This is a genomic window from Ensifer adhaerens, from assembly GCF_028993555.1.
Lineage (GTDB): Bacteria > Pseudomonadota > Alphaproteobacteria > Rhizobiales > Rhizobiaceae > Ensifer > Ensifer adhaerens_I.
Genome location: NZ_CP118611.1, coordinates 1,641,472 through 1,692,500, shown reverse-complemented (window position 1 = coordinate 1,692,500; position 51,029 = coordinate 1,641,472). Strand labels below are relative to the sequence as shown.

Here is a 51,029-nt window from a genome sequence, read left to right as displayed (position 1 = left end):
TTAAGAGGAGGGGTGCAAGCTCTGAATCGAAGCCCCAGTAAACGGCGGCCGTAACTATAACGGTCCTAAGGTAGCGAAATTCCTTGTCGGGTAAGTTCCGACCTGCACGAATGGCGTAACGACTTCCCCGCTGTCTCCAGCATAGACTCAGTGAAATTGAATTCCCCGTGAAGATGCGGGGTTCCTGCGGTCAGACGGAAAGACCCCGTGCACCTTTACTATAGCTTTACACTGGCATTCGTGTCGGCATGTGTAGGATAGGTGGTAGGCTTTGAAGCAGGGACGCCAGTTCTTGTGGAGCCATCCTTGAAATACCACCCTTATCGTCATGGATGTCTAACCGCGGTCCGTCATCCGGATCCGGGACAGTGTATGGTGGGTAGTTTGACTGGGGCGGTCGCCTCCGAAAGAGTAACGGAGGCGCGCGATGGTGGGCTCAGACCGGTCGGAAATCGGTCGTCGAGTGCAATGGCATAAGCCCGCCTGACTGCGAGACTGACAAGTCGAGCAGAGACGAAAGTCGGTCATAGTGATCCGGTGGTCCCGCGTGGAAGGGCCATCGCTCAACGGATAAAAGGTACGCCGGGGATAACAGGCTGATGACCCCCAAGAGTCCATATCGACGGGGTTGTTTGGCACCTCGATGTCGGCTCATCGCATCCTGGGGCTGGAGCAGGTCCCAAGGGTTTGGCTGTTCGCCAATTAAAGCGGTACGTGAGCTGGGTTCAGAACGTCGTGAGACAGTTCGGTCCCTATCTGCCGTGGGTGTAGGAATATTGACAGGATCTGTCCCTAGTACGAGAGGACCGGGATGGACATATCTCTGGTGGACCTGTTGTCCTGCCAAGGGCATAGCAGGGTAGCTATATATGGAATGGATAACCGCTGAAGGCATCTAAGCGGGAAACCAACCTGAAAACGAGTATTCCCTTGAGAACCGTGGAAGACGACCACGTTGATAGGCTGGGTGTGGAAGTGCGGCAACGCATGAAGCTTACCAGTACTAATCGTTCGATTGGCTTGATCGTTCCCATTGCTTGTGTTCATCACAAGGCGAATGCAAAGCATTCGTCCGGATGAGCGACGTGTTCAAAACAAATGAAGTGAAAGCGATAAACCGCAGGCGGTTTACGCAGACTTCAACCAGCTTCTCAATCCGGTTTGCGCTTCGCTAGCGCAAATCTTGCGCTTTGCCGACCTGGTGGTTCTGGCGGGGTGGCTGCACCCGTTCCCATTCCGAACACGGCCGTGAAACGCCCCAGCGCCGATGGTACTTCGTCTTAAGACGCGGGAGAGTAGGTCGCTGCCAGGTCTGCAAATCGCAAGAAAAATCCGGAAATCAAACGATCATCTTCTCTTCATCCCTCGGCCCAGCCGAACACGGGCCGCCCTCAAGCGGCCCTTTTGTTTTGCTAGACCAAGACAAACAACGGGATTTTGCTTCGCAAAACCCGGACCGGATCAAACGGGATTTTGCTTCCGGCAAAACCCGGATAACGCGGGGTGGAGCAGCCCGGTAGCTCGTCAGGCTCATAACCTGAAGGCCTGAACTGCCCCCACTTTCGACCGGACACTCAGCATAAGCAGGAAGGCTCAAGCACAGGCTTGAGGATAGGCTTATGTCTAACGAGTTTCGACAGGTTGACCTGATGATCGGTGACGTCCGGCGGCGGCGCTGGACAACGGAACGCAAACTGCAGATCATCGAGGAGAGCTATGCCCCAGGGGAGACGGTTTCCTCTGCGGCTCGGCGGCATGGAGTTGCGCCAAACCTTCTCTATCGCTGGCGTCGGCTCTTGAGCGAGGGAGGTGCGGTGGCGGTGGACTCCGACGAGCCGGTAATCGGCAATTCTGAGGTGAAGAAGCTGGAAGATCGAGTGCGCGAGCTTGAGCGCATTCTCGGACGCAAGACGCTGGAGAACGAGATTCTTCGCGAAGCCCTTTCCAAAGCCCAGTCAAAAAAACCGATATCGCGGCCGATATTGTTGCCGAAGGGCGGTTCCCGATGAAGGCGGTGGCGGAGGCCTTACACGTGTCGCGTTCTAATCTCTCCGAACGTCTGAAGGGCAAGTCCAAGCCTCGCGGACCCTACCTCAAAGCGGACGATGCCGAGCTGCTGCCTGCCATTCGCAAGCTGGTGGATGCCAGGCCAACTTATGGCTATCGGCGGATCGCTGCCCTTCTCAACAGGCAGCGGCGGGCCGCCGATCAGCCGGTCGTCAACCGCAAGCGGGTCCACCGCATCATGGCCAACCACGCCATGATCCTTGAGAAGCACACCGCCGTGCGCAAGGGCCGCGTCCACGACGGCAAGGTCATGGTGATGCGGTCGAACCTTCGTTGGTGCTCCGATGGCCTGGAGTTCACCTGCTGGAATGGCGAGGTGGTCCGCCTTGCTTTTATCATCGACGCGTTTGATCGAGAGATCATCTCGTGGGCGGCGGTCGCCAATGCCGGGATCTCCGGTTCTGACGTCCGCGATATGATGTTGGAAGCAGTCGAGAAACGCTTCGGTGGCACGCGTGCCCCACATGCCATCGAACATCTGTCCGATAACGGCAGCGCCTACACAGCAAGGGAAACCAGGCTGTTTGCTCAGGCCCTCAATCTGGTCCCGTGCTTCACGCCGGTCGCCAGCCCTCAATCAAACGGTATGTCGGAGGCTTTCGTCAAAACCCTGAAACGCGACTACATACGTATCTCACCCATTCCCGACGCCGACACAGCGCTCCGGAACATCGATGGATGGATCGAGGATTACAACGAAATCCATCCGCATTCAGCGCTGAAAATGGCATCCCCAAGGGAATTCATCAAAGCATTGTCTCAATAGCTGACTTGTCTGGCGAAATGGGGGGCACTCCAAGGCCGCAGGTTCAAATCCTGCCCCCGCAACCAAATCAAACAAAAAGCCCGCCAGACAAAAACGTCCGCGGGCTTTTTGACGTTCAAGGACACCAAAACCGGCGAGGTGAGAACGCCCATCCGAAGATCAGCCACCGATCAACACCTCCATCCACCGTCCGAAACGTCACCGTCCGAGTTTCCAACAAGGAGAGTGGCCGCTGAGCGGCGCACCAACTGAACTCCAGCCTAGGGCAAAAGGATACCAGTAGGAGGAATAGGCCGGGAGGCGCGACACTCGCCGCCGCGCACTCCTATTCAGCGCGTAGTTTGCTCGATCAGCTTCGGCTGAAGTCCCCCGAACCTCATTGACTATCAGCGATTGTCGGGATCAGGAGCAACCACGAGCGACAGGATCCCGGCATCGGAGTTGCTGAGCACTTCGAAGAGACGCTTATTGTTGTCCTTGCCGATCTTATAGGTTGAGAGTGTGTTGTCGGCCGACCGCGAGACGCTGATCATCGAGGACGATCTGGGCAGCGAGTTTCGGTATCGGGGTGGCCCGATTCCACCGCTGAAAGCGCTCGATCAGGTCGGTCAGGTCATCTATGTCGGCGCCTTCAGCATGACGCTGCTGCAGTCTCTCCGCGTCGGTTACATGATCATGCCCAGGGCGCTTGCGGAAAAATGCCGCCGGCTGATCCAGGTTCGTTACAGGGCGTTGCCGCAATCACCGAACAGGTCGTCGGCCGCCTTATCGAGGACGGTCACTATGTCCGTCACCTTCACCGGATGCGCCGGATCTATGCCAAGCGCCAGAACTGCCTCTTACAAATCCTGCGGTCTGACTTTGCCGACATATTCGAGCCGCGTCGGGGTTCTACAATCTCTGCTATTACAGGGATCAGTCGGTGGATGAGGATGCGGTGCTAAACCGTTGCCGGCACAACAATCTTGGCGTCGAACAACTATCCTACTACTATGCCAACCGGAGATCGCCGCGGAAGGCACTTCTCGTTGGCTTTGCTGCGTCGACTGAAGATGAGATTGAATTCGCAGCGAAATTACTGAGGCGCTCTCTGGCGCCGACGTAGCGGTCTTGCAGACACGGTGTGCTGGAGGCATCCGTTGCTTGTTCATTGACGGTGGCCCGCTCCAGACGCGTCGCGGTGAGCGTGGTGGAGCAGGCCGCGATGGTGTGTTGCTACCTAACCTTTGATCTCGTGAAGCACTGCAATGTCCTCGCGCAGGAAGGGTATCCGGTCCCTATCGATCTGTTCCTGGTAGGTGCGGGCATATTCGTGTCCCGAATAGACGGCGGCGGCAATGAGACCAGGCGCCAGACAGTCGCCCAGCCGGACAACAGACTTGATCCCCGCATCGGCCCATTCCGCTTCCCGTGCTTTCAGGTCATGCCACAGGGTTTCATCGGGCAACCGCGCCGTGACAGGAACGAGGGTGCCACAGTCGATCTGCCGGGTCTTGCCGCTATAGACACAGGCAAGTTCAAGCCGGTCCTTCCTGCGGCCCGCGAGCGCCACGGCAGGAATGATCTCAACGCCGAGTTCGATGAGACGCCGTTGCACCCGGCCCTGTTCAAGCGTGTTCTTGCTCCAGGGTGAGACCTGAGGTTCGGGTGTCACGAAGACCACCTCCAGGCCAGCCTTGGCGAGCAGTTCGGCAAGCACGCTGCCGAGATAGAAGCTGTCGTCATCGAAGATCACGACCGGACCGTCGACGGACACGGCCGTCGCGCCGTCGGCAAGAAGCGCGTCGGGCGAAACGAGTGCGCCTTCTTTCAGGAATTCGAGGGGTTGCCGGTGGGTGCGGCCGACACCGTCGGATCGCCATTTCGCGCCGGTCGCGATCGCGACATGCGGAATGCCGTATTGCAGCACGTCGTCGGCGCTCAGCGGGCTGTGCAGATACAGTTCGGCATTGACCTGCGTGGTCAATTGGCCAACGCGCCAGTCCCTAACGCGGCCCCAGGTCGCAAGTCCTGGCAGGCGGCATTCGCGCGCGACCCGTCCGCCCCATTCGCCACTTCCTTCGGCAAGCACAACATCGGCGCCGCGCTGGGCAAGCGCGCGCGCCGCTTCGAGACCCGCCGGGCCGCCGCCGATGATCAGCGCCGGCTCGGGCGCCGGCAACGACGTGACGATTTCCGGGTGCCAGCCCTTGCGCCATTCCTCGCCGATCGTCGGGTTCTGCGTGCAGCGCATCGGCACGTTGGTATTGTCGCCCGACGCGCAGATGTTGCAGCCGATGCATTCGCGGATGTCGTCGATGCGGCCTTCCTCGATCTTCTTTGGCAGGTAGGGATCGGCAATCGACGGGCGGGCTGCACCGATGAAGTCGAGGATGCCCTGGCGGATCACCCGCACCATGCTATCGGGCGACGTGTAGCGCCCGACGCCGACCACCGGCTTGGTGGTCACGGATTTGACGAAGCGGGTGTAGGGCTCCTGGTAGCCTTCCTCGGAGAAGCGGGCCGTCTGGCTGTCGTTGGACCAGTCGGAAAGGTTGACGTCCCACAGGTCTGGAAGTTCGGCGAGTGCGGAGATGATGTCCTTGCCTTCTCCTTCGCTGGTAATACCTGACGGCCCCATCAGTTCGTCGACGGCCAGCCGCACGGCGAGCGCACAGGTGTCGCCGACCGCCTCCCGGGTATCCTCCAGGATCTCACGGAACAGCCGCAGCCGGTTTTCAAAGGAACCGCCATATTCGTCGTTGCGATCATTGTGACGGCGGGACAGGAAGTGCTGCAGCACGCTCATATCATGGCCGGCATAGAGATAGACGATGTCGAAGCCGGCCCTTTTGGCGCGCAAGGCGGCGTTGCGATACCAGCGGCGCATGTCGGCAATGTCGGCCTTGTCCATGGCGCGGGCCTGAACGGGGTCGAGGCTGTCGCTGACTGCATGCGACGGCGCAAGCGGGATCATCCGGGTGAAGCGGTTGGCGACATGCAGGCCGTTGTGCACGAGTTGGATGGCCGCGAGGCTGCCATGGTGGTGAATGCGTTCGGTGACTGCAGAAAGTGCCGGAAGATCACCTTCATCCCAGATGCGGGCTTCGTTTGCCGGCGTCAGGTCCGAGGTTGGATGGATTTCCGCCTCCTGGGTGGAGACAACAGCCCAGCCACCCTCGGCCTTCATGCCGCGCAGATGCGCCTCGGCGTTCGGATAGCGGTATCCCATGCCGGAACAGTGCGGCACCTGGTAGAAGCGGTTGCGCGCCGTGACCGGGCCGATCTTGACGGGTTCGAAGAGAATATCGAAGCGGGGGTCTCGGGACATTGTTGCAACCATAAATAGAAAGCGATCTGAGGGGGCCTGTGCCAACAAGCTGTGAGGGCACCAAAATAGCCAAGTGCGACCACCTTGCAAGACAATTGCTATACAAACGTATAATTTCTGCCATGGCAAATTGTTTTGAGATCATTTCGTTTCTTCATGATCCCCGCCGACCTGTGGCCAGGTCGGTTGCGCCGACGAAGAGAATGTTCTGAAAATTATTATAAAACAATGCGTTACATTGAGGTTGTGTATACTCCTTCGGGAGCATTCGCGTGGGGAGATACGGCGCTAAAAATGCGGATTAAAATCGATAAGATCAAATAATATCAATGTTGTACTGGATTAATTATAAGGTCGTATAATTTCTCTTGCGCCGATTTTCGGTTTGTGCGTAACTTGAGGAAACACAAATACACCGCTCGGACCTGATACGCCGGACGGACGAGGCCTGAACATGCCGCGGTGAACGCCACCTGCGGCTGTGGGTCTTCACATTCGAAATTTGCCTTTGATGGTCGCTGTTGGAGATTTTCAGCCTCCCGCAGGGAAGGAGTCGTGTCATGAGCCAGGTGCAAAGCCTGCCCGTTTGGTCGATTGCGTCGCCGCTTGCCGGCGGGGCGCTGCATGCGGCCGGATCGGGACTGTTTCACACCTTGTTGCCGCTGCGGCTGGTCTCTGCCGGCGATGGCGCGAGTGTCGTCGGTCTCGCCGTCATGGCAGAAAGTGCCGGCTTTCTCGTCGGCTGCATCGGCTCGACCCGCCTCATCCGCTCGGTGGGAGAAGTGCGCGCCTACGCGGCTTTTTCTGCGCTTGCAGCCGTGCTCCTGCTCTCGATCGCCTTCAACCCGGGGATCGCCGTGCTCATGGCATTGATGGCGGTGATGGGCTTCGTCAATGCCGGTCAGACCGTCATCATCGAAAGCTGGCTGAACGCCATGGTTCCAAACAGCGGGCGCGGCCGGGCGCTGACGCTCTATGTTCTCGTGATCGGCCTGTTCTACGGGCTCGGCCAGTTGCTGGCGCGCGATATCGATCCCTCGGGCAACGACATGCTGATGTTCTCGGCAGCCTTCTACGTGCTGGCGCTGGTGCCCGTGACCGCGATCTGGGTGGGCGAGCCGCAGCTGCACGCGCCGGTCGGCATCCATATCCTGCGGGCGTTCCGAACCACTCCGCTCGGGGCCTTCGCCTGTCTGCTGACGGGGCTCATTTCTTCGACGTTTGCCAACATCGGTTCGCTCTACGTGCTCGATCTCGGCTTCACGCAGGACCGCATCGCGCTTCTGATGTCGGCCGTCGTGCTTGGCGCGCTCTTCCTGCAGTTTCCCTTGGGGGCGCTTTCCGACAAACTCGACCGCATCAACATGATGCTGACGCTCGCCGTCGTCCTCGTCGCGGTGTGCGGCCTGTTCTTCACGATCACGGTCGCAACGCCGTTCTGGATGCTGCTGGTGCTCTTTTCGGTTTTCGGCGGGATTTCCGAAATCTTCTATCCCCTTGGCGTGGCACATGCCAACGATCGGGCGGAGCCTGCGGATTTCGTACCGCTCTCGTCCAATCTCCTGCTGATCTGGGCTTTTGGCGGCACCATCGGACCGTTGATCGGAGCGACCGGGATTGATCGCTTCGGCGCGAATGCCTTCTTCTGGTATGCCGGCTCTCTTTCCGTCGCCTTTGCCCTTTTTGCCCTCTGGCGCCGCCTCAGCCGTGCCCGCGTGAAGCGCCGCAAGGATTTCGTCACCTATCCGCAGACCTCGCCTGAGGTCTACCAGTGGCTGCCTGCCGACGACCATCAGACCCCCAGGAAAGACGAGAAACGTTGATGTCCGTTGTCACCACCTTTCCGCGCGCCGTGCGCTGCCTCGACCCCATCTTCATCCCGATGCGCGATGGCTGCCGGTTGGCCGCGACGATCTGGTTGCCCGAAGACGCCGAGGCTTCGCCGGTACCCGCGATCCTCGAACTCATTCCTTACCGCCGCCGCGATGGAACCGTCTTTCGCGACGTCAAGATGCACCCTTATGTCGCTGGTCACGGCTTTGCCTGCTGCCGCGTCGACATTCGCGGCTCCGGCGACAGCGAGGGCGTCCTGACCGACGAATACACCGAGCAGGAGTTCGACGACGCCGAGGACATCATCGCCTGGCTTGCCGCTGAGCCCTGGTCGACCGGTGCCGTCGGCATGACCGGCATCTCCTGGGGTGGCTTCAACGCCCTGCAGGTTGCCGCGAGGCGGCCGGCGGCACTGAAGGCGGTGATCGCGCTCTGCTGCTCCGACGATCGCTACGCCGACGACGTACACTATGCCGGCGGCTGCCTTTTGACCGAAGACGCCATGTGGTCGTCCTTCATCCTGGGGCTCGGCGCCCTGCCGCCGGATCCGCAGATCGTCGGTGCGCGCTGGCGGGAGATGTGGAAGGAGCGGCTGGAGGCTTCCACCTGCTGGTCCGACGTATGGCTTCAGCATCAGCGTCGCGACGCCTATTGGCAGCGCGGCTCCATCTGCGAGGATTTCTCCAAGGTGGATATTCCCGTCTATGCGATCAGCGGTTGGGACGACACCTATTTCAATGCTGTGCCACGGCTGCTGGAAGGCCTCTCGGGGCCGCGCAAGGGCCTGGTCGGCCCGTGGTCGCATGCCTATCCGTTCCTCGGGGAGCCCGGCCCTGCGATCGGTTACATGCAGGAGGCGATCCGCTGGTGGCGGCACTGGCTCTGCGGCATCGACACCGGCATCATGGACGAGCCCGTCTATACCGCCTGGATCATGGATCCGCATCGGCCGGCCCCGTTCTATGCCGATCACCCCGGCCGCTGGGTCGGCGAGCCATCCTGGCCGTCGCCGAACGCAGAGACCCGCACCCTCCAGCTGAACGCCAGGGGGTTGGCAGACGAGCCGGTTGCCGGCGAGGCGGTCGTTCTCTCGACGCCGATGGTGACGATGCGCGACTTCGGCCGTTTCGGCGGCTACGGCGGCGAGGCTCCTGACATGGCGCTCGACCAGCGCCGGGAAGACGGCCTCGGCCTCGTCTTCGACAGCGATCCGCTCACCACCGACGTCGACATTCTGGGGGCCTGTGAGGTCGAGTTCCGCGGTATCTGCGATGTCGCCGACGCTCAGCTGGTTGCGAAAATCTGCGATGTCGCCCCGGACGGCACGTCGACGCTGGTCACCTGGGGATGCCTGAACCTCACCCACCGCAACGGCCACGCGGAACCGGAAACTCTACGGCCGGGCGAGGCGTTCGCAGCCCGTATCACGCTCGGCCACATAGGCCGCCGTTTTCCGGCGGGCCATCGCTTGCGGCTGGTGCTGACAACGCAGCTCTGGCCGATCCTCTGGCCGTCGCCACAGAGGCCGACCATCCGGCTTCTTCCGGGTTCGTCGCAGCTCCTGCTGCCGGTGCGGATCCCAGTCATCGGCGAGGTGGCGCCCTCCTTCGCGCCGGTCGAGATCGCGCCGCCGCTCGAGGTCACCGAAATCGCACCGTTGCAGCACCGCCGCGAAATTCGCCGCGATGTCGGTTCCGGACGCGAAGCGGTGGCACTCACCAGCGACTTCGGCCGCTACTGGCTGCCCGATCGCTCGATCCTCACGGCCGCCTGCGTTGTCGACCGCATGGAGCTCACCGACGGAGACCCGCTTTCGGCCACGTTGGAGACCGGCTGGGGCATGGCCTTCACCAGCGGCGAGGCCAATGTCGAAACGCGCTCGAAGGTCACGCTGACATCCACTGCAACCCAGTTTCGCCTGCAATGGCAGCTTCTCGCCCTGGAACAGGGAGAGGTCGTCTTCGAACGCACCGGCGAACGACACATCGACCGGGATCACCTCTAGTCCCGGTCATCCATAAACAAAGAGGGGAACCCAATGACACTCTTCATCTTGCGGCGAATAGGGCTTGGCGTCGTCATCCTTTTCGTCGTCGCGCTCATGCTCTTCAGCCTGATGCACATGATCCCGGGCGATCCGGCAGTCGTCGCGCTTGGCGCGCGCTCGACGCCTGAAATGCGGCTTTCCTTCCATCAGATGATGGGCCTCGATCGCCCGTTTTACGAACAGCTCGGCCTGTTTGTCGGTCGGCTGTCGGTCGGCGATCTCGGCGTCGACGTCTGGAGCCGCAGGCCGGTGCTGACGATGATTGCCGAGGTGCTGCCGCATACGGTCACGCTGGCGCTCGCGAGCTTCGTCTGGGCGGTGGCACTCGGCGTCGCGCTCGGCTGCCTTGCCGTGCTTTATCGCGGGCGCTGGCCGGACTGGATGATTGGTCTCCTCTCCATCGGCTTCGTTGCCGTGCCCTCCTTCGTCGTTTCGCTTTACACGCTGCTTCTCTTTGCCGTGACGCTCAACTGGCTTCCGGCTATCGGCGCTGGCGAGATGACCGACCCGCTTGGCTATCTCAAGGCGTTGATCCTGCCGTCCTTCGCGATCGGTCTCGGCTGGGTGGGCTATGTCTCGCGCATTGTGCGCGCTGCGATGATCGAGGCGATGAACGAGCCCTATGTGCGCACGCTGCAATCCTTCGGCGTGGCGCAACGACGGGTGATCCTGCGCTATGCGCTGCGCCAGTCGATGCTGTCGGTTCTCTCTGTCATCGCCATCGGTTTCGGCGGCCTCCTGACCGGGTCGGTTTTTGCCGAGATCGTCTTTTCGCGTCCCGGCCTCGGCAAGATGACCTACGACGCCGTCATCACCCGAAATTTCCCGGTGGTCATTGGCACCGTCATGGTGACCGCCGCCCTCTATGTCAGCTGCATGATCCTGGCCGATATCCTGGCGGCGGTGCTCGACCCGCGCGTGAAGAGGGCCCTTCAATGAGCGAGGCAGTCTCCGCCATGCGTGCCGCCACCGGCTTCAACGAGAGGCGATCCTTCCGGATCGCGCGCACCCTCCGACAGATCCTTTCCACGCCGCTTGGGGCGATTGGCCTGGTCCTCGTCGTGACGATCACGCTCGTCGCCATCCTTGCGCCCTGGATCGCGCCCTATTCGCCGACGGCGATCAGCGTCACCAATCGCCTTGCCGGCCCTTCGGTTGCCCACTGGCTTGGCACCGACCAGCTTGGACGCGATCTCTTCACCCGTGTCATTCTCGGCACGCGAACGGCGATGACCGTGGCGCTCGTTTCGCTTGCCGCCGCTTTGGCCGCCGCCATTCCGCTAGGCCTGATCGCCGGTTACGGCCCGCGCTGGCTGGATGGACTGCTCGTGCTGATCTTCGACAGCCTCAGCTCGCTGCCGATGATCATGTTCGGTCTCGCGATCGTCGTGCTGCTCGGGCCGGGTGTCTCGACGGTCATCCTCGTTATCGTTGCCTATTCCGTGCCGTCCTATGCCCGGCTCGTGCGCGCCCAGACACTCAGCCTCAAGGCGCGGGACTTCATCAGGGCCGAGCAAGTGATGAACGCCTCCAGCCTGCGCATTCTCTTCGTCCACCTCTTGCCGAATGTCGTCGGACCGCTGCTCATCCTGGCCTGTCTCGACATCTCCACGGTGATCACGCTCGAAGCCGGGCTTTCCTTTCTTGGCCTCGGCGTCAAGCCACAGGTCCCAAGCTGGGGCAACATCCTGTCGGACGCTTTTGCCGTGATCCGCAACACGCCGGTGCCGGTTCTGGTCGGCAGCGTGCCCATCATCCTCGCGACGATCGGTTTCACCTTCTTCGGCGAGGCCCTGCGCGACGCGCTCGATCCCAAGCTTGCGAAGGAGAAGACGGCATGAGGACGGCGCAGCAAAAGATGCAGCCGGTGCTTGAGATCGAAGAACTGTCGATCTCCTATGCCGGCCGGCCGGCGGTCTCGAATGTTGATCTCACCATCCAGCCCGGCGAAATCGTCGGCATCATCGGCGAAAGCGGTTCCGGCAAGTCCACGCTTGCCCACTCGATCCTTGGCCTGCTGCCGTCCTCGGCCTCAGTCATGGGCAAGACGCTGTCGCTTGCCGGCACCAACCTGCTTGGCGCCGACGGTTCGGCCTTCCGCTCCGTTCGCGGTCCGGGTGCCGCCATGGTTTTCCAGAACCCGATGACCACCTTCAGCCCGCTGCACCGGCTGGGCGACCAGCTTACCGAGCTTCTGTGGCGGGAGACTACCTTGTCCAGGGAGGAAAAACGCGAGCGGATCGTTTCGGTCTTCAAACAGGTGGGACTGTCCAATCCGGCGAGGCGCCTGTCGAATTATCCGTTCGAGCTGTCAGGCGGAATGCTCCAGCGGGTGGCGATCGCCGCCGCGCTGATGATGCGGCCGCAGCTGTTGATCGCGGATGAGCCGACAACCGCCCTCGATGTCACCATGGAAGCGCAGATCCTGCATCTGATGCGGGAGTTGCGCGCTGAGGCCGGTGTCGCCGTGCTGATGATCTCCCACCACCTCGGCGTCATCGCCGAGATCTGCGATCGCGTGGTCGTCATGTATGCCGGCCGCGTGGTCGAGCAAGGGCCGGTGGAAGCGATCTTTGCGAAGCCGACGCATCCCTACACGAAAGCGCTGTTTGCCTGCGAACCGGCGCTGATCGCCCCCGGCCTTCATCGCATGCCGGTCATCGACCATGAGGCGCTAAGCATTGCCCGCGAGGGGAGGAATTTGGCATGACGGAACAGACACCCATTCTCGAAGCCCGTGGTCTCGGTGTCAGTATCGGCACGCGGGGACGCCTTCTTGGCGCAGGTCGCAAGCTCGACATCGTCGTCGACGTTTCTCTGGCGCTCAGGCCCGGAAAGATCGTCTGTGTTGTCGGCGAAAGTGGCTCGGGCAAGACCACGCTCGGCATGGCCCTGCTCGGCCTGACGCAGCCAACGGCCGGCGAAATCCGCTTCAAGGGTACGCCGCTCGCCGACTTTTCGAAGGCGAGCTTCCGGCCGATTCGAGAGAAAACCTCGCTGCTCTTCCAGGACCCGGCCTCGTCCTTCAATCCGCGGCAGCGCATCGGTGACATCGTCGCCGAGCCTCGCCGCATCGCCGGCGCGGGCGAAACCACGGCCGAGGCGATCGCCGCGCTGGCGCAGCTTGCCGGTTTGCCTTCGTCCTTGCTGTCGCGCTTTCCGCACGCGCTTTCCGGCGGTCAGGCGCGTCGCGCCGCCGTTGCCCGGGCGCTCTCTGTCGTGCCGAGCCTGATTGTCGCGGATGAGCCGACGGCCGGCCTCGACGTTTCCGTGCAGGGCGGCGTGATGAACCTGTTCCTGGACATCCGGGAAAAGCACGATACGGCCTTCCTGATCATCACCCACAACCTCGCGGTCGCGCGGCATATCTCCGACGAGCTGGTGATCATGTATCTCGGCCGGGTGGTCGAAAGCGGCCCGACGGCGGAAATCTTCCGCAACCCCCAACACCCCTACACCAAGGCCCTGCTCGATAGCGAACCGATTCCGGATCCGCAGCACCGGCGCAGCGAACCGCCTGTCCTCGGTGAGGTGCCGAGCATCTTTGCCCGCCCGTCGGGCTGCGAGTTCCATGAGCGCTGCCGCTTTGCCGAGAGCCTCTGCCGCACCCGCCCACCCCAGGAAATCGCCGATGCGAACGGCCAGCGCGTGCGCTGTCACTTTCCGCTCGCAGACGCCGCCAAGCGGCCTCAACTGGTCGAAGCCTGAAATCGATCGAGCCATCATCATCTGAGGAGGAGAATTCAGATGTCCATGAACAGACGACAATTTCTGGCGGCATCGGCGGCGGCTGCTGCCGCTGCCGCTGCCATGATCCGCCCGCAGCTTTCCTATGCGGCCGAAGGCGACACGCTTGTCGTGCGCGGCGGCTCCGATATCCAGATCCTCGATCCGGCCTTCCAGAACGGGTCGCTGGAGGAGGAGATCGGCCGCTGCATCTTCCCATCGCTCAATCGTCTGAACGACGTCAGGGCGACGCCCGGCTGGGAGGCCTATGCGGCGAAAAGCCTCGTACAGAAATCGCCGACCGAAATCGAATTTGAACTCAACGACTGGCTGGAATGGTCTGACGGTTTCGGCCCGGTGACGGCGGAGGACGTGAAGTACTCGTTCGAGCGCGTCGCGGCACCTGCCAACAACTCACCCTGGGCCTATGCGTTCGATACGATGGATAAGGTCGAGATCACTGGTGAACGCACCGGCATCATCCGGCTGAAGACGCCGTCCGTGCCGTTCTGGGTGACGACGCTGCCCTACTATATGGGCCACATCGTCAGCCAGAAAGCCGTCGAAAAGGTCGGCGGCAAGTTCACGACGGAACCGCCGGCCACGGCCGGGCCCTACCTCATCGAGACCTGGGTTCCCAAGCAATCGCTGCTGCTGAAGCGCAACCCGCTATGGAAAGGCCCGCAGCCGGCGTTCTCTGCGGTGAAGTTCGAGATCGTGCTCGACGACGAGGCAGGCGCGCTCGCCTATGAGGCGAAGGCCGTCTCTTACACCAAGGTCAGCCTCAACACGCTGGCGACCTACCGCCGGGCGCTACCGGAAAACAGCGACTTGATCGAGATGAACGGCAGCCGGATGATCTGGCTCAGCCTCAACCTGGCAAATCCGAAATTCGCCGACGAGCGGGTGCGGCGGGCCATTCAGCACGCGGTCGACGTCAGCCAGATCATGGCCGGCTCCTATTCCGACCTGGCCGAGCCGGCGACCGGCGTCGTTCCGCCCGGCATGATCGGTCACCGCGAGGCGATCCTTTACGCGCCGGATATGGAGAAGGCGCAGGCACTGCTGGAGGAGGCAGGCGTGTCCGACCTTTCACTCACCCTTTCTGCGCTCAACGACAAGACGAGCCTTTTGACCTGCCAGATCGTGCAGGCGCTGCTCGGCGTCATCGGCGTCACCGTCGAGATCAATGCCCTCGACGACGCCGTTTTCTGGACGCTCGGCGACAAGGCGCCAGACGGCAGCAATGGGATCGACATGGTGCTGATGAATTTTGCGGGCGGTGTCGATCCGGCGGAAAATCTCGCCTGGTTCCGCCCCTCGCAGATCGGCCAGCTCAACTGGTCGCAGTTCAACAGCCCGGAGTTCGAAACGCTCTACCTGCAGGCGATGGCCGAGCCCGAACTGGCCAAGCGCGATACGATGTACCGGAAGATGCAGGATCTGATGGAACAGTCAGGCGGTTTCGTCTTCCTGACGCACGAGACCTTCGCCGCCGTGGCACGGCAGGGCGTCAAGCCGTTCCTGCTGGCCGATGGCTACATGGACATTCCCCGGTTCGAGAAGGTGTGAGGAGCAGCCATGAAAATACTTGTGACGGTGAAGCGGGTGGTTGACTACAACGTCAAGATCCGCGTGAAGGCAGACGGTTCGGGCGTTGATCTCGCCAACGTGAAGATGTCAATGAACCCCTTCGACGAAATCTCGGTCGAAGAAGCGCTGCGGCTGAAGGAAGCCGGCAAGGCGGATGAGGTCGTCGTCGTTTCCGTCGGTCCGGCCAAGGCCGAAGAGACGCTGCGCACCGCGCTCGCCATGGGTGCCGACCGCGCCATCCTGGTCGAGACCGAAGACCAGGTCGAGCCGCTCGCCGTGGCCAAGATCGTCAAGGGCGTTGCCGACGCCGAACAGCCGGGGCTGATCATCGTCGGCAAGCAGGCGATCGACGACGATTCGAACCAGACCGGCCAGATGCTGTCGGCGCTGCTCGGCTGGGCGCAGGGCACCTTTGCCTCCAAGGTCGAGATCGGCGATGGCAAGGCACCAGAGGGCACAGCAAGGGTGACGCGTGAAGTCGATGGCGGCCTGCAGACCATCGACATCAAGCTTCCCGCCGTCGTCACCACGGACCTGCGGCTGAACGAGCCGCGTTATGCCTCGCTGCCCAACATCATGAAGGCGAAGAAGAAGCCGCTCGACAAGAAGTCGCCGGCCGACTTCGGCGTCGACACGTCCGCCCGCCTCAAGGTGCTGAAGACCGAGGAGCCGTCGGGCCGCAAGGCCGGCATCAAGGTCAAGTCGGTCGCCGAGCTGGTCGAGAAGCTTAAAGTCGAAGCCGGCGTGCTCTGAAATCCGTGAGGCCCGCCTGCAAACGGCGTGTCGCTGCGCTTCCGGTGCTCACGTACCAAAAGTACGCTGCGCGCCGGTTCTCGCGCCTCCCCGTTTTAGCCAGGGCCTGACGGATTTCGGGAACGAACCATTTTTCTAGAGGACAAGATCATGGCCATTCTTCTTCTGGCTGACCACGACAGCAACCACCTTTCCGACCAGACCGCCAAGGCGCTGAGCGCGGCCGCCAAGATTGCCAGTGGGACTGGAGCCGATGTGCACATCCTGGTCGCCGGCGCCGGTGCCAAGGTTGCTGCCGAACAGGCCTCCAAGCTTGCGGGCGTTGCCAAGGTGCTGGTTGCCGAGGACGCCTCGCTTGCCAACAACCTCGCCGAGCCGCTGGCCGCGCTGATCGTCTCGCTTGCCGGCAGCTACGACACCATCGTTGCCGCCGCGACCTCGGTCGGCAAGAACGTCATGCCGCGCGTTGCTGCGCTGCTCGACGTTTCCCAGGTCTCGGAAATCATCGAGGTCGTCTCGTCCGACACCTTCAAACGCCCGATCTATGCCGGCAACGCCATCCAGACGGTGCAGACGACGGAAGAAAAGCGGGTCATCACCGTGCGCACCGCCTCATTCGCCTCTGCCGCTGAAGGCGGTTCGGCGGCGATCGAGACCGTCTCGGCTGCCGCCAACCCCGGCGTTTCGAGCTTTGTCGCCGACGCGCTGTCGTCGTCCGATCGTCCGGAACTGACGTCTGCCAAGATCATCATCTCCGGTGGTCGCGCGCTCGGTTCGTCGGAAAAGTTCCAGGAAGTGATCCTGCCGGTTGCCGACAAGCTCGGTGCCGCCGTCGGCGCAAGCCGTGCGGCTGTCGACGCCGGTTATGCCCCGAACGACTGGCAGGTCGGCCAGACCGGCAAGGTGGTCGCACCCGACCTCTACATCGCCTGCGGCATCTCCGGTGCGATCCAGCACCTCGCCGGCATGAAGGACAGCAAGGTCATCGTCGCGATCAACAAGGACGAGGAGGCACCGATCTTCCAGGTCGCCGACTACGGCCTGGTTGCCGATCTCTTCGAGGTTCTGCCCGAATTCGAAAAGGCGCATTGAACCGAACAGGAGCTGGAACGCTTGGCGTTCCAGCTTCAAGCAGATGCGCTACTCAGCGAAATGAGTGAGCCAATGGCGCGGCTTGTTGTCCGCCAGTTGAGCGACTCGATCGATCTTGTTGCTCATCACCCAGGCCATTGGCTGCTGGTGCAGCGGCAACATGATCAGTTCGTCCTTGACCATCTGGAGTGCCTTGGTCTGCAGCTCGAGCCGTTTCGTGCGGTCCATTTCGGTAGATGCCTGGATGATCAGCTTGTCAATGTCCGGATAGCTCCAGCCGCCCCAGTTGAAGACGCCCGCCTTGTCACTCCTCGTCTCGATCATCTGGAGCAGGATCGAGTAGCTGTCGAGCATTGGCTCGTTCGCCCAGCCGATGATGTAGACGTCAGACAGGCCACCCGTGCGCTTGGGCGCCTGTGCGGCCGTTGGGCCGATGTCGAGCTGCGGCTTGAAGCCAGCGCGGCTCAGCATGTTGACGATACTCTGGCAGAGTTCCTCTTCGTTGACATAGGCCTCGTTGGTGCAGACGAGGGTGAAGGGGAGATCGCTTGCGCCGGCTTCGGCGAGCAGCTTCTTCGACAGTTCGGGGTCGAACGGCACAAGCTTGTCCAGCGCTTCGATGTATCCCGGAATCTCCGGCGCAACGATCGCGCCCGCCATCCTTGATTTGCCGCGCATGACCCGCTTCTGGATGAGGTCCTTGTCGAGCGCATGGGCGACAGCCTGGCGGACACGCAGGTCGTTGAACTTGTTGTCGACGCCGTCGGCCAGTTTCGGCTTGCGGTTGAAACCCATCATGATGGTGCGCAGATCCGTGCGCTCCATCACTTTCAGGTCCGGCTGCGCGACGAGGCGTGGAAGATCCTGCGCAGGTGCATTCTCGGTGAAGTTGATCTCGCCCGACAACAGCGCGGCCACGCGCGTCGCAGCCGAGACGATCGGCGTGAACTCGATGCGATCGATATTGGACTTCGCCGCGTCCCACCACTTGTCGTTCTTGACCAGAACGGTCTTGCTGTCGGGCGTGCGGCTCTCGAGTTTGAAAGGACCCGTGCCGTTGGTGTGGTAGGTTGCGTAGCCTTCGATCTTTTTGCCGACATCCGTCGGCTTCAGCGAGTTGTTGTCGGTGAGCCAGGTCGCGTCGAAGATGTGGATGTTCGTCAGGTCGTTCAGGAGCAGCGGGTAGGGCCCGGTCAGTTCGATATCGATGGTATGGTCGTCGATTTTTTTCGCTGATTTGTAGGCCGGAAGGTTTCCGCGCAACGGAGACACTGGATCGCTGACCCGGGTGAGAGAGGCGATCACGTCGTCTGCGGTGAAGTCGGCGCCATCATGGAACTTGACGCCTTCGCGCAGATGGAACCGCCACACGGTATCCGATACGGTCTCCCAGGATGTCGCCAGCGCCGGCTCGATCTTTAGTTCGGCGTCAAAGCGGACCAGCCCCTCATAAACGTGGTTGAGGAAAGACAGGGTGTAGCTGTCACCATAAGAGTAGGGATCAAGCGAGTAGATGTCGCGCGAAGCGCCCCATTTAAGCGTTTCCGCTTGAGCCGCCGCGCAGAGCGCAGCCGACATGACGGCCGCGAGAGTCAACTTCTTGAGCATTCTGCAGTTCTCCCAGGTTGAAGTCACTTATCCCCGGATGGGAATCTTCTACGGCTCGGCCAGTGACGCGCCTTGATGTCGGCGCGAACACGACCTGCTCGATCTCTCTGGTCATCGCCATCGACCGGCGATGCAGCGGGATCATGATCTGCTTGTCTCCGACCAGCGCGAGCGCCATCGTTTCGAACACCACGTCTGGCGGTCGAGTTCATTGGCAGCGGGCAACCAAGGCGTCGGCCTTGAAATCCGCACTGTTGTGAAACGTTGGCACGGGCGCAGCTGGGAACGCCAAGTCCTGTTGTCGATCAGCTGCCTGCGGGTGGCTGGCGCAGGCATCGCCTCGAGCTCAGGCTCGGCCCGCAGCAACCCTACATGGATCTGCTTGCAAAATGGGTGCGCGGAAAATGGAGATCGAGTGAGAAGCTGTCACGTTGGCCGGACCGGCGGCGCGTGGTGGCGTGTGCGCCCGTCGCAAAAAGCCCAGCGAATAGGCTGTCGCGACGGTCTTCCAAGGACCCTGCATCAACACTGCTCCTCCCTAGCTCGTGCCTTGCTGATTGGCAGAATTGCACACCGAAGAGATTTGTCAACGCAATTGTCAACAATAATGAATACTATCTTTTGTGTAGTTGTTGACAATTCAACGGGCCGCGCTGCCGGATATCACCGGGGCCGGCCGCCACCATGGTCCTGTCCGCGTCCAGCACCCCGACGCGTTGCTCTCCGTTCCGGCGGTCGCGCACGGCCGGTCGCCCAAATGCCTGCGATTACGATTTCAACGACGAACTCCCAAGCTTTGGCGCGCGGTCCTGGGGAGAGCTTGATTGCGCCCGCCTCGGAGCCGATAAGAACGGGGACCATTGGGAGAATCGTTGCCATGAGAGCACTTGTCCAGCGCGTTTCATCTGCGCGTGTCACCGTCGATGAGGCGGTGGCGGGGGAAATAGGCAATGGTCTTTTGGTCTTCGTGTGTGCGATGAAGGGCGATACCGAAAAGGAATGCGAATGGCTGGCCCGCAAGATCGTCAACCTGCGCATTTTCCGGGACGAAGCGGATCGCATGAACCGTTCGCTTGCCGATATCGGCGGCTCGGCTCTCATCGTCAGCCAGTTCACGTTGGCCGCTGAGACGAAGGGCAACCGACCGGGCTTTTCGACGGCTGCGCCGCCGGATGAGGGCAAACGCCTGTATGAGAACTTCTCCGCCAATGTCTCGGCCCTTGGCGTTGCCGTTGCGAATGGCATCTTCGGCGCGGACATGCGGGTTGATTTGGCCAATGATGGTCCTGTCACGATCTGGCTGGACACTGCGTCCGGTTAACCCGCCCTCCGCTTTCGATAGCTCGAGTCCATTCGCCCTCCACCTCCAGCAAGGTGAGTCCGTAATTTCGGCTTGCGCGCCATGCACACGCGTGCAAATATGCACGCGTGTGCAATGGAGCTCCATCGATGAACGATTACAAGTCGCGCTATTCGAATGACCTTGCCGGACGCGCTTTGCTATGCCGAGACGTCATTCGCTCGGCCGGCGCCCTGGTGCTCAGCGGTTTCAGGCAAAGTGCGGAACGCGGCTTCTCGATGAAGGGCCCGCAGGATTTTCTGACCGAGACCGACGCCGCTTCCGAAGCTCACATTCGCCAGGCCATCGCCGAGCACTTTCCCGACGATGCGTTCCTGGGCGAAGAGGGCGGCGGCACTGTTGCCGATCGGGTCTGGGTCGTCGACCCGGTGGATGGGACGGCGAACTTCGCGCGTGGCATCCCGCATTTCTGCATCTCGATCGCCTACGTCGAAGAGGGCAGGGCGGAAATTGGCGCGATCTACAACCCGGCCGAGGACGAACTCTATCTTTGCCGCCGGGGCGCCGGGGCAACCTTGAACGGCAAGCCCATAAAGGTTTCGTCGACCACGAGTTTCGATGCCGCCTCGGTCGAGATGGGATGGTCCCGCCGGGTACCCGATGAGACCTACCTGGAGACGATGCGGCTGATGCTCGAAAAGGGCGCCAACGTGCGACGCGGCGCATCGGGAGCACTGGCCCTCGCCTATGTTGCCGACGGCCGCTCCGACGCCTATGTGGAGTTGCACATGAACGCTTGGGATTGCCTTGCAGGGCTGTTGCTCGTCTCCGAGGCCGGCGGCGCCGTATGCCCATTCATGGAGATCGGCAGCCTTCTGGGAGGAGGCCCGGTCCTGGCATCGACGCCGGCCATCGCCGATGGCGTGAGCGCAGCGTCAGGCATCCGCATCCAGGGCAGCGAGCTGGCGGCCGAACTTCAGCCCGCCTGAACAGTGATCGATGACGATGGCGAACGGCGTGTTCGCCGCTATGACAAGGGAATTGCAATGGACGCACCGATTTACTCGCGGCCAGCGATCAGCCTCATCGCCTCCGGGCTCGGGCCCCGCAACGCCGATCTCTATATCGGCGGCAGCGATGGCGCGCGGGACCTGGAACTGCTCAGGCGCCACGGGATCACCATCGTCGTCAACTGCGCGATCAATCTGGACATCAATCTCGTGCGCGAGGAAGAGGTCGCCATCAACGATGATCTGTGCGCGAGCGGTTACGCCGATATCCGCTACTACAAGCTCGGCATGATCGATGGCGATGGCAGCCCCGACACGATGATGCTCGGCGCCTACTACATTCTCGACGGCGCCCTGCGTCAGACGATGCCGAAGCGCGCCACCTATCCCTTCGCCGACGGCGGCAACGTCCTCGTCAATTGCCGTGGCGGGCGTAGCCGTTCCGTATCACTTGTGGCGCTTTTCCTGCATAAGCAGCAGCCGCACCTCTATCCGACCCTCGAGGCGGCCGTCGCCCACATTCGCGAGCACCGGCAACTGAGGCAGGACGAATGGTTCGAAACGCCGAAGCCGATGCTCTACGAGGCGGCAAGACGCGCCTCCAGCTGGATCGATCTCGTCGAAGCCTCGCGCGCGGAGGTTAGGACCAATGGATGATCTGCCGAAGATCGCCGTCATTGCCGACGCCCATTTCCATGACCTCGAGGGCGATTTCGAATTTCCGGCGATCGAGATCGATGGAAAGCGGCTGGCCGTCAGAAGTTGGGCCGATACGCGCGAGTCCACCCGCGTCTTCAACGAGAGCGCCCGGGCACTGGACGAGGCGCTTTCGGAGGTCGCCCGGCGCGGCATCCGTCACGTCGTCCTGCTCGGCGACTACACCGATGATGGCCAGAGGCAGACGACCGAACGCCTGCGCATCATTCTGGACCGACATGAGCGCGAGCACGATACGCGCTTTTACGCGCTTCCCGGCAATCACGACATCTACGGCCCCAAGGGCCGCCACCACACGAAACAGTTCCTCGATCGGAGCGATGCCGGGGTCCTCGTCACGAGCGATGACGAAAAGGCCGCCCCCGGCGTCTACGCCACGTCGCGCATGTATTGCGAGGGATACCCGATTGGCCTCGCGCCGATGGCCGCGTTCGGCTACTTCAGGAAACCCGACTATATCCATTGGGAAACGCCGTTCGGCGCCTCGGACAGGGCTGAGGACCGCCTTTACGAAGTCCCGTCTCCGGATGGCTGCAACACCTATGCGCTGATGGACGCCTCCTACCTGGTCGAGCCCGAACCGGGCCTCTGGCTGATGATGATCGACGCCAATGTCTTTGAGCCGCGCGACGGCGTTTTCGAAGAAGGCGAGGAAGCCGCGTTCATTGATAGCACCGGAGCCGGCTGGAACGCGCTTCTTCGGCTGAAACCATTCGTCATTGACTGGATCGCGGATGTCACCGCGCGCGCGGAACGCCTCGGCAAGACCCTGCTTGCTTTCTCGCATTACCCGGTGCTCGATCCCTTCGACGGTGCGACGGGCGCTGAAGGTGTGCTTTTCGGCGAGACCAACATTGCCCGCAGGACGCCGCGCGAAGCGGTGGCAGCGGCGCTGGCCAATGCCGGGCTAACCCTCCATTTCAGCGGGCATCTGCATGTCGAAGGCGTCACCCGTCGTGAACGCAGCGGCCGCTCGATCGTGAATGTGGCCGTGCCTTCGCTCGTCGCCTTTCCACCGGCTTTCAAGGTGATCGACCCCTCCGTCTCGAAGATATCCATCGAGACCGTGGAACTGGCGTCGGCCGCCGTCGACCGGCGCGTTTTTGAAGCCTACGGACGGGAGACGGCTCGAACGGGCGAAGCACCGGGCCCGGCCTTCGAGGTGCCGGACTACGGATCGTTTCTGAGAGCACACAAACGCGCCCTCGTGCAGCATCGCTACTTCCCGAAGGAATGGCCGCAAGATGTCGTCGAGCGGATATCCGGGTTGTCGGTCGCTGAGGCTTGCGAACTCATGGCTGGCGCCGGCGCGATAGAAGGCGTGCTCGAAGCAATTTCGGCACATTGGCCCGAGGATGCCGCCCGACTGGCGCGCCTGGAGATGCTCGAACTGATTACCGACTGGTACTGTCTGCGTCAGGCCGCCGTGCTGGCGCTCGACAGGATTGCTGCGCCGCGGCGAGCGCTCTATCGCGCGCTCTCAGCGCGTTTCGGTCGTGCGCCGGAAGCAGGCTGGGATGGATCGGCAACGGGCTTCCTCTCGATCTTCTTCGGCGCCTTCGATGCCTTCCTCGACCGCGCCGAGGCCGGCCATCGACGGATCGACATCAAAAACACGACCTGCGAAGAGGCGGCTGCCTGATCATGGCTCAACCGTTCTCCGTCACCGTTCCGCCGGCAACCTTCATCGAGCTGCGGGAGTCCTGTCGCATCGGAACGCGCCGACTGAGGGGCGGGCGACTGGAGGTGGCGAAGTTCGTCCTTGCCCACCCCTACGAAACGGCCTTTGCAAGCGCGCGCGAAGTGGCAATCCAAAGCGGCGTCTCGACGACAACGGTGATGCGCCTTGTCAGCGATCTCGGTTTCGAGACCTACGCGTCCTTTCAACAGCTCTTCCGGGCGGAGCTGCTGCGCGGCCGGCAATAGAACCGTATCGGGGAGGGATGCCATGGATTCGGCGATCGTCAGCATCAACCTCTTCGGCGCCGTGGCCCTGCTGCTGTTCGGTCTCGCTCAGGTGCGCGACGGCACGCAACGCGCCTTCGGCGCTCGCCTGAAAACCGGTCTCGCTGCGGGCACACGCGACGGTTTTCGGTCCTTTTTCGCCGGCCTCATCGCGACCATCGCGCTGCAGAGTTCAACGGCCAACACGCTCATGGTCGCCTCCTTTGTCGAGCGCGACCTTATCTTGCCGCGCATGGCCCAAATCGTGCTGCTCGGCGCCAATGTCGGGACCGCAGTCACGGCCTGGATCGTCGCCCTCGGCCTTGGATGGCTTTCGCCGCTTCTGCTGCTTTGCGGCGTCATCGTCGGGCGCGGCGGTTCCCAGATGCGCAAGGGCACGGGTGCTGCTCTCGTCGGCGTCGGCCTGATGTTGCTGTCGCTGCATCTGATCGGCGGCGCGACGGAGCCGCTTCGCCAATCCGCAGCGCTTTCGGCCTTCCTCGCTCTGCTCGACAGGGCCTGGCCGGTCGCGCTCATCATGTCCGCCGCGCTGGCCGTCCTTGCCTCCTCCAGCCTTGCAATCGTCGTGCTGATCCTCTCGCTCGCGTCGTCCGGCAGCCTGTCGACCGGTCTGCTGATCGTTCTCGTCCTCGGTGCCAATCTCGGAGGAGCCGTGCCTCCGGTTCTCGCGACCGTAAATGCGGCGCCCGCTGCCCGGCGCGTTACCCTCGGCAACCTGATCGTGCGGGCCGTAGGTTGCCTGTTGGCGCTGCTGCTGGCGGGCTATTCCGCTTTCCTGCTCGAATGGTTGCCCCTGTCCCATGACAAGCTGCCGGTCGATGCGCATCTCGGCTTCAACCTCGCGCTTGCGTTGCTGGCCGCTCCCTTTGCCCGTCCGCTTTCCCGAGTGACTGCGCGGCTTGTGCCGGACCCGCCGAAGGCCGAGGATGGCGCGGTGTTTCTGGAACAGTGCGACCTCGCGACACCGGTCGCGGCACTGGCCGGGGCCAGCCGCGAGGTGCTCGGCGTCGGCGACCTGATCGAACGCATGCTGATCGAGGCCAACAATGCACTGCAGCAGACGGATCCCGCCAAGCTTGCGGCAATCAGCACGCTCGAGGGGCGGGTTGATCGCGTTCAGCACGAGATCAAGGTCTATGTTTCACGCGTCGGGCAGGCGGAGATTGACGACGAACATCGCCGTCGCGCGAAGGATATCATCGACTACGCGATCAACCTCGAGCATATCGGCGACATCATCGACAAAGGGCTTCTTGGCGAGCTTGCAAAGAAGGTCGCCCGCGGCCTGACCTTCTCTCACGATGGCCATGAGGAACTGTCGCGGCTCTTTGCGATCACGATCGAGAACTTGCGCATGGCGCAGACGGTCTTTGCGACACGGGACAATCAGATGGCGCGGCGTCTCGTGGAAGCGAAAGAGGACGTTCGTAGACTTGAACGGCAATCGGCGGAGCGGCATCTGCAACGTTTGCGGGACGGACGCGCCGAAAGCATCGAGACCAGTTCGCTTCACCTCGACATGCTGCGCGATCTGAAGCGCATCAATGCGCACATCGCCTCGGTCGCCCACCCGATCCTCGATCAGAGCGGATTGCTGATCGACAGCCGTATACGACAGGCGATTTCCTGAAAATTCGATCCTAGCGCCGGGCGGTCTTGCGCTCGACCATGGCGACCGGAACCACCTGAAGCCGCGTTTCCATTTCTTCGGATTCGAGCGCCGCAAGCACGTGATCTGTCAGCGCAGTGAAGGACTGTGCGACCGTGGTGAGTTCATAGCTCTTCCAGCCGGCTTGCGGGATGTCATCGAAACCGACGACGGACAGATCGGCGGGGATGCGGCGATGCATTTCGGTGCGGGCGGCATCGAGAAAGCCGAGCGCCAGGAGATCGGTGACGCAGAACGCGCCGTCGATCGCTTCGTCCACGAGCACTTCGCAGCCGGCCTGATAGCCGCTCTCATAACTCGTCGTGCCGCCCGACCAGGCGACAACTTCGATACCGGCCGTCGCCATCTTCTGCTTGAATGCCGTGGTGCGGCGCACCTGAGCGGGCGTGTGGCTGCCGCTCGAAACGACCGCCACCTTCTTGCATCGCGCCTCGATCAGGCGCAGCGCCGCAAGATCCGCGCCGCGGGAATCGTCGCTCAGCACCATGCTGGTGTCGGTGCGATCGAGCTTCTGGTTGATCAGGATCAGCCTGACGCCATTGGCGATACACTGGTCGACGATCGATTCCGGCGGTTCCCCCGAAAGAACGACGATCGCCTGTGCCCGGAACTCGAACAAGAGTTCGATCAGCGGCGCGATGTCCTTGCGCGCATCGGCGGCATTGAGGAGCAGGCACTGCAAGCCGCGGCGCAAGAGGCCGATGCTCAGAAGATCCAATTGCTTGGCATGGAAGGGCGAACTGAGATTGGCGCCGACGACCCCGATAAGGTTGGAGCGGTCGTTGTTCAGCCCCTGCGCCAGGCGGTTGACCCGGTAACCGAGTTCCCGGGCGGCCTTCAGAACCTTGCGCCGTACAGACTGGGAGACGCTCGCCCCGGGGGTAAAGGTTCTCGATACGGCAGAGCGCGAAACGCCCGCGCGTTTTGCGACCTCTTCAGCCGTCACGAAGCCTCTTGCCATGCCTTTCCCCTGCAGAATCAGACGGTTTCCATCAGGGCCACAAAAGCAGCCCCATTCCAACGAAAAAGTGAAGGCGAGCTCCTGGGGAACGTCGCCCTTCGACCCCAAAGGCCGGCTTCAAACGCACGTGTCTGCTTGCGAGAGCCGAGCCCGCAGACCCTCTGAAACGACGCATAGGACAGGCAATGATCACGTGTTCGCAAAGCGATACAATCATCACATAAAAATATCAAAGAAAACAAATGATTAGATCATTGCTCACGTGTGCATTTTTTAGTTGACAAGAATGCCTCGTCGTTGGATCATGCATTCTATGGAAGGCGCAAAATTGGAATTTTTGTTCCATCCATGTTCGTGACGATGGCGGCCCGGTTGAGGAGCTGGCGCCGACATCAGGCAGGCCTTCCGCGTCTGCCTGCGAACGGGGAGGATTGGATGCCTTGCAGACCCGATTGTCTCGGGTCTGTGTGCGGCTTCTTGGCTATGTCGGCGTCACTGTGTGACGTCTGATTTCTGTTTCCCCGTTTGGCATTTCCAAAGATCGTCCGGCGTCAACCGCCGCGATCGATTGCGCATGTCGAGTTCTAAGGGGAAGAGCATGGCCTTAGTGACAGAAACAGCCAAGGCATCCGTGGTGACGGTTGACGCATTGGCGCCGACGGCGTGGCAGCGTTGGCGGTATCGCATGAAGGTCGCCTCCAGGGAGCCGACGACACTGATCGGTGTCCTGACGGCGCTTTTGTTCACCTACCTCATCGTCGTGCCAATCATCTCGATCGTGCTCGATTCTGTCCGGGTGCAGTTCGGGCACGAGCGACGGCTCGGCAAAGATTTCGGCGACCTGACGCTTTACTATCTCGACCGGGCGTTCCTGTCGCCGGTTTCGGTCGATCTGTTCTGGCGACCGCTCGTCAACACATTGTCGGTCGCGCTTGGCGCGATCAGCCTGTCGCTGTTGATCGGCACGGTGCTGGCGTGGCTGATCAGCCGCACCGACATGTTCGGGCGACGCTGGTTTGCGACGGCGCTGATCGTGCCCTACATGCTGCCGGCCTGGACCTTTGCGCTTGCCTGGACCACACTCTTCAAGAACCGGACGGTCGGCGGCCAGCCGGGCTGGTTCGAGGCGATGGGGCTGACGCCGCCGGACTGGGTCGCCTACGGGCGCTTCCCGATCATCATCATCCTGGCGTTGCACTACACGCCCTTTGTCATCCTGCTGTTCGGCTCGGCGCTGAGGCGTTTTGATTCCCAGCTTGAAGACTCGGCTCGAATCCTCGGAGCGAAGCGCTATCAGGTTGCGCTTCAGATCATCCTGCCGTTGATGCGCCCGGCACTGCTTTCCTCGATGGTGCTGATCTTCGCCAAGTGCCTCGGCGAATTCGGCGTGCCCTATGTGCTCGGCCTGCCGGTGAAATTCGAGGTGCTCTCCACCTCGCTCTTCCGCAGCATCGCCTCGCGGCAGACCGGCGTTGCCGGCGTCGTCGCAGCCTCGATCATGCTGATCGGCATTATCACCCTGATGATCGATGCCCGGCTTGTCCGCGAGGCCCGCCGCTTCGTGACCGTCGGCTCCAAGGGATCGATGAACCGCCAAAGCCGGCTCGGAAAGTATCGCCTGCCGGCGACTGGTTTTGCCGCACTCATCTTCCTGCTGAGCGTCGGACTGCCGCTGCTCACCCTGTCGCTGTCCACGGTGATGAAGCTGCCAGCCCAGTTCACGCTCGACAATTTCACGCTCGACTACTGGATCGGTCGCGATCTCCACACGGTGGCGCTGCAGACCGGGGTGCTCCTGAGCCCGGATTTATGGGCGGCCGCAAAGAACACCCTCATGATCGTTGGTCTCGCATCCCTGACCTCGGGCATTCTCGGACTGCTCGTCGGTTATGTCGTCATCCGCACACCGGTGAAGGCGCTGTCGGTCTATCTTCGGCAGGTCACCTTCCTGCCCTATCTGGTGCCCGGCATCGCCTTTGCCGCCGCCTACCTGTCGCTGTTTGCCGTGCCGCGCGGACCGATGCCGGCACTCTATGGCACGGTCACGATCCTGGTCCTGGCGCTGATCGCCGACCAGATGCCCTATGCCTCGCGCGCCGGCATTTCGGCCATGACGCAGCTCGGCAAGGATCCTGAAGAGGCGGCCCAGATCGCCGGTGCCGGCTGGTTCCGGCGGATGATCTCGATCGTCATCCCGATCCAGAAGGGCTCGCTCGTCACCGGTGTGCTGTTGCCCTTCATCTCCGGCATCAAGGGACTGAGCCTCTTCGTCATCCTCGCCGTGCCGAGCACCGATGTTCTGACGACCTATTCGCTGAGACTCGTCGACTACCACTACACGCAAGCCGCCAATGCCGTCGTGCTCATCATCGCGGCGATCGCGTACCTCGGAACCCTGGCAGCCCAGAAGCTGACCAAGACCAATCTCGCAGAAGGACTCGGAAGCTGATGCCCACAATCAATCTCAGCGGCGCCCAGAAAAACTACGGTGTCAATTCCGCCAATGCCGTGTCGAACCTCGACCTCGAGATCTGCGACGGCGAATTCATGTGCCTTCTCGGCCCGTCCGGCTGCGGCAAGACCACGACGCTGCGCATGATCGCCGGCCTCGAAAACCTCTCCGACGGCGAGATCCGCATCGGCGAGCGTGTGGTCGACTCGGTGAGGGCAGGCGTGTTCATCCCGCCGGAAAAGCGCGAAATGGGTCTCGTCTTCCAGAGCTATGCGCTCTGGCCGCATCTGACCATCGAGCGCAACACCGACTTCGGCCTGCGCCTGCGCAAGCTGCCGAAGGAAGAGCGCGAGCAGCGGGTCGAAAAGGTCATGCAGGCTCTCGACATCGCCAAGTATCGCGACCGCTACCCGTCGCAGCTTTCGGGCGGCCAGCAGCAGCGCGTGGCGCTTGCCCGCATGCTCGCGGTAAACCCGGGCGTGCTCCTGCTCGACGAGCCGCTGTCGAACCTCGATGCGCGGCTGCGTCTCGAAATGCGCGCCGAACTCAAGCGCATCCACAAGGAGTTCAAGACGACCATCGTCTTCGTCACCCACGACCAGTGGGAAGCGATGACGCTGGCAACGACCATCGCCGTCATGAACGAGGGCACGCTGCAGCAGATGGGCACGCCCAACGATATCTACGATCGGCCGGCAAACCGTTTCGTTGCGGAGTTCGTCGGCAGCCCGCCAATCAACATCGTGACCTTCGGCCCAACGGCAGTGTCGGAGATTTCGCGCGCCGCCGAGGCCTATCTTGCCGAGCGCTATCCGTCCCTGCGCGGCATCGGTTCCGTCGGTATCCGGCCGGAAGCGATCGGCTACGCGATGAAAGGCAGAGATATTCCGGCCGGCAGCTTCAGCGGCGAAATGACGGTGACCGGCGTTTTGCCGACCGGCGGCAGCTGGATCCTCGAGCTCAGGAACGACAGCGATACGCTGTTCCTGACAACGAATGCCCTGCCGCGGGTCGAGGCCGGGTCCAGGGTTTCATTCTTTGCGCCACCCGAGGCGCTGCATGTCTTCGACAAGGACGGCCGGCGCATCTCTGAGGCGGACACGCTCTTGCGGAAGAACACGCTGAACTGAGGCGCTTCGGCGCCGAACACCAGACCGAAACATAATCTGAGGGAGGAACAGACGATGCATTTTCGGACGAAAGACAGGACAAAAGGCGCGCTCAGGCGTGCACTGCTGGCGACGACCATCGTGGCGGTCGGCGCGCCGGCTTTGGCGCAGGACGCCTTCGACCTGAACGCGCTGATCGAGGCCGCCCGCAAGGAGCCGCCGATCACGGTCTACGACAGCACCGGCAAGATCGTCGAGATGGCCAAGGCCTTTGCCGAGAAGTACGGCGTCGGCGCCGAGGGCTCCAAGGTCAAGGCAACCGCCCAGCTCGAGATGATCATTCGCGAGGCCCGCGCCAACAACATCCAGGGCGACGTATCGATCATCAGCGACGCGCCCGCCGCGATGGCCCAGCTCATTCCGCAGGGTTTTGCCGAGAGCTGGCTGCCGCCGGACCTCGCAGAAAAGATCGCCGCCGAGTATCAAAACCCGCTGACGGTGGTCACCAGCGCCAATGTCTGGGCCTACAACACCGAGCTCTTCGACAAGTGCCCGGTCACCAACATCTGGCAGCTGACTGGACCGGAATGGAAGGGCAAGGTCGCGATGCAGGACCCGCTCGGCAAGGCGTCCTATGTCGACTGGTTCAACCAGATGGCCAAGCACGGCGACGACAAGGTGGCCGCCGCCTACAAGGATCTCTACGGCAAGGAACTCGAAACCGACGATGGCAGCGCGACAGCCACCTGGGTGAAGGCGCTTGCCGCCAATGCTCCCTTGCTCACCGATGCCGATGCGGCCGCCGCCGATGCGGTCGGCGCGCCGGGGCAGTCACAACCATTCATGGGGCTGATGAGCTCGGCGAAGTTCCGCGACAATGCCGAAAAGGGCATGAAGCTCGGCCTTTGCAAGGACCTGAAGCCTTGGCTCGGCTGGATGTACCCGGGGGTCGGGTTGATCACCAAGGGCACCAACAGCCCGAACGCCTCGAAGCTCTTTATCCACTACGTCATGACGGCCGAAGGCATCGCGCCGCAGGCGGAAGACGGGAAAATGTCGACCAACAAGGATGTCGCGCTGCCGGCCGACGAGCCGTCGGGCATCGGCGCCGTGCTCGACCAGGTCATGCCCTACCAGATGGCAACCAGCCTCGAGGACTGGGACGCGCGCGAGACCTGGCAGGACCTCTGGCGGCTCAGCTATCAGAAATAACTGCGTGCACCCTTTGAAACGGTATCCTTGGGAGGGGAGACCATGAAAAAAGACAAGAGCAGCTTTCTGGCGATCGGGGCGGCATTTGCCGCCCTGACGACGGCCATCGCAGTCGAGGCGCGCGCCGAGGACGCGTTCGATCTCGACGCGCTCATCGAGGCCGCAAAAAAGGAAAAGCCGATCAACGTCTATGACAGCACCGGCAAGATCGTCGAGATGGCCGAGGCTTTCACCGCCAAATACGGTGTCAAGGCAACCGGCGTCAAAGTCTCGGCCAATAGCCAGTTGGAAATGATCATCCGCGAGGCCCAGGCCGGCAACGTTCAGGGCGACGTCGCGCTGATCACCGACGCGCCGGCGGCACTGGCACAGCTCCTGCCGCAGGGTTTTGTCGAAAGCTATCTGCCCGGCGACATGAAGGACAAGATACCGGAAGCCTTCCAGAACCCGCTGGCGATTTCGACCAATGCCAACGTCTGGGCCTACAACACCGAAGCCTATGACAAATGCCCGGTCGGCAACATCTGGGAGCTGACGGAAGCGAAGTGGAAGGGCAAGATCGCATTGGTCGATCCCCTGACCAAGAGCACCTACACCGACTGGTTCAACCAGCTGGAAAAGCACGCCGACAATGCGGTGAAAGAGGCGTACAAGGTCCACTTCGGCAAGGATCTCGAAACCGCGGAGAAAAGTGCGGCGGCGGCCTGGATCAAGGCTCTCGCACAAAACGGTCCGCTCGTGACAGACGGCGACGATCCGGTCGCCGAAGCGGTCGGCGCCGCTGGCCAGAAGGAACCCTTCTTCGGGCTCTTGAGTTCCGCCAAATTCCGCGACAACGAAGGCAAGGGCTACAAACTCGGGCTCTGCACCGAGCTTCAGCCGTGGGTCGGCTGGACCTACACCAAACTCGGTCTTGTCGCCTCCAAATCGGCAAGCCCGAATGCCGCAAAGCTCTTCATCCATTACGTGCTGACGGAAGAGGGCATCGCCCCGCAGATGAAGGACGGCAAGCTGCCGACCAATATCGACATCAAGATGCCGGCCGACGAGCCGTCGGGGATCATGGAAGTGGCGGACCGCCTGTTCCCCTACGACGCGGCCACCGGCCTCGATGATTTCGACCGACGCGAGGAATGGCAGGACTTCTGGCGCGTGAACTACAGCAAATAGCAACCTCGGCCGGCGCGACATCACGAGGAAAGGTCGCGCCGGCTGTTTAGCATGAATGGGAAGAGAGCATGAACGACGCCAACAAGGCCGTGAGCCAGAAGGTCTCGGTTGACGAGGAACGGCTCGACCGCTCGCGCCGTCTGATGAGAATTGCCGAGGGTGCTGCCCGAGTGGTCGGCGCGCCGCTACTTGCGGCCTTTCGCTCGGACATGGTGGTCGATTACAAGCGCGACCTGCATGACGTCGTGACGATCCACGACAGACAAGCCGAGACCCTGATCCGCGACTTCATCTTCGACCACGAACCGAATTCGGCGATGCTCGGCGAGGAGGGCGGCCAGGTCGGTGCCGGCGAGATCCAGTGGTATGTCGATCCGATCGACGGAACCGCCAACTTTGCGCGCGGTCTCGCCTTCTGGTGCGTGTCGATAGCAGCGGTCGAGCAGGGCGCCGTCGTGGCGGGGGTGGTTTACGATCCGATGGCCAATCTGCTGTTTGCCGCCGATAGCGAACGCTCCTATCTCAATGGAGAGGTTATCGCCTCGAAATCGGTCAGTGACGAGAGCCGCGCGACCCTGATCACCGGTTATCCCGTTTCGAGAGATTTTCGCCTCGATGGCCGTGACGTCGCGCTTGCGCGCCTTGGCGACCTCGTCGAGACCTTCTCGACCCTGCGCAGACCGGGCAGCGCCGCGCTCAGCATCGCCCATGTGGCGGCCGGCTTCTGTGACGCGGCGGCCGGTTTCGGCGTCAATGCGTGGGACGTGGCCGCAGCGACGCTGATCCTGAAGAACGCCGGCGGACGCTATGAGCCGCTGACGCTTGGAAAGGTGCCGGACGGAACCATCGACTACCTTTGCCCGGGCTATCTCGCCTACGGCCACGGCGGCGACTATCCGACCTTGAACCGTATCGGCGCGGCAATCTCGGCTGGCCGCAGCGCCAAGGCATCGGCGTCATGAAAACAGATGAGGAAAACATGCTCGACAGTTTCAGTGATGCCCCAGCAGGCGGCACGCCCAGCCGCGAGCTGCCAAAACTCAGTCTCATCTATGCGAAGCATCCGACCTATGGCGTTGACCTCTTCATCGCCGGCAAGGAGGGGGCAAGCGATCTCGACCTTCTGCGCGAAAACGGCATCACCACCGTCGTCAACTGTGCGGTCAATCTCGATTTCAACTTCGTCTGCCAGCCGCAGCTTGTTGCAGACCACCGCAACAGCATCCATGGCCCCGGTGAGATCCGCTACTACAAGATCGGACTGATCGACGGCGATGGAAATCCGGAGACGCAGATGCTCGCGGCCCACTACATCCTGCGGGCAGCACTCGAACAGATCCTGCCGGAGAAACCATCCTATCCCCGGCGTGAGCGCGGCAGCGTGCTCGTCAATTGCCGCGGCGGGCGCTCGCGTTCCGTCGCTGTGGTATCGCTTTTTCTGCATCTGACACTGCCGGACGAATTTCCGTCCCTGGAAGCAGCGATAGCCTTTGTCCGCAACAGACGTGCTATCCCTGAGGACGAGTGGTACAAGGCACCCAAACCGGTGCTGGAGGCCTCGGCGCGACGGGCCGCGGCCTGGGCGCGGACAATAGAGCAAGCCTGACCGGAAACCTCCGCCAGAGACTTTCGAGAGGCGTGGTTGCGGTAGCTGCGCCTCGCCTCTGCGAGTTTGATTCGTTTGCAAGGGTTCGCGCGAACGACCGGAGGATGAGCCGGGCAACATGCGCGCATCTCTGCTGCGCGGCGATCCGATCTGGCGCAGGCAAACTTTTCAACAAACGATCCCGAAAGAGTGGGTGTTTTCTTTAATTGACAAAATTAATAGAGAAATATTGGGGCAAATCGGAGGGACCCCATGTCTACCCCCAGGCTCGTTGGTATTGCTGGCAGTTTCAATCGCCCATCGAAAACCTACGCCCTCAGTGAGCACATCGCCACGCTGATCGGGGCGCGATATGCCGTGGAGACTGGGCTCTACGATCTGAATGATGTCGGGCCGTCGCTTGGACGTGCGCTTTGGCGCAAGGACCTGGACGAGCAGGCGAAACGGGTTGTCGAAGCCGTTGTTTCTGCAGATGTCCTGCTCGTCGGCTCCCCGACATACAAAGGATCCTATCCCGGTCTCTTCAAGCACCTGTTCGATCTGATCGATCCGCACGAACTCAGGGGCAAACCGGTGATCCTGACCGCAACCGGCGGGGGTGACCGGCACGCGTTGGTCGTGGAGCATCAGCTCCGTCCCCTCTTTGGTTTTTTTAGCGCACGGACGCTTCCAACGGCAATCTATGCATCGGACGTCGATTTCAAGGATTACAAGATCGCGCCTTCGCGTTTGACGGCTCGCTTCGAGGATCTTTTGTCTGACCTCGCCAACATCCTTCCGGCAGCCGACAAGAGTGTCGGTTTCGCAGCTTGAGCCTTGCTCGAGCGGAATGCCTAGCTTGACCATGGCTCTGCCTTCTTTGTTCGGGAAGGCAGCACCTCGCCGTGACCACGCACCAGCACGTGTAGTGGCGAACGAGTTTCGCCTCAGGCCGCGCCTTCTATCGAAGCAGCAGGCGGCCTAGCTCCACGGGGTGCAACTGCAACGACGCCGGTCGGTGTCATGCCCGCGGTGCACCGCAACGCTCCGGCTCCAATATCCTCGCATCTCCGTACATCTGCATCCAGGACCGGTCTCGCACAGGGACCGCGGCCCGGAATCATCCCTCGAAACGACGTCTCCGGATTGGAGAAAGACGCCTCTCGGTATGTGAATGAAAGCGGCAACTTTTCTTGTTTCGGGCAGCCAAAGAGAACGTCATTCCTATAATCTATAAAAATTATGTATTTAATGTATTTATGTCGTCAACCGTGGTGGAACTGCGAACCATGTCCTATCTGCTCAGCCTTCTCGACAAAAGTCCCGTCGATCCAGGAGGCACGCCGACCCAGGCTCTGCATACGACGGCCAACCTTGCCGTGAAGGCGGAGGAATGGGGCTACCACCGCTTCTGGGTCGCGGAGCACCATAACATAGCCGGCCTTGCGAGCTCTGCGCCGGAAACCTTGATCGCCTACCTCCTGGCGAGGACGTCGAAGATCCGCATCGGTTCCGGCGGCGTCATGCTGCAGCACTACAGTGCCTACAAGGTCGCCGAGACCTTCAACCTGCTTGCCAGTCTCGCGCCTTCCCGGGTCGATCTCGGCGTCGGCAAGGCACCCGGTGGTTTTCCGTTCTCCACCAAAGCGTTGCAGGTCGGAGTTGATCCGGCTTTGCGGCCGAGCTTCCCGGAGCAGTTGGCCGAGCTCAACCGCTATTTGCTGGCAGAGGGCGAGGCGGCTTCGGAGCTGTTGGCGACGCCGCTGCCGTCCGTCGCGCCGGAGCGCTTTCTGCTGGGCGCGAGTGTCGACAGCGCGTTGCTGGCTGCCCAAAAGGGCTGGAAGCTTGTCTTCGCCGGCCACCTCAACGGCGATCCGGACAATCTGCAGAAAACCTTCGACGCCTATGACCGCGCAACCAGGGGCGACCGACCGCTTCTTGCTCTCGCGGCGTTCGCGGCCGAAAGCGAACAGCGGGCACGCGAACGCGTCGCGGACCTGAAGATTTTCAAGGTGCTGCTTGCAAACGGCCAGAGTGTCAATGTCGGCAGTGAGGAGCAGGCTGCCGAATTCGCTCGTCAGGCCGGGATTGCCGACTACCGCGTCGAGGAGAAGACGCCGAGCGTGCTCACCGGCACGGCGCGGCAGGTTCGCCAGGAATTCGACGAGCTGCACCGACGCTACGGCGTCAAGGAATTCGTCATCGACACCCCTGCGGTCAGCGCCAGCGAGCGCTTCGCCTCGATCGAACTCATCGCGCGGGAACGGCTTTCTCTCGCCGCCTGAATTTTCCGGGAAGGATCTGCCATGACCAAGAAGAACGTGAATTTCGGCATCATGTTGCAAGGGCCGGGCGGGCATATGAACGCCTGGAAACATCCAAGCGGCCCGGCGGACGCGAGCGTCAATTTTGACTTCTTCGTCGAAACGGCGCGAAAGGCCGAAGCCGCCGGCATCGCCTTCGCCTTCGTCGCGGACGGCCTCTACATCAACGAGCAGTCGATCCCGCATTTCCTCAACCGCTTCGAGCCACTGACCATCCTGTCGGCACTCGCCGCTTCGACCTCGAAGATCGGCCTGGTCGGCACGGTTTCGACCTCCTACAGCGACCCGTTCACAATCGCCCGGCAATTCGCCTCGCTCGACCTCATCAGCGGCGGCCGCGCGGGCTGGAATGCAGTGACCTCGCCGCTTGAAGGCTCCGGCCGCAACTACGGCCGCGAGCACCCGGAACATGAGCTGCGCTACGAGATTGCCGACGAATATCTCGACGTGATCAAGGGCCTCTGGGACAGTTGGGACGACGACGCCTTCGTGCGTGACAGGGCAACCGGCGTCTATGCCGACAAGTCGAAGCTGCGCCGGTTGAACCACAAGGGGCGTTTCTTCCGGATCGAGGGCCCGCTCAACATCGAACGCTCCAGACAGGGGCAGCCGGTGGTGTTCCAGGCAGGAGCCTCCGATTCCGGGATCCGGCTTGCGGGCAAACATGCCGATGCCGTGTTCACCAATGGCGGCCCGATCGAAGACGCGAAGGTCTTCTACAAGCAGGTCAAGCAAAGTGCGGTGGCGCAGGGGCGCCGTGCTGCGGAGATCGGCATCTTCCCGGGCATCGGCCCGATCGTCGGAGCAACGGCCGAGGAGGCCGAGGCGAAGCACCGCGCAATCCGCGATCTCGTGACGATCGAGGAGGCGTTGCTCTATCTCGGTCGCTTCTTCGACCATCACGACTTCAGCGCCTATCCGCTGGACGAGCCGTTTCCTGATATCGGGGATATCGGCAAGAACAGCTTCCGGGCAACCACGGACCGCATCAAAAAGGCGGCCCGCGAAACCGGGGCGACTCTGCGCGAGATCGCGCTCGATGTCGCCACACCGAGAACCGCCTTCATCGGCACGGCAGAGCATATCGCCGACGAGATCATCAGATGGATCGATCAGGATGCCGCCGACGGCTTCATCCTCGGCTTTCCGGTGATCGCCGAAGGTCTCGCCGACTTCGTCGCACATGTGCTGCCGATCCTGGAACGTCGTGGCTATTTCAATCCAAGGCTCGAGGGGGCGACGCTCCGTGATCATTTGGGGCTCGTCTACCGCGAAAGCCGCTACGCGCAATCTGCGCCGACCGTTGAGCGGGGGAAGGCCGTCGGCGCTTGAGGAGCCGACGAACAAATCCTATGAACCTGATTGTCACCAATACCCAAAGATCCGCCGCCGTCGAACGGGGCCTAGCCGCTTTCATTGACGAGATCGTCGCGATCCGCCGCGACCTGCACCAGCATCCGGAACTCGCTTTCCAGGAAAAGCGCACCAGCAGCCAGGTGGGCGATCTGCTCGCCTCCTGGGGATATGAGGTGAGCCGCGGCATCGCCGGAACCGGTATCGTCGCCACGCTCCGGCGCGGGAGTGGCGAGAAGTCGATCGGCCTTCGCGCGGACATGGATGCGCTGCCGATCGAGGAGGCAACCGGTTTAACCTATGCCAGCCGCAGCAAGGGCGTGATGCACGCCTGCGGCCATGACGGGCATACGGCGATCCTGCTTGCCGCAGCCCGCTTTCTGGCGGGTGAGGGGCGTTTTGACGGTACGCTGCGGCTGATCTTCCAGCCGGCCGAGGAAATCGGCGCTGGTGCGCGAAGAATGCTGTCGGAGGGCCTGTTCGAGCGGTTCCGCGTCGATGTGGTCTTCGGCCTGCACAATTGGCCGGGGGTGCCGGCCGGCCGTTTCGGCTTCGTTGAAGGACCGGCCATGGCGTCGGTCGATCAGGCGAACATCACGGTGGTCGGCAAGGGCGGCCATGGGGCCGAGCCGCATCTGACGGTTGATCCGGTGCTGGCGACGGCATCGCTGATCACGGCGCTTCAGAGCCTGGTCTCGCGCAATGTCGATCCGCAGCATATGGCCGTCGTCACGGTCGGCTCCATTCACGGCGGCCAGGCATCGAACGTCATCCCCGAGAGCGTATCGCTGAAGCTCACTCTACGCGCCTTCAACGGCGAGGTTCGACGCCTGCTCGGCGAACGCGTGCAGGCACTGGCGCGCGCGCAGGCCGAGAGCTTCGGTGCAAAGGCCGAGGTCGACTACCGGCTCGGGTTCCCGGCGCTCGTCAACCATCGGCGCGAAACGGATTTCGCCCGCAATGTCGCGGTTCAGGCTCTTGGTCAGGACACGATCATCGGCGACTTCAAGCCGCGGACGGCCAGCGAAGACTTCGCGTTCTTCCTGGAGGAAAAGGCGGGCAACTACGCCTTCGTTGGCAACGGCGACAGCGCGCCGCTTCACAGCGCCCAATACGACTTCAACGACGCGATCATCGCACCGGCGGCCCGCTATTGGGTTCGGCTGGTGGAAACCTTCCTCGCATAACGAACACGGGATGGCGAAAGACATGAGCGACACGTTTCTCTACACCACGCCCCTCGACCCGCGCGCCAAGCCGCTGATCGATGAACTCATCTTCGAATATGATAGTCGCTACGGCACCTACTTCAGCGAAGAAGGGGCGGCAGCCGAGATGAACCGCTACCCGCCAGAAGCCTTCGCGTCGCCGCACGGCAACTTCGTGCTGTTGATGCGCGACGGGCAAGCGATCGGTGGCGGCGCCTTCAAGCACTATGACGATCGCACCGCCGAGTTCAAGCGCATCTGGACGCGATCGGATTTGCGCCGCCAGGGCCTGGCGCGAAAGGTGCTGCTCGAGCTCGAAGCGCAGGCGGCGCGGCAAGGCTATTCACGCATCTATCTGACGACCGGGTTTCGCCAGCCCGAAGCCGTCGGCCTCTACCTTGCGAACGGCTACACCGCGCTCTTCGACGTTGAGGCTGATCCTGAAGCCTACAAGACGCTGCCGTTCGAGAAGGACATTACGCATCTCGTGGTGTCACTCACGCTTATCGGCGACACGCCTCCGTCAAAGCCACAAGCCGTGAACCACGTCTAGTACCAGCGGCCGCCTCAACAGATTTCAGGAGAGGAATCCATCATGGCAGTTCTGACCGATCTCGCCGGCGTGCCCGCCACTAGGCGGACCAGTGAACCGAATCCCGGTTACGCCCATTTCCGCATCGTGCCGGCACGCCACCCGGGGCGTACGCTCGGGACGCTTTTTGCAGCCCTCGTCATTGCCGGTGTGCTCTATTCGGTGCTGACCAATCCGCGCTGGGGCTGGCCGGTCTTCGCGGAATGGTTTTTCGCCGAGCCGGTCCTGGCGGGCCTCGGCCGGACCCTTCTTCTGACGGCGCTCGCAACCGTTTCCGGCTCGCTTCTCGGCACGGCGCTGGCGCTCGCCCGCGTATCGAGGTCGCCTCTGCTGTCGGGCCTTTCCTTCGGCTACATCTGGCTGCTTCGTTCCATCCCGCTGATCGTGCTTCTGCTGGTGCTCAACAATCTCGGCTATCTCTACGAGACGATCAGCATCGGCGTGCCCTTTACCGAGGCCGCGTGGTTCCACTACCCGACGACGCAGCTTCTGACGCCCTTCGCTGCTGCTTTCCTGGGACTGACACTTAACCAGGCTGCCTTCTTCGCCGAGATCGTGCGCGGCGGCATACTCGCCGTCGACCAAGGACAGCATGAGGCGGCAGCAGCGCTCGGGCTGCCTCGCCGTCGCCAGGCCTTCCGCATCGTGCTTCCGCAGGCCATGCGCTCGATCCTGCCCACCGGCTTCAACGAGATCATCGGTCTCGCGAAGAGCACGTCGATGGTCTATGTGCTGGCGTTGCCCGAGCTGTTCTATACGGTCCAGGTCATCTACCGCCGCAATCTCGAAGTCATCCCGCTGCTGATGGTCGCGACCGTCTGGTATCTGGTGATCATGACCGGGCTTTCGATCGCCCAGCACTACATCGAGCGCTATTTTTCGAAAGGGGCCGTCCGCAATCCCGTGCCCTTGCCGTTCCAGTCATTGATCGCACGCTTCCGCCGACCGTTGCCGGATGCCGCTCCCCAGAGCGCTGCCGTGGTCAAGACCGGCTTTCGCGACGCGCAGGCCTTCCGCTCCGGCGGCGCCGTGCATGTGCATGGCATCTCCAAGAGTTTCGGATCTCTCAAGGTTCTGGATGGCGTCGAGCTGAACCTTGAGGCGGGCAGCGTCACCGCTATCCTTGGTCCTTCCGGTTCGGGCAAGTCGACCCTGCTTCGAACGATCAATCACCTCGAACGCGTCGATGATGGCTTCATCTCGATCGACGACGAACTCGTCGGTTACAGCCAGAAGGGCGATACACTTTACGAGCTCAAAGAAAAGGACATCCTGAAGCGCCGCGCCGATATCGGCATGGTGTTCCAGAACTTCAATCTTTTCCCACACTTGACCGTGCTCGAAAATCTGATCGAGGCGCCGCTGCACGTGCGCGGCCTCGGGCGGGACGAGGCGGTACGCATCGCCCAGGAATTGCTCGCCCGCATCGGCTTGAGCGACAAGATCAATGCCTATCCGCGCCAGCTTTCGGGCGGGCAGCAACAGCGCGTCGCGATCGCCCGTGCCTTGGCCCTCAGACCGAAGGTGCTGCTCTTCGACGAGCCGACCTCCGCACTTGATCCGGAACTCGTCGGCGAAGTGCTGGATGTGATCAAGGAACTGGCGCGCACCGGCACGACGCTGGTGATCGTTACCCATGAGGTCGGCTTTGCCCGCGAGGTTGCCGACACCGTGGTCTTCATGGAGGCGGGCCGGGTGCTGGAAGCGGGCCCGCCGGCCGAGATTTTCACCCATGCAAAGCACCCGCGCACCCGCGAATTTCTGGCGCGCGTGCTTTGAAAGAACCTGACGGACGTTCCCGATAGGCGAGGTCTGTCAATTTACTCAACCAGTAATGGAAAAGGAGCAAGATATGAGAATGCTTGACACTGCAAAGTTGTTGCTCGCTGGCGTCGTCGCCGCTGCGACGTTCGGTATCGCCACGGCCAGCGCCCAGGAAAAGTTCGACCTCAGCCCCGATACCTCCAACCGCATTCGCGCCGAAAAGAACGAGGCGGCAGTTAATGCGATCGGTTCCGACTTCAAGTTCGTCAACCCGGGCAAGTTCACCATTGCCGTCAACCCTTGGGATCCGCCGATTGCCACTTACGCATCGGACTCCAAGACCGTGGTCGGCGCGGATCCGGATATCGCCTCGCTGCTCGCCGATAGCTTCGGTCTCGAACTCGAGCTCGTGCCCGTCGCCTGGGCGGACTGGCCGCTCGGCGTCAGCTCCGGCAAATACGACGCCGTGATCAGCAACGTCACCGTGACCGAGGAGCGCAAGGAGAAGTTCGATTTCTCCACCTATCGCAAGGACGTACTCGGCTTCTTCGTCAAGTCCGACAGCAAGATCACCGAGATCAAGGAACCGAAGGACGTCGCCGGGCTGAAGGTGATCACCGGAGCCGGCACCAACCAGGAAAAGATCATCCTGGAATGGGACCGGCAGAATGTGGCCGCAGGCCTGAAGCCGATCGAGGTGCAGTACTACGACGATCGCGCGGCCAGCGATCTCGCCTTGCAGTCGGGCCGCGCCGATGTCGAGTTCAATCCGAACGCCACCAGAGCCTATGCCGCATCGATCAGGAACGACACGAAGGTCGTCGGCATCGTCAGCGGCGGCTGGCCGCTGACGGCCGAGATCGCCGTGACGACCCGCAAGGGCGGTGGCCTCGCCGATGCCGTCACCATCGCGCTCAGCGACCTGATCAAGAGCGGCAAATATGGCGAGGTGCTGAAGCGCTGGAGCCTCGGTGCAGAGGCCGTCGATGCCGCGCAGACGAACCCGCCCGGTCTGCCGAAGAGCGGTTCCTGATTCGACCTCAGTGGATCGGCGGCGGCGCCGCCGGTCCAGCTTCTGCACTTCATTCGGAGACCCACAGCATGAACGGCACGCCCCGCTTTCGCACTCTTCTCGCCGCCGCCACGGCAGCTCTTCTCCATGTTGGCTCGGCGCAGGCCGACACCGGCTTTGATCTCAGCCCCGAACAGCCTGGCCGGGTCCATGCCGTTCGCAACGAAACCGCAGTCGCGGCCATCCCCGCGGACTTCAAGTTTGTTACGCCAGGCAAGTTCACGGTCGCCGTCAGCCCTGGCGGCCCGCCGCTTGCCACCTACGCTACCGACGCACGCACGGTGATTGGCGCGGATCCGGAATATGCCGGTGCAGTCGCCAACAGCCTTGGCCTCGAGCTCGAACTCGTTCCCGTCGCCTGGATCGACTGGCCGCTTGGGCTGACCTCCGGCAAGTACGATGCCGTGATCTCGAATGTCGGTGTCACCGAACAGCGCAAGGAGAAGTTCGATTTCTCGACCTATCGCCAGGGGTTGCATGGCTTCTTCGTCAAATCCGATAGCGGTATCACTTCGATCAAGGAGCCGAAGAATGCCGCGGGTCTCAGGATCATTGTCGGCGCCGGCACCAACCAGGAGCGCATCCTGCTCAAATGGAGCGACGAAAATGTCGCCGCGGGATTGAAACCGTTGGAACTGCAATACTATGACGACGAGGCGACGAGCCTCGTGGCACTCGCCTCCGGGCGGGCAGACGTCATTGTTCAGCCGCATGCGCAACTCGTCTTCATCGCCGCCCGCGACAACAACATCAAACGTGTCGGGACCTTGAGCGCCGGCTGGCCTGAGCGTTCGGACGTGGCGATCACCACACGCAAGGGCAGCGGGCTCGCCAACGCTCTGACGATCGCCACCAATGGCCTGATCGAGGATGGCACTTACGGCAAGGTACTGGAACGTTGGCACCTCCAGGAGGAGGCCCTGCCGAAATCCGAAACCAATCCGCCCGGTCTGCCGAAATTCTAGGGAGCGCTCGCGTGACGCAGAACAAGATATCGATCGGCCATATCGGCTTCTTGAGCCCCGGCAACTACCCCGCTGACGATCCGCTGGACGGGCTCGAAAAAACCCTGGCGCTCCTGCAATATGGCGAGGCATTGGGCTTTGCCAGCGCCTGGGTGCGCCAGAGACATCTGGAACCCGGCATATCGTCGGCCGCTGCCTTTCTCGCGGCTGCGACCCAGAGGACCAGCCGCATCGAGCTTGGCACGGCGGTTATACCGATCGGCTACGAAAGCCCTTACCGGCTCGCCGAGGATCTCTCGACAGTCGATGTGCTTTCGCGGGGGCGCCTGAACATTGGTCTCAGCGCCGGACGTCCGCTGCATGCCGACCTGATCGGCCGCCTTGTCTTCGACGATGGCTGGGAGAGTTTCGACTTTACCCACGCGCGTGTCCTACGCTTTGTCGAAAATCTGCGCGGCCAGCCGATCGGCGACGAAGACACCTTCATCAAGACGCCGTTCGGCCCGCAGCGCCCCCGGCTTCAGCCACATGCAAAAGGATTGACGGACCGCATCTGGTACGGCGGCGGCTCGCTGAAGTCCGCCGGCTGGGCGGGGCGCAGCGGCCTCAATCTCCTGATCGGCAACGTTACGACCGGGGAGGGGACCGACGATTTCTTCGTCGCGCAGCGGCGCCAGCTCGAGACCTATCGGGCGGCCGGCGGCGAGGACAGAAGGGTCGCTTTGGGCCGGGTGATTGTTCCGCTCGACAGCGCGGATGCGAAAACGCGCAGGCGCTATCTGGACTATTCTGCCGGGCGTACTGAACGAACGCTGACGCCGCAGGGTGAACGACGAACGCTTTATGCCCGTGACCTCGTCGGCACCTCGGAAGAGATTCTCGAACGGTTGTTTGCAGACCCGATCCTGCCGCGTGTCCACGAACTCAGGCTCGAACTTCCCTACGAGTTCGAAGACGACGACTACCGCCAGATCGTTCATGACTTCGTCACCCGCATCGCTCCGGAACTCGGGTGGTCTCCGGCCGACCAAAGGGCGGCCTAGCAAGAGGAGAGACACATCTGGTGTGGAACGAATGGCAGACAGGAATACAGGAATGACAAGGACGATCGACTACTTTTTCTCCATCGGCTCGCCGTGGTCTCATATCGGTTTCGATACGTTGGTCGGGCTCGCCGCGCGCCACGGTGCGGAGATCAGGCCCTATCTTGCCACCGTCATCGAAGAGAATGGCGGGATTTTCTCCCGAAATCGACCGGATGTCCGCCGCGCCTATGGGACGCGCGATCTTACCCGGTGGGCGCGAGTGCGCGGAAAGTCGCTTCAGCTTGACGGTCGAGGCGGACTTGCCGACCCGGCATCCGCATCGCTGATCGTAATTGCGGCCTTTCTCGACGGGAAGGACTGGGTCGGCCTCACAAGCGCGCTGCAGCATGCCTTCTGGGCCGAAGCCAGGGATATCGGCAGTCCGGATGTGCGCGAAGCGATTGCGCGGACCGCGGGTCTTGACGGCGCGGCGCTCGCCCGGCGCGAGGCGGATGAAGACGTCAAGGCAAAGTGGGCCGATGATCGCAATCACGCCGTTGCAAGCGGTGTGTTCGGCTTCCCGACCTATCGCTATGATGGTGAGCTCTATTGGGGACAGGACAACCTGTCCTTCCTGGAACGCCATCTGGGTGGTGATCGACCATAGCTTCGCAACCGATCCTCAATCCTTCAAAGAGCATGCGATCATGAATGACAAAGCAAGCGCCAGCGCCAAACCGGGTCCGCAAACACAGTTGATCAAGGCGGGGTATGATCCGACCAGTCAGCGTGGCTTCATAAATCCACCGGTCGTGCACGGGTCAACGGTGCTTTTTCCGGACGCGCATACGATGGAAACGCACGGGCAGAAATATACCTACGGCACCCGCGGCACGCCGACGACGGACGCGCTGTGTGACGCGGTCAACGAATTGGAGGGGGCCGCCGGCTCGATCCTTGTACCCTCCGGGCTTGCCGCCGTCACCGTTCCGTTGCTTGCCTATCTCGCCCCCGGAGATCATGCGCTGATCGTCGATTCCGTCTATGGCAATGTCCGCCAGTTCTGCGACGTCATGCTGGCGCGCCTCAACATCGAAGTGGACTACTACGACCCATCGCTGGGGGCGGACATCGAACCGCTGTTCAAGCCCAATACCCGGCTTGTTCACACGGAAGCACCGGGCTCCAACACGTTCGAGATCCAGGACATTCCCGCTATCGTCGCGGTGGCACACAGGCGTGGGGCGATCGTCACGATGGATAACACCTGGGCGACGCCCATCTATTTCAGGCCGCTCGACTTCGGGGTCGATGTTTCCATCCAGGCCTCCACCAAATATCCGGCCGGCCACGCCGATATCCTGTTCGGAACTGTGTCGGCGAATGCCGAACACTGGCCGCGCTTGAAGGAGGTAAACGGGTTGCTTGGTCTTTGTGCTGCACCCGACGACGCCTATCAAGTCCTGCGCGGACTGCGGACACTCGGAATTCGGCTTCAGCGACATCAGGCAAGCGCCTTTGAGATCGCCAACTGGCTCGAAAGCCGCGACGACGTCGCACGCGTGCTGCATCCCGGCCTGCCGAGTTTTCCCGGCCATACCCTCTGGAAGCGCGATTTCAAGGGAGCAAGCGGCGTCTTCTCGTTCGTCCTTCGCGCCGAGCATGAAGACAGGTTCAAGGCGAAAGCCCAGGCGTTCTTGGACGCGCTTACGATCTTTGGTTTGGGATATTCGTGGGGCGGGTTTGCCTCCCTTGCGCTTCATGTCAACCTTGGAGAACGCAAGGTGACACGCGTCCCGACAGAAGGACCGGTCCTGCGCCTGCAGATTGGGTTGGAGGATGTCGCCGATCTCAAGGCTGACCTGGAGCGTGCGCTTGCTGCAGCTCGTGCAGTCTAGCATTGCGAACGCCGAACCAGGCGGGCTCGGCCGGAAAGACCGGAGAGCGACAGTCGAGTGGCAACTGTGGCAGCGAGGAGGCGCTGCAGGCTCAAGCCCGCTCGCTGCTTGGCGGTTTTCCGGAGTTGTTGCGGCAAGACAGCACATCGATGCGGGCGCGAACGCGGGCGACGCCTTCGGCGATACTGGTGCTCGGAATGGACGAGTATCCCATCCGGAAATAGCGGCAGGGCTGGTCGCTTTTCGGGAAAAAGGGTGAGCCGGACTCAACCAGAACGCCGTCTGGCCGCAGTTCGCTTACCAGCCGGTCGGCGTCGAGCCCCTCCGGTCCCTCCATCCAGAAGGAGGTGCCACCGAAGGCCGAGGAGCCTGCGACCGTCAGGCCTTCGCGACGCAGCGCATCGGCCATAATTACGTGGCGCTTGTGGTATTCGGTCCGCATGCGATGCAGCACGGCATCGTAGTGACCGAGCGCCAGGAAATAGGCTGCGGTGCGCTGCAGATGTCCAGGCGGGTGGCGCAGCATCAGCGAGCGTAGCGCGCGTGCCTCACGAATGAAGGGAGCAGGCGCCACAAGGTAACCGAGCCGAAGGCCGGGAAACAGCGATTTCGAGAAGCTGCCGATATAGAGCACGCGTCCCGAGGGATCGAGCGCCTTCAGCGCCGGCGAGGGCGGGGCGAGGTAGCTGATCTCAAACTCGTAATCGTCCTCGACAATGACGAAATCCCTTTCCTCCGCCGCTTGAAGCAACTGGGTGCGCCGGTCGACCGGCATGGTCGCGCCTGTCGGCGAGTGGTGGCTCGGCGTCACGAAGACGGCGTCGACTTTCTCCGGCAGGGCATCCGGCGACAGGCCTTCGCGATCGACGTCGACGGTGGTGACGTCGGCGCCGCTCAGGAGCAGCGAGGCGCTGATGTCCGGGTGGCAAGGATTTTCGCAGATGGCGGCAGAGCCCTTTTCGAGGATCAGCCGGGTTACGATCCAGAGCGCATTCTGCGCGCCGACGGTGACGAGGATTTCGTCCGGAGAGGCCTGGATGCCGCGGCGTGGCAGCGTGCGCGAACAGATGTAGTTGACCAATCGCACATCGTCGGCAGCGGCGAAGTCGCTCGCCATCAGCACGAAGTCTTCCCGCGCAAGGGCTCGGCGGGCGCAATCGCGCCAGGCGTTAAGATCGAACAGCGTCGGGTCCATCTGGCCATAGAGGAAGGGAAACGGATAGCGTCGCCAGTCCAGGGGCTTCGGAACCTGGCGCACCACCTCAAAATTCATCTTGATCTTGCGGCTCCAATCCACCGGATCCGCGCCGACGGCTGGGCGGTTGCCCTCCACATCCATGCCGGGCGGGTTGCCGGCAATCCGATAGGAACTGCGGTTGACGGCTTCGACATAGCCTTGGTTGATCAGTTCCTGATAGGCGAGGGTTACCGTGATGCGCGAGATCTGCAGATAGTCGGCAAGCTTGCGTGTCGAAGGCAGATGCGCGTGCGGCTGAACCCGGCCGGCAAGCACAGCCGAAACGATCGTCTCGCGCAACTGTGCCTGCAGCCCGATCCCGCTTTCACGATCGATGAAGAAGATGGTTTCGGAAACCGTGATCCGCACGCCGCCGCTCTCCATCGACGTCAATCTGGATCTATTCAACTTCCAAACTGGATATAACGCAAGCGGGAACTCAGCCTTATCGTCATGAGCAAGACCGGAAAAACGGTCAGGGAACAAACAAAGAGGAGGACGAAGAATGCTAAATGGACATTTCAAACGATTGGCCGCCGCCGCCAGCATTGTGGCGAGCCTTGCGGCATCCGGCGTGGCTTACGCGGAGACGAAGCTCGTCGTCGGCTATCAGCAGATCGTCGGCCCGTTCGTGGCCGCGATCGCCGACGGTCGCTTCGACGCAGCCGCGAAGGAAGCAGGCTACTCGATCGACTGGCGCCAGTTCAGCTCGGCGGGCGACATCACCACGGCGCTCGCCTCCGGCGACGTGCCGATCGCCGTTCTCGGTTCCACTGGCACGGCCGCTGCCGCCACACGCGGCGTTGAACTGCAGCTCTTCTGGATCCTCGACAATATCGGCCAGTCGGAGGCGCTGGTTGCGCGCGACGGGTCGGGCATCGAAACGCCTGCGGACCTCAAGGGCAAGAAGGTTGCCGTGCCCTTCGTCTCGACCTCGCACTTTCATCTCTTGGTCGGCATGAACAAGGTCTGGAACGTCGACCCGCGCGAAGTGGAAATCCTCAATCTGAAGCCGCCGCAGATCGTTGCCGCCTGGCAACGCGGCGATATCGATGCCGCTTATGTCTGGCCGCCGGCACTTTCCGAAATCCAGAAGACCGGCAAGATGATCTCGGATTCCGAGGTGATCGGTGCGGCGAGCGTGCCGACCTTCGACGGGTTGGTGGCCGACAAGGCCTGGGCCGCGGAGAACCCGAAGCTCATGGAAGCCTTCACCAAGGTTCTGGCCGACGCCTATGCCGACTACAACGCCAACAAGGCGGCATGGACGGAGGAATCGCCGCAAGTAGAAGGCATCGTCAAGCTGATCGGGGGCGACGGACCGAGCACGGTGGAAGCCTTGCGTCTTCTTTCGTTCCCGAACGCGGATGAACAGGCCTCGGAGGTCTGGCTCGGCGGCGGCGCCACGCGCGCCCTGACCGAAAGCGCCAAGTTCCTCGTCGAGCAGAAGCAGATCAGCCAGTCACTCGACGACTACGCGCCTTACGTCAACGCCGACTTTGCCAAGGCAGCTGCGCAATAATCTAAGCTGTCGATTGCGCCGGCCCTCAAGGAGCGGCCGGCGCACCACCATAGACCGTGACCGAGGTGCAGGGAGGCATTTCTCATGGAAACATTGAGCGTCAGGAACATCAGTCTGACCTACCCGGGCCTGTACTCGGACCAGGCGATCATCGCCTTGAAAGGCGTCAACCTCACCATCAACAGCGGCGATTTCGTTGTCGCTCTCGGAGCTTCGGGCTGCGGCAAGACGACCTTGCTCAACCTGATGGCGGGCTTCATGGCCCCCTCGGAGGGCGACATCACGCTTGGCAACCACCAGGTGAACGGACCGGGAGCCGAGCGCGGCGTGGTCTTCCAGAAGCACGCGCTGTTGCCGTGGCTGAACGTCATCGAGAACACCGAGTTCGGCCTCAAGCTGCGTGGCGTCGACAAGGCGACCCGGCGGGAGCTTGCCACCAAGAACCTTGCTCTGGTCGGTCTGCAGGACTTCCACCGTCATATGATCTATCACCTTTCGGGCGGCATGCAGCAGCGCGTCGGCATTGCGCGGGCGCTCACCTGCGACCCGGCCATGCTGTTGATGGACGAGCCGATGGCGGCACTCGACGCACTGACGCGCGAGACGATCCAGGAACTGCTTCTGAAAGTCTGGAAGCTCACCAACAAGATGTTCTTCTTCATCACCCACAGCGTCGAGGAAGCGCTGTTCCTCGGCTCGCGGCTAATCGTGATGTCGCCGCGCCCGGGGCGCATCACCCACACCTACGAGCTCAATTTCAACAAGCGTTTCCTTGCCGAGGGCAATGCCCGCGCGATCAAGTCCAGCCCGGAATTCATCCGCATGCGCGAGGAGGTGCTCGGCATCATCTATGGCGACGAACGTGCGTCCGGCAACCCGGAGGTGGCCCATGCTTGACAGAGTGACACGCGCAAAGCCCGTAAAGGCCGGCAAGATCTTCGGCGCTCCGGGTGACGGAAGCAGCGGCCTGATCAGTCTTTCGACGACGATTGTGATCGTCGCCCTCTGGTTCCTCGTGACCGAGTCCGGCTGGGTCAAGCCGCTCTTCCTGCCGTCGCCGCTGGCGGTCTGGGACAAGTTCGTGCTGGCGCTGACCGACGGGGTTTCGAACTCGACGCTGATCGAGCATACGCTCGCCAGTATCGGCCGTGTCTTCGGCGCCTTCCTGCTGGCATTGGTAACCGCGGTGCCGATCGGCATCCTCATGGGCGTCAATCGTGTCGTGCGGGGCCTGTTCGATCCGATCATCGAATTCTACCGGCCGCTGCCGCCGCTCGCCTATCTGCCGCTGGTGATCATCTGGCTCGGCATTGGCGAGTTCCCGAAAGTGTTCCTGATCTACCTGGCGATCTTCGCGCCGATGGCGATTGCCGCAAGGGCAGGGGTGCGTTCGGTCTCCACTGAGCAGATCCACGCGGCCTATGCGATGGGCGCCACCCGCGGACAGGTGATCAGCCAGGTGATCATGAAGGCAGCCTTGCCCGAGATCTTCACCGGCATGCGCATAGGCATCGGCGTCGGCTGGACCACGCTGGTGGCGGCTGAAATGGTCGCCGCGAACCGGGGCCTTGGCTTCATGGTTCTGAACGCGGCTGAGAACCTCGAAAGCGATACGGTGATCATGGGGATCTTCATCATCGGCATCTTCGCCTTCGCCTTCGATCTTCTGATCCGCTACCTCGAAAAGGTGCTGATCCCCTGGAAGGGCCGCCTCTAGCTTAGGCGACCGCTCCGACACTCCATTCGTACCCCGGCCTGGCAGCCCTGAAAGACGGTGTTCCCCGTCTCCGGCGAAGCCATGCCCTGCGACCAAAACCAAAGGACAGGACGATGACACTCTCCGCAACCGATCTCAAAACCTTGTTCGATGCCTTCAACCGGCACGACATCGATGGGGTCATGCACTTCTTCGCAGACGACTGCGTGTTCAACGCGGTCGGAGGGCCAGAGGTCTACGGCAACCGCTTCACAGGTACCGAGGCGATCGCCGACGCCTTCAGCGGCGTCTGGACATCGATGCCGGATGCCGAATGGGGCAATCACAGCCACTTCGTCGAGGGTGATCGCGGTGTATCCGAATGGACCTTCTCGGGCACGGCCGCCGATGGCAGCCGCATCGAGGCA

Annotated in this window: 42 protein-coding genes and 2 rRNA genes (2 of these 44 only partly in view); 39 read left to right on the top strand and 5 right to left on the bottom strand. The window is 62.1% G+C overall.

Translation table 11 applies throughout. The annotated features are described in order from the left end of the window. From PWG15_RS27830 to PWG15_RS27820, 3 genes are all read left to right on the top strand, one after another. Window positions 1-1,028, top strand: a 23S ribosomal RNA gene (locus PWG15_RS27830); it begins 1,769 nt to the left of the window's first position. Window positions 1,029-1,197: 169 nt separating this feature from the next. Further along, window positions 1,198-1,312, top strand: a 5S ribosomal RNA gene (gene rrf / locus PWG15_RS27825). Between the two features lie 307 nt (window positions 1,313-1,619). Continuing rightward, window positions 1,620-2,833 (top strand): IS3 family transposase gene (locus tag PWG15_RS27820; protein ID WP_192358643.1). Its coding sequence is split into 2 segments (ribosomal slippage): window positions 1,620-1,956 and window positions 1,956-2,833, totalling 1,215 coding nucleotides; the frame shifts between segments, so codons are not numbered across the junction. 386 nt (window positions 2,834-3,219) lie between these two features. Here the strand turns inward: PWG15_RS27820 and PWG15_RS27815 are convergent. Continuing rightward, window positions 3,220-3,366 carry a hypothetical protein gene (locus PWG15_RS27815; protein WP_275024742.1) on the bottom strand — a complete coding sequence of 49 codons (147 nt, stop codon included), beginning with the start codon at window positions 3,364-3,366 and terminating at the stop codon, window positions 3,220-3,222. Window positions 3,367-4,052: 686 nt separating this feature from the next. Then, a complete protein-coding gene (locus tag PWG15_RS27810; protein ID WP_275024741.1) occupies window positions 4,053-6,143 on the bottom strand; it encodes an oxidoreductase in 2,091 nt (696 codons plus the stop codon). 560 nt (window positions 6,144-6,703) lie between these two features. Between PWG15_RS27810 and PWG15_RS27805 the strand changes: the two genes are divergently transcribed. The 9 genes from PWG15_RS27805 to PWG15_RS27765 all read left to right on the top strand — a co-directional run bounded on the left by PWG15_RS27805 (window position 6,704) and on the right by PWG15_RS27765 (window position 17,187). Then, window positions 6,704-7,966, top strand: a complete 1,263-nt coding sequence (locus PWG15_RS27805; RefSeq protein WP_275024740.1) for an MFS transporter — start codon at window positions 6,704-6,706, stop codon at window positions 7,964-7,966. After that, window positions 7,966-9,981: a CocE/NonD family hydrolase gene (locus PWG15_RS27800; protein WP_275024739.1), complete on the top strand. Its 2,016-nt coding sequence runs from the start codon at window positions 7,966-7,968 to the stop codon at window positions 9,979-9,981. The genes PWG15_RS27805 and PWG15_RS27800 overlap by 1 nt, the downstream gene beginning before the upstream one ends. Window positions 9,982-10,014: 33 nt before the next feature. Next, complete coding sequence (locus PWG15_RS27795; protein WP_275024738.1) at window positions 10,015-10,962, top strand: ABC transporter permease; 948 nt, start codon at window positions 10,015-10,017, stop codon at window positions 10,960-10,962. Further along, window positions 10,959-11,864, top strand: coding sequence for an ABC transporter permease (locus PWG15_RS27790; protein WP_275024737.1), 906 nt, complete (start codon window positions 10,959-10,961; stop codon window positions 11,862-11,864). The genes PWG15_RS27795 and PWG15_RS27790 overlap by 4 nt, the downstream gene beginning before the upstream one ends. Further along, window positions 11,861-12,733 carry an ABC transporter ATP-binding protein gene (locus PWG15_RS27785; protein WP_275024736.1) on the top strand — a complete coding sequence of 291 codons (873 nt, stop codon included), beginning with the start codon at window positions 11,861-11,863 and terminating at the stop codon, window positions 12,731-12,733. The genes PWG15_RS27790 and PWG15_RS27785 overlap by 4 nt, the downstream gene beginning before the upstream one ends. After that, window positions 12,730-13,731: an ABC transporter ATP-binding protein gene (locus tag PWG15_RS27780; protein WP_275024735.1), complete on the top strand. Its 1,002-nt coding sequence runs from the start codon at window positions 12,730-12,732 to the stop codon at window positions 13,729-13,731. Before PWG15_RS27785 ends, PWG15_RS27780 begins: the two co-directional genes overlap by 4 nt. Window positions 13,732-13,770: 39 nt before the next feature. Further along, entirely contained in the window at window positions 13,771-15,321 is a 1,551-nt protein-coding gene (locus tag PWG15_RS27775; protein ID WP_275024734.1) for an ABC transporter substrate-binding protein, read from the top strand. A 9-nt stretch (window positions 15,322-15,330) separates the two neighbouring features. Further along, the gene (locus tag PWG15_RS27770; protein ID WP_275024733.1) at window positions 15,331-16,095 is read left to right on the top strand and encodes an electron transfer flavoprotein subunit beta/FixA family protein; all 765 of its coding nucleotides are present in this window, start codon (window positions 15,331-15,333) and stop codon (window positions 16,093-16,095) included. Window positions 16,096-16,245: 150 nt separating this feature from the next. Continuing rightward, on the top strand, window positions 16,246-17,187 hold the full coding sequence (locus PWG15_RS27765) for an electron transfer flavoprotein subunit alpha/FixB family protein (protein WP_275024732.1): 942 nt from the start codon (window positions 16,246-16,248) through the stop codon (window positions 17,185-17,187). A 48-nt stretch (window positions 17,188-17,235) separates the two neighbouring features. Here the strand turns inward: PWG15_RS27765 and PWG15_RS27760 are convergent, their stop codons facing one another. Continuing rightward, on the bottom strand, window positions 17,236-18,795 hold the full coding sequence (locus PWG15_RS27760; RefSeq protein ID WP_275024731.1) for an ABC transporter substrate-binding protein: 1,560 nt from the start codon (window positions 18,793-18,795) through the stop codon (window positions 17,236-17,238). Window positions 18,796-19,672: 877 nt separating this feature from the next. On the opposite strand from PWG15_RS27760, the gene dtd reads away from it, so the two are divergent. The 6 genes from dtd (at window position 19,673) to PWG15_RS27730 (ending at window position 25,417) form a co-directional block, all read left to right on the top strand. Continuing rightward, window positions 19,673-20,116: a D-aminoacyl-tRNA deacylase gene (gene dtd, locus PWG15_RS27755; protein ID WP_275024730.1), complete on the top strand. Its 444-nt coding sequence runs from the start codon at window positions 19,673-19,675 to the stop codon at window positions 20,114-20,116. A 128-nt stretch (window positions 20,117-20,244) separates the two neighbouring features. Continuing rightward, window positions 20,245-21,084, top strand: a complete 840-nt coding sequence (locus tag PWG15_RS27750) for an inositol monophosphatase family protein (RefSeq protein WP_275024729.1) — start codon at window positions 20,245-20,247, stop codon at window positions 21,082-21,084. Window positions 21,085-21,141: 57 nt separating this feature from the next. Next, window positions 21,142-21,762: a dual specificity protein phosphatase family protein gene (locus tag PWG15_RS27745; RefSeq protein WP_275024728.1), complete on the top strand. Its 621-nt coding sequence runs from the start codon at window positions 21,142-21,144 to the stop codon at window positions 21,760-21,762. Next, complete coding sequence (locus PWG15_RS27740) at window positions 21,755-23,464, top strand: metallophosphoesterase family protein (RefSeq protein WP_275024727.1); 1,710 nt, start codon at window positions 21,755-21,757, stop codon at window positions 23,462-23,464. The genes PWG15_RS27745 and PWG15_RS27740 overlap by 8 nt, the downstream gene beginning before the upstream one ends. A 2-nt stretch (window positions 23,465-23,466) precedes the next feature. Then, window positions 23,467-23,748 (top strand): MurR/RpiR family transcriptional regulator, encoded by a 282-nt coding sequence (locus PWG15_RS27735; RefSeq protein WP_275024726.1) that lies wholly within the window; start codon window positions 23,467-23,469, stop codon window positions 23,746-23,748. A 22-nt stretch (window positions 23,749-23,770) separates the two neighbouring features. Further along, window positions 23,771-25,417, top strand: coding sequence for a Na/Pi cotransporter family protein (locus PWG15_RS27730; RefSeq protein WP_275024725.1), 1,647 nt, complete (start codon window positions 23,771-23,773; stop codon window positions 25,415-25,417). Between the two features lie 10 nt (window positions 25,418-25,427). On the opposite strand, the gene PWG15_RS27725 is transcribed toward PWG15_RS27730, so the two are convergent. Then, window positions 25,428-26,417: a LacI family DNA-binding transcriptional regulator gene (locus PWG15_RS27725; protein WP_275024724.1), complete on the bottom strand. Its 990-nt coding sequence runs from the start codon at window positions 26,415-26,417 to the stop codon at window positions 25,428-25,430. 598 nt (window positions 26,418-27,015) lie between these two features. On the opposite strand from PWG15_RS27725, the gene PWG15_RS27720 reads away from it, so the two are divergent. From PWG15_RS27720 to PWG15_RS27640, 17 genes are all read left to right on the top strand, one after another. Beyond that, window positions 27,016-28,866 (top strand): ABC transporter permease, encoded by a 1,851-nt coding sequence (locus PWG15_RS27720; protein WP_275024723.1) that lies wholly within the window; start codon window positions 27,016-27,018, stop codon window positions 28,864-28,866. Then, a complete protein-coding gene (locus PWG15_RS27715) occupies window positions 28,866-29,999 on the top strand; it encodes an ABC transporter ATP-binding protein (protein ID WP_275024722.1) in 1,134 nt (377 codons plus the stop codon). The genes PWG15_RS27720 and PWG15_RS27715 overlap by 1 nt, the downstream gene beginning before the upstream one ends. A 54-nt stretch (window positions 30,000-30,053) precedes the next feature. Further along, window positions 30,054-31,190 carry an ABC transporter substrate-binding protein gene (locus PWG15_RS27710; protein WP_275024721.1) on the top strand — a complete coding sequence of 379 codons (1,137 nt, stop codon included), beginning with the start codon at window positions 30,054-30,056 and terminating at the stop codon, window positions 31,188-31,190. Window positions 31,191-31,232: 42 nt separating this feature from the next. Next, a complete protein-coding gene (locus tag PWG15_RS27705) occupies window positions 31,233-32,360 on the top strand; it encodes an ABC transporter substrate-binding protein (RefSeq protein ID WP_275024720.1) in 1,128 nt (375 codons plus the stop codon). Between the two features lie 68 nt (window positions 32,361-32,428). Then, on the top strand, window positions 32,429-33,322 hold the full coding sequence (locus tag PWG15_RS27700; RefSeq protein ID WP_275024719.1) for an inositol monophosphatase family protein: 894 nt from the start codon (window positions 32,429-32,431) through the stop codon (window positions 33,320-33,322). A 17-nt stretch (window positions 33,323-33,339) separates the two neighbouring features. Further along, on the top strand, window positions 33,340-33,966 hold the full coding sequence (locus PWG15_RS27695; RefSeq protein WP_275027230.1) for a dual specificity protein phosphatase family protein: 627 nt from the start codon (window positions 33,340-33,342) through the stop codon (window positions 33,964-33,966). A 252-nt stretch (window positions 33,967-34,218) separates the two neighbouring features. Next, a complete protein-coding gene (msuE, locus tag PWG15_RS27690) occupies window positions 34,219-34,779 on the top strand; it encodes an FMN reductase (RefSeq protein ID WP_275024718.1) in 561 nt (186 codons plus the stop codon). Window positions 34,780-35,234: 455 nt separating this feature from the next. Continuing rightward, on the top strand, window positions 35,235-36,230 hold the full coding sequence (locus PWG15_RS27685) for an MsnO8 family LLM class oxidoreductase (protein ID WP_275024717.1): 996 nt from the start codon (window positions 35,235-35,237) through the stop codon (window positions 36,228-36,230). Window positions 36,231-36,251: 21 nt separating this feature from the next. Beyond that, a complete protein-coding gene (locus PWG15_RS27680) occupies window positions 36,252-37,601 on the top strand; it encodes an LLM class flavin-dependent oxidoreductase (protein ID WP_275024716.1) in 1,350 nt (449 codons plus the stop codon). 20 nt (window positions 37,602-37,621) lie between these two features. Continuing rightward, the gene (locus PWG15_RS27675) at window positions 37,622-38,809 is read left to right on the top strand and encodes a M20 aminoacylase family protein (RefSeq protein WP_275024715.1); all 1,188 of its coding nucleotides are present in this window, start codon (window positions 37,622-37,624) and stop codon (window positions 38,807-38,809) included. A gap of 22 nt (window positions 38,810-38,831) precedes the next feature. Next, window positions 38,832-39,383, top strand: a complete 552-nt coding sequence (locus PWG15_RS27670) for a GNAT family N-acetyltransferase (RefSeq protein WP_275024714.1) — start codon at window positions 38,832-38,834, stop codon at window positions 39,381-39,383. Window positions 39,384-39,425: 42 nt separating this feature from the next. Next, window positions 39,426-41,201: an amino acid ABC transporter permease/ATP-binding protein gene (locus PWG15_RS27665; protein ID WP_275024713.1), complete on the top strand. Its 1,776-nt coding sequence runs from the start codon at window positions 39,426-39,428 to the stop codon at window positions 41,199-41,201. A gap of 73 nt (window positions 41,202-41,274) precedes the next feature. Next, window positions 41,275-42,219 (top strand): ABC transporter substrate-binding protein, encoded by a 945-nt coding sequence (locus PWG15_RS27660; protein ID WP_275024712.1) that lies wholly within the window; start codon window positions 41,275-41,277, stop codon window positions 42,217-42,219. A gap of 68 nt (window positions 42,220-42,287) precedes the next feature. Continuing rightward, window positions 42,288-43,223 carry an ABC transporter substrate-binding protein gene (locus PWG15_RS27655; RefSeq protein WP_275024711.1) on the top strand — a complete coding sequence of 312 codons (936 nt, stop codon included), beginning with the start codon at window positions 42,288-42,290 and terminating at the stop codon, window positions 43,221-43,223. A gap of 11 nt (window positions 43,224-43,234) precedes the next feature. Then, complete coding sequence (locus tag PWG15_RS27650) at window positions 43,235-44,266, top strand: LLM class flavin-dependent oxidoreductase (RefSeq protein ID WP_275024710.1); 1,032 nt, start codon at window positions 43,235-43,237, stop codon at window positions 44,264-44,266. A 52-nt stretch (window positions 44,267-44,318) separates the two neighbouring features. Further along, window positions 44,319-44,915 carry a 2-hydroxychromene-2-carboxylate isomerase gene (locus PWG15_RS27645; protein WP_275024709.1) on the top strand — a complete coding sequence of 199 codons (597 nt, stop codon included), beginning with the start codon at window positions 44,319-44,321 and terminating at the stop codon, window positions 44,913-44,915. A gap of 40 nt (window positions 44,916-44,955) precedes the next feature. Continuing rightward, on the top strand, window positions 44,956-46,146 hold the full coding sequence (locus PWG15_RS27640; RefSeq protein ID WP_275024708.1) for a cystathionine beta-lyase: 1,191 nt from the start codon (window positions 44,956-44,958) through the stop codon (window positions 46,144-46,146). Between the two features lie 91 nt (window positions 46,147-46,237). Here the strand turns inward: PWG15_RS27640 and PWG15_RS27635 are convergent, their stop codons facing one another. After that, window positions 46,238-47,752: a MocR-like pyridoxine biosynthesis transcription factor PdxR gene (locus PWG15_RS27635; RefSeq protein WP_275024707.1), complete on the bottom strand. Its 1,515-nt coding sequence runs from the start codon at window positions 47,750-47,752 to the stop codon at window positions 46,238-46,240. 136 nt (window positions 47,753-47,888) lie between these two features. On the opposite strand from PWG15_RS27635, the gene tauA reads away from it, so the two are divergent. The 4 genes from tauA to PWG15_RS27615 all read left to right on the top strand — a co-directional run. Continuing rightward, a complete protein-coding gene (gene tauA / locus PWG15_RS27630; RefSeq protein ID WP_275024706.1) occupies window positions 47,889-48,905 on the top strand; it encodes a taurine ABC transporter substrate-binding protein in 1,017 nt (338 codons plus the stop codon). A gap of 84 nt (window positions 48,906-48,989) precedes the next feature. After that, window positions 48,990-49,802, top strand: a complete 813-nt coding sequence (locus tag PWG15_RS27625; protein WP_275024705.1) for a taurine ABC transporter ATP-binding protein — start codon at window positions 48,990-48,992, stop codon at window positions 49,800-49,802. Continuing rightward, complete coding sequence (locus PWG15_RS27620; RefSeq protein WP_275024704.1) at window positions 49,795-50,622, top strand: ABC transporter permease subunit; 828 nt, start codon at window positions 49,795-49,797, stop codon at window positions 50,620-50,622. Before PWG15_RS27625 ends, PWG15_RS27620 begins: the two co-directional genes overlap by 8 nt. Before the next feature lie 113 nt (window positions 50,623-50,735). After that, on the top strand, window positions 50,736-51,029 hold the 5' portion of the coding sequence (locus PWG15_RS27615) for a nuclear transport factor 2 family protein (RefSeq protein ID WP_275024703.1). 93 nt of this gene lie beyond the right edge of the window; 294 of the gene's 387 nt are visible here — the first part of the coding sequence; it begins with the start codon at window positions 50,736-50,738; its stop codon lies beyond the right edge, outside the window.

Excerpts from the sequence above, each read along its gene's own strand:
- PWG15_RS27640 (WP_275024708.1), top strand. The coding sequence starts at position 44,956 with ATGAATGACAAAGCAAGCGCCAGCGCCAAACCGGGTCCGCAAACACAG.
- dtd (WP_275024730.1), top strand. The coding sequence starts at position 19,673 with ATGAGAGCACTTGTCCAGCGCGTTTCATCTGCGCGTGTCACCGTCGAT.
- PWG15_RS27800 (WP_275024739.1), top strand. The coding sequence starts at position 7,966 with ATGTCCGTTGTCACCACCTTTCCGCGCGCCGTGCGCTGCCTCGACCCC.
- PWG15_RS27695 (WP_275027230.1), top strand. The coding sequence starts at position 33,340 with ATGCTCGACAGTTTCAGTGATGCCCCAGCAGGCGGCACGCCCAGCCGC.
- PWG15_RS27770 (WP_275024733.1), top strand. The coding sequence starts at position 15,331 with ATGAAAATACTTGTGACGGTGAAGCGGGTGGTTGACTACAACGTCAAG.
- PWG15_RS27710 (WP_275024721.1), top strand. The coding sequence starts at position 30,054 with ATGCATTTTCGGACGAAAGACAGGACAAAAGGCGCGCTCAGGCGTGCA.
- PWG15_RS27745 (WP_275024728.1), top strand. The coding sequence starts at position 21,142 with ATGGACGCACCGATTTACTCGCGGCCAGCGATCAGCCTCATCGCCTCC.
- PWG15_RS27795 (WP_275024738.1), top strand. The coding sequence starts at position 10,015 with ATGACACTCTTCATCTTGCGGCGAATAGGGCTTGGCGTCGTCATCCTT.
- PWG15_RS27730 (WP_275024725.1), top strand. The coding sequence starts at position 23,771 with ATGGATTCGGCGATCGTCAGCATCAACCTCTTCGGCGCCGTGGCCCTG.
- PWG15_RS27645 (WP_275024709.1), top strand. The coding sequence starts at position 44,319 with ATGACAAGGACGATCGACTACTTTTTCTCCATCGGCTCGCCGTGGTCT.
- PWG15_RS27685 (WP_275024717.1), top strand. The coding sequence starts at position 35,235 with ATGTCCTATCTGCTCAGCCTTCTCGACAAAAGTCCCGTCGATCCAGGA.
- PWG15_RS27680 (WP_275024716.1), top strand. The coding sequence starts at position 36,252 with ATGACCAAGAAGAACGTGAATTTCGGCATCATGTTGCAAGGGCCGGGC.
- PWG15_RS27660 (WP_275024712.1), top strand. The coding sequence starts at position 41,275 with ATGAGAATGCTTGACACTGCAAAGTTGTTGCTCGCTGGCGTCGTCGCC.
- PWG15_RS27775 (WP_275024734.1), top strand. The coding sequence starts at position 13,771 with ATGTCCATGAACAGACGACAATTTCTGGCGGCATCGGCGGCGGCTGCT.
- PWG15_RS27805 (WP_275024740.1), top strand. The coding sequence starts at position 6,704 with ATGAGCCAGGTGCAAAGCCTGCCCGTTTGGTCGATTGCGTCGCCGCTT.
- PWG15_RS27665 (WP_275024713.1), top strand. The coding sequence starts at position 39,426 with ATGGCAGTTCTGACCGATCTCGCCGGCGTGCCCGCCACTAGGCGGACC.
- PWG15_RS27625 (WP_275024705.1), top strand. The coding sequence starts at position 48,990 with ATGGAAACATTGAGCGTCAGGAACATCAGTCTGACCTACCCGGGCCTG.
- PWG15_RS27785 (WP_275024736.1), top strand. The coding sequence starts at position 11,861 with ATGAGGACGGCGCAGCAAAAGATGCAGCCGGTGCTTGAGATCGAAGAA.
- PWG15_RS27620 (WP_275024704.1), top strand. The coding sequence starts at position 49,795 with ATGCTTGACAGAGTGACACGCGCAAAGCCCGTAAAGGCCGGCAAGATC.
- PWG15_RS27675 (WP_275024715.1), top strand. The coding sequence starts at position 37,622 with ATGAACCTGATTGTCACCAATACCCAAAGATCCGCCGCCGTCGAACGG.
- msuE (WP_275024718.1), top strand. The coding sequence starts at position 34,219 with ATGTCTACCCCCAGGCTCGTTGGTATTGCTGGCAGTTTCAATCGCCCA.
- PWG15_RS27810 (WP_275024741.1), bottom strand. The coding sequence starts at position 6,143 with ATGTCCCGAGACCCCCGCTTCGATATTCTCTTCGAACCCGTCAAGATC.
- PWG15_RS27700 (WP_275024719.1), top strand. The coding sequence starts at position 32,429 with ATGAACGACGCCAACAAGGCCGTGAGCCAGAAGGTCTCGGTTGACGAG.
- PWG15_RS27735 (WP_275024726.1), top strand. The coding sequence starts at position 23,467 with ATGGCTCAACCGTTCTCCGTCACCGTTCCGCCGGCAACCTTCATCGAG.
- PWG15_RS27740 (WP_275024727.1), top strand. The coding sequence starts at position 21,755 with ATGGATGATCTGCCGAAGATCGCCGTCATTGCCGACGCCCATTTCCAT.
- PWG15_RS27720 (WP_275024723.1), top strand. The coding sequence starts at position 27,016 with ATGGCCTTAGTGACAGAAACAGCCAAGGCATCCGTGGTGACGGTTGAC.
- PWG15_RS27780 (WP_275024735.1), top strand. The coding sequence starts at position 12,730 with ATGACGGAACAGACACCCATTCTCGAAGCCCGTGGTCTCGGTGTCAGT.
- tauA (WP_275024706.1), top strand. The coding sequence starts at position 47,889 with ATGCTAAATGGACATTTCAAACGATTGGCCGCCGCCGCCAGCATTGTG.
- PWG15_RS27670 (WP_275024714.1), top strand. The coding sequence starts at position 38,832 with ATGAGCGACACGTTTCTCTACACCACGCCCCTCGACCCGCGCGCCAAG.
- PWG15_RS27715 (WP_275024722.1), top strand. The coding sequence starts at position 28,866 with ATGCCCACAATCAATCTCAGCGGCGCCCAGAAAAACTACGGTGTCAAT.
- PWG15_RS27750 (WP_275024729.1), top strand. The coding sequence starts at position 20,245 with ATGAACGATTACAAGTCGCGCTATTCGAATGACCTTGCCGGACGCGCT.
- PWG15_RS27790 (WP_275024737.1), top strand. The coding sequence starts at position 10,959 with ATGAGCGAGGCAGTCTCCGCCATGCGTGCCGCCACCGGCTTCAACGAG.
- PWG15_RS27655 (WP_275024711.1), top strand. The coding sequence starts at position 42,288 with ATGAACGGCACGCCCCGCTTTCGCACTCTTCTCGCCGCCGCCACGGCA.
- PWG15_RS27815 (WP_275024742.1), bottom strand. The coding sequence starts at position 3,366 with ATGATCAGCGTCTCGCGGTCGGCCGACAACACACTCTCAACCTATAAG.
- PWG15_RS27705 (WP_275024720.1), top strand. The coding sequence starts at position 31,233 with ATGAAAAAAGACAAGAGCAGCTTTCTGGCGATCGGGGCGGCATTTGCC.
- PWG15_RS27725 (WP_275024724.1), bottom strand. The coding sequence starts at position 26,417 with ATGGCAAGAGGCTTCGTGACGGCTGAAGAGGTCGCAAAACGCGCGGGC.
- PWG15_RS27765 (WP_275024732.1), top strand. The coding sequence starts at position 16,246 with ATGGCCATTCTTCTTCTGGCTGACCACGACAGCAACCACCTTTCCGAC.
- PWG15_RS27760 (WP_275024731.1), bottom strand. The coding sequence starts at position 18,795 with ATGCTCAAGAAGTTGACTCTCGCGGCCGTCATGTCGGCTGCGCTCTGC.